The following is a 48,948-nucleotide window of genomic DNA, read 5'->3' as shown; positions in this document are numbered from 1 at the left end:
GCGGCCAACCCCGAGGGCGCCCAGGCGTTCTTCGACTGGATTCTCTCGCCCGAGGCTCAGGCGGTGATCGAGGAGTTCGGCGTGGAGGAGTTCGGAGAGCCGCTCTTCATTCCCAACGCATCCTAGGTAGGACTGAAACACGGTGGAGATATTCGCTGAAGCATTCGTGACCGCATGGACGCTTGTGACGGGTGGTTCCGCCGAGTTGTGGCAGATCATCGCAACGACGTTCCAGGTCGCGATAGTCTCCACCGTAGCAGGCATGGCGCTCGGCACACCCATCGGGTTCGTGCTGGGCGTCGTGCGTTTCCGAGGCAAGCGCGCAACAGTGGCCCTCATGTCGACCGCGATGGCGGTCCCGCCGGTGGTCATCGGCTTGTTGGTGATGATGGCGCTCTCTCGGACTGGCCCGCTGGGTTTTCTCGGCTTGCTGTACTCGGTGGAGGCGATGTCGATCGCGCAGACCCTGATTTCGGCGCCGATCATCGCCGGGCTGACGGCGGTGGCGGTCGCTTCGGTGCCCTACCGTTTGCGGCTGCAGGCGCGTTCGCTGGGTGCCTCGGCGTGGCAGGAGGCGATCCTCACCTTGCGTGAGGCGCGCCTGGGCGTGCTGGCGGCCGTCGCCACCGCGTTCGGCGCTGTGATCCGAGGCGTCGGCGCGGTCATGATGGTGGGCGGCAACATCGAGGGCGAGACCAGGGTGCTGACCACCGCGATCGTGCAGGAGGCCCGCCGAGGCGAGTTCGGGATGGCGCTCGCGCTCGGGCTGATCCTGCTGGTGATCACATTTGCGATCAACGCTGCGCTGGCCTGGTACCAGCACTCCACCGAGCGCTTCGAGCCGGGGCGATGACGATGCTCGTAGGCGAGGGTCTCGTGAGGAGTTACGGCGGGCGAGCCGTGGTCGACATCGGCCGCATCGAGGCACGCGCGGGGCTCACGCTGGGGATAGTGGGACCCTCAGGAGCGGGGAAATCGACGCTGCTGGCGTTGCTCGGCCTGCTTGAGCGCCCTGACGCCGGGCAGGTCTTGTTCGACGGCCAGCCGGTCGACACCCGCGACAGGCAGACACGCAGGCGCTTCGCTGCGGCGTTCCAGAACCCGTACCTGTTCAAGGGCACGGTCGCCGACAACGTCGCCTACGGCCTCAAGCTCAGGCGCATCGCGCCGCCCAAGCGTGCCGAGGCGGTCTCTGAGGCGCTTGCCCGCGTCGGTCTCGAGGGGTGGGAGGATCGCTCGGCGCTCACGCTCTCCGGCGGCGAGTCCCAGCGTGTGGCGCTCGCGCGCGCACTGGTGCTCAAGCCCGATGTGCTCTTCCTCGACGAGCCGCTCGCGTCTTTGGACCCGCTGCTCAAAAGCCGACTCGCACTGGATTTCTCGCGCATCCTTTCGCAGGATTCGATGACGACGATTTACGTCACCCACGACCAGCAGGAAGCGACCGCGATCGCCGATGACCTCGCGGTCATGCGCGAAGGCCGCATCGTCGCGCAAGGCCCGGTCGCCGAGGTCATCGGATTGCCCGGCGATGAGTGGATGGCCGGGTTCGTGGGTGCACAGATGCCGCTGCGTGGTATCGTCGAAGAGCGCCATGACGGGCTGCTCACGATCGACATCGGCGGCGTGACCGTCGAGGCGGTCGGAGAGATTCCCGCGGGCCTGCGGGTCATCCTGGGTCTGCGGCCGGAGGACGTCGTGCTCTTCGAGGCGGATTTCGAGGCCGCGCGTTCCTCGGCAAGGAATCTGCTTCCTGCAACGGTGGTCGACGTCAAATACTGGGGCGTGACCAGCCATGTTGTGCTCGACCTGGGCGGCCAGACGATCCTGGCGCGGGTGACCAGGGCTGCGATCCAGGACCTGGGCCTGAAACCCGGCTTGCGGGTCAAGGCGCTCTTCAAGGCTTCAGCGGTGCTAGTGCGACAGGAGGCGTGATAGCGTGAGTGACCCTTCGGCGATACAACCAGACAGGTTGCCGGTGACAGCAGCGGTGCTCGCGGGCGGCCGCAGCGTGCGCATGGGCGTCGACAAGACGCTGCTCGACTTCGAGGGCGAGACGCTCGTGTCGCGCGTGGTCGATGTCGTGGGCGCGGTCTGCGCCTCAACGCTGGTCGTCACGAACCGCCCCGAGGCGATCTCGACAGCCGGGCTGCCGCCTGAGGTCCGCGTCCTGCGCGACGAGGTCGCGTACCAGGGACCGCTCGGCGGGCTTGCCACCGCGCTCGCTGCCGCCGAGGAGGAATGGGTGCTCGCGGTCGCCGCCGACATGCCGTGGCTCAAGCCCTCGGTGGTGCGCGCGTTGTGGGCGCGGGCCGAAGGCGCCGATGTCGTGATGCCGGTCTCCGCCGAAGGGCCCGAGCCGCTGCTCGCGCTCTATCGTCGCGAGACGTGTCTGCCCGCCGCGCGAAAGGCGCTCGATAGCGGACGCAGGCGGCTTGTGGCGATCCTGCCGGGGCTTACGGTCGCCGAGGTCGCGGTCGAGTCGCTGCGCGAGGTCGACCCCGAGCTGCGCAGCCTGCGAAACATCAACACCGCCGACGATCTCGCCGAAGCTCGCCATGATCCGGCGGGCGATCCGGGCTTCTCGGCAGGTGAGCGTCGGATCCGCACGCGAGTGGTCGAGGTCGGCACGAGGCGCGCGCGCGGGATGCCCGTCGAGCATCCGGTGACCATCCACATGAACGACGTCGAGATCGCCACCGTGCAGGCCACGCCGAGCGATCTTGAGGAGATGGCGGCCGGATTCCTGCTCGCCGAAGGGCTCGTGAGCGACCGGGATGCGCTTGGTGGCATCGAGGTCGACGCCAAGCGGGGACTCGTGTGGGTATCGACCGCCGAGGCGGTGCCCGAGGACATGGTCTACAAGACGCGCTACGTGACCAGCGGTTGCGGGAAGGGCATCACCTTCTCCAGCGTGGGGCACGCGCGCGGTCTGGCGCGGATCGAGAGCGGCGCCTCGGTGTCGAGTGAGCTGCTGTACGAGATGATGGGGCAGATGACGCGCGACGCGGCCGCGTACCGCGACACCGGTGGCATGCACGCGTGCGCGCTGGGCGTCGATGGCCGCGTGCGCATCGTGCGAGAGGACGTCGGGCGGCATAACGCGCTGGACAAGGCGCTCGGCCGGGCGTGGCTCGACCGCCTGCCGCTCGCGGATGCCGTGCTGCTGACCACCGGGCGCATATCGTATGAGATGGCGGTCAAAGCGGCGAAATCGCGGATACCGGTCGTGGTGTCACGCACGGCGGTGACCGACCTGGCGGCCAAGATCGCCGCCGAGCTCGGGATCACGCTGGTCGGGTATGCGCGTGGCGGTAAGCTGGTGGTATACACATGCCCACAGCGGGTCGAGGTCGCCGAAGGTGCGCCCGCGGTCGCACCCCAACAGGACGGAGACAGCCGATGAGCACCCCGATAACCGTGGAGCAGGCCAGGGAGGCTGCGCTCTCGATGGTCACGCCGCTTGGCGCGGAGCGGGTGGCGCTCACCGAGGCCCTCGGCCGAGTGCTCGCAGCCGACGCACGCAGCGACATCGACGTCGCGCCCTTCGACAACTCGGCGATGGACGGGTTCGCTGTGCGAGCCGCCGATCTCGCCTCCGCAACTGCCGAGACACCCGTGATCCTCGAGGTCGCCGCCGATATCCCGGCCGGCACCTGGTGGGACGGCCCGCTCGCCCCCGGCCAGGCAGCGCGCATCATGACCGGCGCACCCGTGCCTGCAGGCGCCGACACAGTGGTGATGGTCGAGGTGACCCGCACTGCCTCCGGCGACGGCTCGATCGGGTCGCGCGTGGCCTTCGCGCAGGCGCCGGGCGAGGGCGATCACATCCGCCGAAGGGGCGAGGAGGTCTCGGCGGGCGAGGTGGTCCTCTCGGCAGGTGAGGTCATCGGCCCGGCGGCGGTCGGGCTTCTCGCAGCGACCGGACATGCGACTGTCGAGGTCTTCCGAAGGCCGCGCGTGGCGGTCATCTCGACCGGCAGCGAGCTCGTCGAGGTCGGTATGGCGCCGGGGCCCGGCAAGATCCGCAACTCCAACAGCTACTCGCTGGCTGCGCAGGTGCGCGCCGCGGGGGGCGAGCCGCTGCGTTACCCGATCGTCCACGACGACGTCGCCGCGATCGAGGCCGCGTTCCTGCGCGCCGCCGAAGAGGCCGACTACATCATCACCTCCGGCGGAGTCAGCGTTGGGGATTTCGACTTCGTGCGACCGGTCCTCGAGCGGATCGGCAAGCTCGCGTTCTACAAGGTCGCCATGCGCCCAGGCGCTCCCCAGACGATGGGGCGCGTCGGCGACACGCCGGTCTTCGGGCTGCCAGGCAATCCTACGAGCGCCTACGTCGGCTTCGAGGTCTTCGTGCGCCCCGTGCTCCGCAAGATGCAGGGACACACCGCGCTCGAGCGCCCGCGCGTGACCGCTCGCCTCGCACACGACGTGCGCAAGCGTGCCGAGAAGCGCTACTACCTGCGCGCGCGGCTGAGCGCTTCGGGGGCCCCCGGGCTCGAGGTCGAGCTGGCCGGAAGCCAGTCCTCGGCGCTGCTGAGCGCTGCACATCGAGGTAACTGCCTGCTCGTGCTCGAGGCGGGCGAGAGTCACTTTTCGGCAGGTTCGCTGGTCGAGTGTATGCGGCTCGACATCGAGGAAGGAGTCGTACTATGAGTGGTTCATCCAAGCAGGTCGATCCGCGCTGGGCCGAGCAGGTCACGCCCGAGATGCTCGAGGCCGTCAAGGCCAAGGCAGTCGACGGCAAGGTCACATGCCCGGTGCTTCGCAAGTTCGCCGAGGACAGCGGTGTCGCCTACAAGGTCGCGGGAGCTGCGGCTGATGCAGCCGGCATCCGCGTCAAGAACTGCGATCTGGGGTGCTTCTAACTTGAGCCTTGGCGATGACATCGGCGGCACCGCCAGCGCGCCACCGGTCTTCTCGGTAGTCGGCAAGAGCGACTCGGGTAAGACCGGCGTGGTCGAGCGACTCGTGCGGGAGCTTACGGGCCGCGGCTACAAGATCGCGACCGTCAAGCATCACAAGCACGCGGTCGACATCGACGTGCCCGGCAAGGACTCGTGGCGCCATGCCCGCGCGGGCTCGCACGTCACCATGATCTCCTCGCCGACGCAGTTCGCCGTCATCCGCCGCGTCGAGCGGGAGCGCACGCTCGCCGAGATCGCCGAGGCGGCAGGCGAGGTCGACCTCGTTCTCACCGAGGGCTTCATGCGCTCGGGCCCCACGCGCATCGAGGTCTCTCGCCGCGAGCGCAGCTCGGAAGGCATCGTACCCGCCGAGGAGCGGTTCGCGCTCGTGACCGACAACCCCGAGCTCGCCGACGCTGGGCGCCCTCGCTTCGGCCTCGACGACATCGTCGGGCTGGCCGACCTCGTGGAGGCCGAGCTGCGCGCGCGACAGGGCCGCCAGGGTCGTCGCCCCGCTGCCGAGGAGGCCGCCGATGGCGACTGACGCGCTAGGCCGCACCATCGACTACCTGCGCATATCGCTTACTGACCGCTGCAACCTTCGGTGCGTATACTGCATGCCGCCCGAAGGCGTGTCCTTCAAGCCACGCGCCGACATCCTCTCCTTCGAGCACATCGAGCGCTTCGCTGCGATCGCCGTCGCCGAAGGGATCGGCAAGATCCGCCTGACCGGCGGAGAGCCACTTGTGCGCGCCGGGCTCGTGGACCACGTCCGCCGCCTGCGTGCGATCACCGGCCTGGAGGCCATCGCGCTCACCACCAACGGCACGCTGCTGCCGCGATTCGCGGCCGAGCTGCGCGAAGCGGGACTCTCGCGCGTGAACATCTCGCTTGACTCGCTCGACCCGGACGTCTTCTCGCGCATGACGCGCGGCGGCGACCTGGCCGACGCGCTGGCAGGCATCGAATCGGCGTTCTCCTCCGGGTTCGCCCCGGTCAAGCTCAACGTGGTCGTGGTCCGCTCGCTCGCACAGGACCTGCTCGGCTTCGCGAAGATGACGCTTGCCCGCCCGCTGCACGTGCGCTTCATCGAGTTCATGCCCATAGGCGACGATGCCGAAGAGGGCGGTGCGTGCATCGGCGATGGCGGCAAGGCCGCCACGGCAGAAGGCTTCCACTGGACGCGCGCCGACCACATGCCTTCCGAGGAGGTGCTCGCGGTTCTCTCGGCAGGCGGTAAGGCTGAAGGTCTCGGTGAGCTGCAGCCTGTGGAGCGCGGTGATGCGCCGGGCGGCTGGGGACCTGCGAGCTACTACCGCTTCGCGGGCGCAGCGGGTACGATCGGGGTCATCAGCCCGCTTTCGCACCACTTCTGCGATCGGTGCAACCGACTGCGGTTGACCGCCGATGGCAGATTGCGCGCGTGTTTGTTCTCCGACGAGGAGATCGACGTGCGCCAGGCCCTGCGCGAGGGGTCCGACGAGGATGTCAGAGAGCTCGTGCGGTCCGCACTGCACTTCAAACCGAAAGACCATGGCAGCCGGATCGGTACGGCCCGCCGGATGTCGCAGATCGGAGGTTAGCCGATGCCTGAAGAGCTTACTCATATCGACAAGACCGGGGCGGCGAGGATGGTGGATATCTCGGACAAGCCTGTGACCAGCAGGACCGCCGTTGCTTCCGGCTTTATCAGCATGCAGCCAGCGACCGTTGAGGCGATCGTGGACGGGAAGGTCCCCAAAGGGGACGTACTCGCTGTCGCACGCGTCGCAGGGATCATGGCGGCCAAGCGTACCAGTGACCTCATCCCGATGTGCCATCCGCTCGCAGTGACTCACGCTTCAGTTGAGCTTGAGCCTTCACTCGGCGCGCGTCCGGGGATCGCCATCCGCGCTACGGTCGCCACCGACGGCAAGACCGGCGTCGAGATGGAGGCGCTTACGGCCGCAACCGTCGCCGGGCTGACGCTCTATGACATGTGCAAAGCGATCGACAAAGGGATGGAGCTCAGTGACGTGAAGGTCATCGCAAAGAGTGGCGGCACCAAAGGAATCTCCTTCGGCACGATCGAATCGATCAACGTCTCCGAAGGCAAGGGAGTCCGCAAGACGCCGGTCGAGAGCGCGACGCTGGTTGCCGGAAGCGGACTCAGCGCCGATGCCCACGCCGGGGATTGGCACCGCCAGGTCTCACTGCTGGCCGCCGAATCGATCGACAAGATGGTCGCACTCGGCCTCGATGTCACCGCCGGTGACTTCGCCGAGAACATCACAACCAGCGGGATCGACCTGGTCAGCCTGCCCGTGGGCACGGTGCTCCGCGCCGGAGACGACGCCGTCATGGAGGTCTCGCAAATCGGCAAGGAGTGTCACACACGCTGCGCCATCTACTACCAGGCCGGCGACTGCGTCATGCCCAAGGAGGGCATCTTCGCCACGGTGCGCACCGGCGGCGTCATCCGCCCAGGCGACCGCATCTGGGTCGAAAGCACCCCCACTCCCGCACCCGAGGCCGAGGCCACCCCATGAGGCCGCTAACGGTCGCGATCGTGACCTGCTCGGATTCGCGCTTCGCAGGCGATGCCGAGGACACGGCCGGCCCGGCACTCGCCGAGCAGGTCGTCGCGCTCGGCTGGCAGGTTGTCGCCAGCAGGCTGGTTCCCGATGACCGGGCGGGCATCTCGGCAGCTATCGTCGAACTCGCCGATGAGGTCGGGGCCGACGTCGTGCTCACTACCGGCGGCACCGGTTTCGCTCCGCGCGATGTGACGCCCGAGGCGACTCTCGATGTCTGCGACCGCAACGCTCCGGGCATCGCCGAGGCGATCCGCGCGAGCTCGATGCAGGTCACCCGCCGAGCGATGCTCTCGCGGGGAGCCGCAGCCCTGCGGGGTTCGACGCTCGTGATCAACCTGCCCGGCAGCCACAAGGGCGCACTCGAGTGCCTGGGTTTCGTCGCTGACCAGCTCGAGCACGCCATCGCGATGGTCGAGGGCGGCGGCCACCAGGGATGACGTCGCCAGCGACAGAGAATCCGATCCGCTATTTCGACCATGCGGCCTCGTCGTGGCCCAAACCCGATGCCGTCATCAAGGCGATGGACCTCGCCATGCGTGAGCTGGGCGGAAACCCCGGCCGTGGCGTCCACGAACTCGCTCTTCGCACCTCGCGAGCGGTCTTCGAGGCGCGCGGCGCCTGCGCGCGCTACCTGGGCGTGCCCGACGCGCGCGACCTCATGTTCGTGCCCTCGTGCACGGCCGCGTGCAACCTGGTGCTCAAGGGCCTGCTGCGCCCGGGCGACAGGGTCGTCGTCGGCTCGATGGAGCACAACGCCATCACCCGGCCGCTCGCGACACTCGCCGCCGCCGGTGTTGAAGTGGTCGTGGTGCACGCCGACCCCACCGGTTTCATCGATCCCGACCACGCCGAGAAGGCCGTGGCCGCCGCGCCCACCCGCGCGGTGATCTGCCAGCACGCCTCCAACGTCACCGGCACGATCCAGGCGGTGGGCGACCTCGCCGACATCGCACACGCCCACGGGGCGGTGATGATCGTCGATGGCGCGCAGGCCGGGGGGCACCTGTCGGTGGACCTAGGCTCGCTGGGCGCCGACGCCTACCTGCTCTCGGGCCACAAGGGCTTGCTCGGACCGCAGGGCATCGGCCTGATGTACCTCTCAGCCCGGATCGACCCCGATCCGCTCGTCGAGGGCGGGACAGGCGGAGCGTTCTCGCTGGAAGAGGGCGAAACTGCCGAGCGACCCGAGCGCTACGAGGCGGGGACCCTCAACACGCCGGGAATCATCGGCCTGGGGGCGGGCGTCGGCTTCCTCGGCGAGCACGGCGAGGAGCTGCGAAGGCTCGAGCTGGAGTTGACGTTCAGGCTCATCGAGGGGCTGGCGCAGACTCCGGGAGTGCGAGTGCTTGGACCGCCGACAGGCGTGGAACGAGTGCCCGTCGTGAGCATCGTCCACGACAAGCTCGCAGCCGACGAGATCGCCTTCGCTCTCGACAGACAGGCTAGAATCGCCTGCCGACCGGGACTTCACTGCAGCCCCTGGGCGCACAGGACCGTCGGGACGCTTGAGAGCGGGACGGTGCGCTTCTCGATCGGGCACGGCATCTCGGTCGCTGACGCCGACTATCTGATTGGGAGTCTGGAGCGGGTCGTCGCGAGTCACTGAAGCCCGTTCGCGCCCGGTATCCTCGGCTGGGGGCGAAATGTGTTGACGTTACCCTCCGCCTTTCCTATCCTGCGAGTAACCGGCAAAGTATTGAATATCAGTGATCGCACGAGTCGCATTGGATGGTGGCGATTTTGTACAGGGGTCAAGGGTCAGGACTGCATGACTGTCTGCTTCGACTGTCCGATTCAGCGGAGCGATTCCATGCGTATGCAGCGTCGATAGTGCTGGCCGCGCTAACATTGGCTGCCATTGCAATGACTCCTACGCTCGCAATCGCACAACCCCCTCTGCCTGAGACGACCGCTGTCACCACCGTGACCATCGAGGGCTACGACGTCGACTTCACGCTCCCCACCGCAGCCAGAGCTGGCTGCATGGTGTGTCATGCGGATGAGGACCTCACCCGCATCAGGGACGGTCGAGTCATCAGCTACTTCGTCGATCCCTCGCAATTCGAGGCTTCCGCGCACGGGGAGATCCAGTGCGTCGGCTGCCACCTGGACTTCGCCTTCGTAGCACCTCACGCACAGCTTGGAACCGACTGGCAGTCGGTAGCAGGCTCTGCTTGCAAGAACTGTCACGAGGATCAGGCACTCGATGTCGGCAGGGGAGCACACCGCGCCGAGACTGACCCCGAGGCATTGGCGGACCCGGACGCACCCAGGCGTCCGTTGTGCAGCGACTGTCACGGTAGCCACCAGATCGGATTCCTCAGCGAGAGCCCTGCCGGACGTGCCGAGATGCGCGCTCGGGGGTGGGAGGTGTGCGGTCGCTGCCATGAGGACTACTGGTACTCGTACGATGACTACTATCACGGCGCGGCCTACAGGCGGGGTGCGACCGACGCTCCCGCATGCTGGGATTGTCATGGATATCACGACATCCGTCCGGCCGATGACCGTCAATCGATGGTCAACGAGCGACGCCTGGTTCAGACATGCTCGCCATGCCATCCGGATGCGAACGAGGCTTATGTCGACTACGCCCGGTTCATCCATGGCCGCGAGGAGATATCGGACGAGGTATTCCTCGCAAGGTGGGCTGACTGGCTGCGCCAGGCCATGAGCGAATTATTCGCCCGATAAGCGCAAAAGAAGGACTCCGGTGAAGTTTCGGATCTTAGCGACCATCGCAGTGGCTGTGCTGATAGCGGGCACGGCTTTGTTCTGGCGACCCGCAACGGGTGAGACCTTGGACGATGGCAGGGTGAACGTCACCGCTCTGCCGACGCGCAACTTCGATTGTCGCCCGTGCCACATGGAAATCGCCCAGTCCGATCTCAGGGGCCTGGCCTTCAATCACCAGGAACATCCGCCCGCAGAGTGCGCTGCCTGTCATGTGCGTCCGGCTCACGAGGCCGACAGGACTTATCGCCCTGACATGCAGACCTGCTTCGCCTGCCACGGGATGCTCCATGGACCGCAGTTGGTCATGGCATCCGGCACATGCTCGACCTGCCACACCCCCGAACACACATTGCGACCGGCGAGTCACGTCGAAACGTGGGTGGATGAACCCCATGCCGTCGCCAGCGAACGGGTCGGCGTTAACTCCTGCATGATGTGTCATGTGGCTGCGACAGATTGTGATGCCTGTCATGCTGAACTCGTTCCCGAGGTCGGACCGATGCCCAGCATCTACCTGCGCCTGCTACCCGAAGAGCCAGTGCTACCCGATGTTTGGATCGACACCACCGAAGAAGTGACGATGAGTCAGTGTGCGTACTGTCACACCACCGTCGATGAGACACGGGATGAAAGGATTATCTTCCCGCACGATCCACACCTGGAGCGGGATTACGATTGCGCAGCATGCCACGAGGTCTTCCCTCATCAGCAGGACACGACCGTGGTCCCGGACATGCTTTCATGCTACCGGTGCCATGGCCTCACCCATGCCGCTCAGGGCGAAGTCGCGACAGAAGAGTGCGGAGCCTGCCATCCTCCGGCTTTCAATCTCGTCCCCGCGGATCACACGACGGCTTTCATGTCCGGAGTCCACACACAGACCGCCGAAGCTCAAATGGAGTCGTGCACGATGTGTCACACATCGACATTCTGCACCGACTGCCATGTCGGCGGAGCTCAGATGGCCGACGGTCGAGTCAGCGAGCCCGTGATACCCGAACTTCACTATGCTCGGGAGTGGATCCCCGACCACGGTCAGGACTTCCTCGGCCAACGTGGGGCATGCTCGATATGCCACACATCCCAGTCGTGCGAGATGTGCCACACGACGTCGATGCCGCATCCACCGGCGTGGCTTTCACAGCATACGGTGCAAAGTGCTCAACCACTGGCGGATGACTGCAACGTCTGCCATACCGATCGGTCGTGGTGCCAGGATTGCCATCACGAGACCGTCGCCGACCTTGAGTTGCTGCAGGAGAACTGTGTGGAGTGTCACGTGGAGATGGAAACAGAGCCGGCTACCGAGATCGATGATGCGCGCCTGGCCGAACATGCGGTTCACTTCAACGTCCAGGAGCGGGTTGGAAGGGCGTATGTCTGCGATGACTGCCACACCCAGTTCCAAGTGCGCCCGATCCCCGGCCCGGCAGCACCCGCCCAGGCGCACGATGTCCGGCTATGCTACGAGTGCCACGGTAACCTCGGCATCGACAATCTGCTCATCGCTCCCTATCCGGGGTCGGAGCTATGTCGGCGCTGTCACGACGACCTCAGACTATGATCCCAAGATGCATCTCGAACTTGAGACGCCGAAAGGAGCAACGCCACAGTGGATGCACGCGATGACAATCCTCGGCGTCTAGACATAGCCATCAAGGTAGCCATTGGAGGCCTGGTCTTGGCGCTGGCTTTCCTCGCTTATGTGATAATCGCGACCGAGCTTCAGCAGCGGGCCGCCACACCGGCGGCTAGGGCCATCGCGAACCTGGAGCAGATTGTGCGCGACGACCCCAACGACCTCGGTGCACGCTTGAATCTGGCCGACGCCCTACTGGCGGCCGGGAGCTTCCGCGCCGCCTCCGAGCAGTATCAGGAGGTCTTGAGCGCCCAAGCCGATGACCCTCGGGCCCTTGCTGGACTGGCGTTCATCGCGATGGAGCAGGGCGAGTGGCTGACCGCCGAAGGATACTGGCGCAGGATCATCGAGGTACTCACGGACGGTCGCTTCGACGCGGTCGATCAACGGTTGGAGAGGGCCTATCGGCATCTCGGGGCTACGCTGATGGAGCGCCAAGAGTACGAGGAGGCCATCAAGTACCTGCGTGAGGCTACGCGCGTCCGAAGGGATGTCGCGGACACCTACTTCCTGCTCGGTATCGCTTACCGCGAGATCGATTCGCCCGTGCTCTACCGTGAGAACATCCAATTCGCGCTGCGGTTCGACCCGCTTCGGCCAGACGCCAACTACGAATACGGCCGGATCCTCCTCGCCGACGGAGACACCGCGGGCGCTGCCGAGAGGTTCCGTGTCGCAGCCGAGAACGCGCCAGCCGATCGCACCGAGCCACAGGAGGCTTTGGCTGAGCTGGGGACCGCCCCTGCCAGGCTGCAAAGCGCCTCCGAGCTTGCCTCGGTAGATGCCAGCGCAGCCCTGAGCGAGGCGAGGATCGCAGCCGCGATCGACCCTGAAAGCGTTGAAGCGGCCCGTCTTGTGGCGACTCTGTACGAGCGCCTCGACAACCGTGAGGCCGCTTTGGCGTGCAAAGCGCCTCCGAGCTTGCCTCGGTAGATGCCAGCGCAGCCCTGAGCGAGGCGAGGATCGCAGCCGCGATCGACCCTGAAAGCGTTGAAGCGGCCCGTCTTGTGGCGACTCTGTACGAGCGCCTCGACAACCGTGAGGCCGCTTTGGCGGGCTGGCAGAGAGTGCTTGTCCTGGTTCCAGGTGACCCCGAAGCGCTGTCGGGATCGGAGCGTTTGCAGCCACCCGCGCAGTAGAACCCACCCTAGAGGAGGAATGTTTTTGTGAGTGAGCCCACAGACATCAAACCAGATGATGGAGTGTCCGGGCGCGGATCCCGCTCCAAGACCCGGCAAATCGTATTGCTGGCGGTCTTGCTCGCGCTTATCGCTTTGGTGCTCTTCGCTTCGTGGTATTACCTCACCCACCGTCGCCTGCCGATCCCGCGCATCGGAATCGACGCAGCCGAGATCGTGGCCCCACCCGAATTCCAGTTCGCAATCGCCGGCCCCCGAGGTCCCGATGCCTTGACCCGCCCAATCGGGGTCGCAGTGCTCGGCGACAGCGTGTACATCACCGACACGGACGCCCGCGCCGTCAGGGTCTACTCACTCAATGGCGAGTACCGCTTCTCCTTCTCGGCGATTGGCGACGGCGAGTACGAGAGCCTCGGGAATCCTCACCACATCTCGGCAGGGCCGGACGGGAATATCTACGTCTCGGACCGCCGCCATCGCTCGATCTTCGTCTTTTCCGCCGACGGAACGTTCATTCGCCGAATAGCACCGACCGGAACCGATGAGCAACTGTGGAGCCCGCTGGGGACCACCTTCGACGCACAGGGCAACATCTGGGCGACCGATGTCGGAATCGCCGAAAACCACAGGGTCATCGCATTCGACCCCCAGGGTGTCGAGATTCAACGATTCGGCTCCACCGTTATGGTGGAGCAGATGATGGAGAGCCCGGGCCGGTTGTTCTTCCCCAATCACATCGCTATCAGCGATGACGGTCGGGTCTTCGTCAGTGACAGCAACAACAGGCGCGTTCAGGTCTTCGACAAGGAGGGTGAGTTCGACTACATCATAGCGACGGCGGGCATACCCCGTGGCCTCGCGATAGATGAACAGGACCGTCTGTATGTGGTCGACGCCCTAGCGCACGCAATCGATGTCTACGACCTGGATGGCAACAAGATCACTAGCTTCGGGGGACGGGGGATAGGCCCTGGCCAGTTCTCGTTCGCCAACGCAATCGACTTGGATGCGGCTGGCAGGATCTACGTCACCGACCGAGAGAACCACCAGGTCCAGGTCTGGGAGTGGCCGCAGCAGGCCATAGTGCTCCCAGTTCCACCGGGCTTCCGCGTTGAGACGCTTGCATGGCTGTTGCCGCTGCTGCTCTTGCCCTTGCTGCCGTTCCTACTCCGTCGACGTAAGTTCGTAGTCACGGAGGACTTCGTCGATGCACTGATTGAAGCCGGTCGAGTGGATCTCTTGCGCCGTAGGTTCCGCATGTTTTTGACGCCCGAGCAGATCCATCCGGCATTCGCTGGAAGACTGATCGAGGGCGACGATCTGGGCAAGTTGATCCGGAAGTCCGCCTTCTCGGACTCGGATGCTCGGGTTCTCGTAGCCAAACATGGCCTAGGCTACGAAGATGCAGCCCTGCTGGTGCTGGCGAAACGCGCCAAGAGACTTTGCACCCAAGATGCGCGGCTGGCGAGCCAGGCCCGACGTCTGGGAATCGAGGTCTTCGATGTCAAGGGATACGTTGAACGCTTTGGAAAGACCGTCCGTCGCTAGGCTGTTCGGTGAGCACGAGAATTTCTTGACGCCTTAGCGCATCAGGCGTATAGTATTTGCAGAGCTTGTAACGGATGTTACTAGAGGGCCGGCAGCCCGATCCGCTTTACAGGCTAACCGCAAGAAAGCTGGGCTTTCATGCGAGACCTTCGGGGTAAGGAAGTGAATGGTTTGATGCAAACCGCAAAGACCGGCTCAACAGGATTGGGGATCTTAGCCCCTGGTTGGCCGGTCTTTTCTTGCTCCCCACCTCTTGCTGACGTCTTTCAGAGGTCGGTGATGCCGCCCCCCAACTGAACGCGACCGCGTGATTTCCCCAACGAAAGTGGGTATGTCCGGTTATAGGATCGAGAAGTGAAGGAGGGAAGGACACATGGACGAACTTGACCACAAGAAGGAACCGCGTAAGGGGATGAGTCGAAGGGACTTCCTCAAGACCGGTGCTGCTGCAGCTGCTGCCGCGGCAGTCGGCGCGGATTTCGCTCTCCACCCGGCTTCTGCGTCAGCAGCACCGGTTGCAGAGACCTACCACACGACCTGTCCGTACTGTTCGGCGAGTTGTGGACAGCTTATCGATGTCGATGCAACCGGAAACGTGATCGACGTCTACGGCGACCACATGTCTCCGCTGAACACTGGTGGCCTGTGCTCGAAAGGTGCCGGCGGTTTCCAGCTGGTGAACAATCCGCGTAGACTGGGTGCTTTCCCCGGCCCCCATCCGGAAAACAATGTGTTTGCATTCGACCCAGCGTTCACCGATGGCGTCGCCTACAGGAGGACCGGAGACGGCCCATGGAGCAAGGTGGCACTGACTGATGCGATGACTGATATCGCGGCCAGGATGGTTGCCGCACGCGGACCGGTTACGCCCGCCAACGGACACAACAGCAAGAGCGTGGCCTTCTTCGGCTCCTCGCACCTGAACAACGAGCAGAACTTCAGTTATCGCCGCCTGATCGCTCAGTTCGGAACATCGAACGTCGAGCATCAGGCTCGACTTTGACACTCGTCCACGGTGGCCGGTCTGGCCGCCGCGTACGGGCGTGGTGCGATGTCGAACACATGGAACGACCTCGGCAACTCGTCGCTCATAGTCGTAATGGGCGGTAACCCCGCCGAGAACCACCCGATGAGCATGGCGCACATCAACCGAGCTAGGGCAAAGGGCGGAAAGCTGCTCGTGATCGATCCTCGGAAGACGAGGACCGCAACCGTGGCAGACAGGTTCATCAGGATACGCCCAGGGACGGATATTGCGTTCTGTAACGCCGTGTCCAGAGGGATCATCGCGAACCTGGAGGCTCGCCCGGCGTCCGATCCTGTCAGGATGAGGTTCTTCGAGTACCTAAACTGGTCGGCACCTGCAAACTGGGCAGCAGGCGGAGCCGGGATGTTCTTCACTGACGGCGCACCGGGCTCGGCAAGCACTCCTTCTGCCGTACCCAACTGTTCGCGTCACACGGACGCGCGCTTCATCTTGCGCGCCGACGGCACCGACTACGAGCGCGAGACGATCGTCGCTTCAACGGGCCTTCCTGCAGTTGGTGGCGAGCCAGCCAACACGATCATCTCGAACTTCCCCAGGCGGGCAACTGATGTGACCAGCGACCCGAACACGGTGTACAACCGCTTGAAGGCGCACCTGGATCCCTACACTCGGGAGGCTGCGGCTGACATCTGTGGATGTACCGTTGATGATCTCGACTACGTCATCAATGCCTACATTGAGAATGGTCGCTGCTCATCTCCGGGTCACCCTGTCACCGGTTCCCAGTTCGGTACGGGATCCCAGGACCCCCGAGTCCCAGGCTACAAGGCCACGACGATGCTCTATGCGATGGGTCTCACCCAGCACACGCATGGCGCTCAGAACGTGAGGGCTTTCAGCGTCCTGATGTCCTTGACGGGCAACTTGGGACGCGCTGGTGGAGGAATCAACGCCTTGCGAGGCATCCACAACGTCCAAGGCTCGACGGACAACGGGAATCTCTTCAACCTGATCCCGTTCTACTCGGGCAACCCAAGCACGATGACAAGCGCTGACCCGAATGCGTTCGGTAAGTACATGGACGGCGGACTTTGGGGCGTGCCGGTCAATGGGAGCGGCGTGAGGACCAACATGAACGGCTCCTACGACGACGCCTACAACACGGCTGCGCTCAGTTTGCAACAACGTGGATTCCTCAACATGACCTACAACTTCTTCGGAAGTCCGGCGTGGATGAGCACCCCAGTGGCGAACCGAGCCCGCACCAATGCGCTCTACGATCTGTGGCCCAAGACCAACGGCGATCATCACATCGAGATGTTCAGAAAAGCAGCTGCTGGTGAACTGAGGGCCATCGTGATGTGGGGCATGAATGTTGCCGTCACCGAGGCTCGCCTGAAGAACATCCGCGACGGCATCTATGCGCTGGACACGCTGGTAGTAGTCGACATGTTCGAGACCGAGACGGCTGCACTGCCGAGGAAGCCCGATGGCGTCACGTACCTCTTGCCCGCGTGCTCCTACGTCGAAGAGGCCGGAAGCTCCGCTAACTCAGGGCGCGTGCTGCAGTGGCGCGAGCGAGCCACCAAGCCGAAGGGCAACAGCAAGTCAGACATCGAGCTTCTGTTCCGTCTTGCTCACGCACTGGATGGCGCCGGTGCATTCTCGCACCTCACCGCCGCTTGGACGGATTTGGGCCTTACGTTCACGAGTGCCTACCAGACGCTATACGGCGATCGATACGGCTGGACTCCCGGTGGAGCGACAGCGTTCGAGGACGTCAGTGGAGAAGCCGAGATCTGGCGTGGTGCAGAAACCGCACCGAGGACGGGTCCCGTCTACGGCTCGGAGTGGATTACCGAGCAAATCTACCGTGAGACCTGTACGCCGGGGACCGGTGCCGGCTGGTTGGTGACGGGTGGATACAGCCTTGACCGGACGACGAACAGACATGCTGGCCAGGATCCTTGGCTGTTGAACAATCGTGCGAAGCAGCGCGTGACCACTGACCCGAATGGCACCCTTGCGTATCCAGCTTGGGGATATGCCTGGCTGGTCAACAGGCGCGTTCTGTATAACAACAACGAGGTCCCCGGGGACGTCATCGACTGGTTCATGGGACCGGACTCGGTGCAGCGCATTTTCGTCACGAGCGCTACCCGTTCTGGCCGCGACCTCAACTACTCGCGCTGGTTCAGGTACTACCATCGCTTGGCCGATAAGCCGGACGTGGCGTTCATCGGCCAGCCATACACCAATCCGGCGAGCCCTCACTTCCAAGGCGGGCATTCGCTGTCGGGTAGGTTCCCTGGGCACACGGAGCCGTACGAGTCGCCTAGGCCGGACTTGGTTGCCGCCTGGGGTCGCAACACGCGTGGGACAGGTCAGTGGGACCTTATCAGATCGGACACCCCTCTTGCTGGAAGAGGCGGGATCAACGTGGCCGATTACCCACTGGTCCTGACGACCATGCGCTCCGTAGAGCACTTCCAGGGTGGACCGATGACCCGCAACAACGCTGTCAACGTCGAGTTGGAGCCCGATCCGTGGATCGAGATCAACTCGATTGATGCGGCAGCATTGGGAATCAAGACGGGTGACTGGGTCAACATCATCACATGCCGGAGCGATTCGATCGCAGACCAGAACGCCGCCACCCCCGGTAGCGGTCAGTTCGCGAAAGGATTCCGGGCAAAGGTCGGCGTAGGACTCCAGAACAACCAGAGAGTCGGCCGTGGAGTGGTGGCGATTCCGTTCCACTGGGGCGACCGAGGTCTCTCCAAGGGGTCTCGTGCCAACGACCTATGTCATGACGCTTTCGATGCGAATACGATCATTCCCGAATACAAGGCCCTGCTTTGCAGGATCGAGAAGGCATAAGGAGGTGATGAGCGGTGGCTAATGTAATGGCGGTCTTTCAAGACGTAGACAAGTGTATTCGCTGCAATGGATGTACCATTGGTTGCAAGCGGACGTGGAAGATGATGTCTCTGAACCCGGGTGTCCATAGGGTCGCACCGGATGACAGGATGGTCATCAACTCGCAGAAGCGACTGGACATGGGTCCCTTCATCAGGTTCAGTTGCTGGCACTGCCCCGATCCTCCCTGTGTGAAGCGGTGTCCGTTCACGGCACTCGCCAAGCAACCCAACGGGGCCGTGTCCATCGATCCAGTCAAGTGCACCCCAGGTGCAACGAACAGGGCAGGTGTGCAGTGCACCCGTCAGTGTGTTGCGGATTGTCCACACGGCGGATACCCGCGAGTAGGGGTAGGAAACGAGCGGTTCCCGACTGCAAAGGCGTGGAAGTGCACTCTGTGTCATGGGCGGGCTGGAGCAACAGCACAGCTTGATCCTGCATATGGCAATCCACTGCCTACGACCCGGAACCACACGAGACTCAGCAACCCTCCGGTTCCGGAGACGGCACATGAGCCCACTTGCGTGTACACATGCCCAGCAAAGGCGATGATGTGGGATACTAGAGCCAACATCCGCGAGTGGATTCGCACAGGTGGATACCTTTCGTTCCAAGGTAACGGCAGCGTGATGTGGGCAAGCAAGAACTATGTCCTTGCCGCACCCCGGGCCAATCCGCTGGATCAAAGACGAGTCGGGTCGCTGATGTCGACGGTACTCACACAGTCGGTCGCCCAAGCCGCAGTGGTACCTGCGCTCGTGGCAGGAGGCGTGTTCTCCGTGATTGCACGAAGGATCAAACTTGCCGAAGAAGCCGCTACCGAAGGAAAGGGGTGATCTGAGATGCGCCGAATCAGACTTCTAGTCTTTGTGTCAGCCTTGGCGGTGCTGGTGTTCGCCCTGACGCCCGGGGTGGCGATGGCCAATTTCGGTCCGCACGGTGGATACTCCATGGACACGGATTCGTGTGCTGGATGTCACCGGGCCCATACCGCTGCGAGTGGCATCACATGGACCAGAGCGGACAACACCCAAGGCAGTGCGCTTCTCATGAGCACTGCAAGTGAGGTGTATCAGTTCTGCTACACGTGCCACGATTCCGTTGGACTGGGCGCAGACACGAACGTTGAAGAAGGCATCTACGAAGGAACCCTGGCTGGCAACATCACCGGTGGTCGCCTCAACGCTGGAGGGTTCGACTCAGGGATGTTCCCGACCTCGCACATGTACACCGGTGCATCATGGTTCGCTTACGGTGGAGCCACGGATTCCGATCTACTCGGCAACCTGAGTGACGGCGATCCGCAGATCGTCATGAGCTGCACCTCCTGCCATGATGTGCACGGTAGTTCGAACTACCGACTCCTCAAGGACAGGGTGAACGGACGCACGGTGGGTGGTTACGATCCGACAGCTCCGGGGGCCACGCCAGAGAACCCCATGCCGACGCCTTGGGTTGTTTCCGCCGAGCCTGGATACCCAGCTATGGGATGGCTCCTGCATGAGCCTGGCGCTGCTCAGATGGCAGCCTACCAGCCCAACTACACCACACCTCTGCATGCGAAGCCTCCGGGGCTGGACACGGCTAGGGGAATCAGCGGCTGGTGCTCGGCTTGTCACATCCAGTACATGCAGCCTACAGGTGCGGTCTTCGACACCAGCCTGACCCCTGGCGAAGGCGGAAATGAGACGCTGGTTGTGGACACTGCAAGGGGTTATGACTCAGGCGATGGATTCGGAGCGGCTGTCCGACACAGGCATCCCATCAACGTCGATCTCGCCGGCTACCTCGGCCCGCGTCCGATCAACGTCAACGCACCGGGGCTCGCGCTTTCGCATGACCCGGAAAACGCTGGTACCAACGATTCATCGGACTGGATGAGCTGCTTGACGTGCCACGTAGCACACGGCTCGTCATCTGAGATGACGGGTTATGCTAACGTAGCTGATTCACGGGATCCCCAGCCCAACAGTGGCACTGGAGGCGTACCCCCCAGCGGAGGCAATTCATTGCTAAGGCTCGATAACCGCGGAGTGTGCCAGTCCTGCCACAACAAGTAAGAAGCTCGACGTAGTAAGGGTACGACCAAAGAAAGCTGTATAGCCAGATGGAAGGGCCGGGGGTTACCCGGCCCTTCCGATGGAAACAGGTGAGACAACTTTGAGCAAACGCATCAGAGCAATCCTTTCGATGGGTCTGCTGCTAGCTTTGGCCGCCGCCTCTGTCGGTTTGACCGGCTGCCAGCAGCGGCAGTCCACAGTGACCGTTCGAACCGGCGAGATCGTGCTTTGCACCGAAGGCGAGATCGTTTCGGACACCACCGTCGAGAAGGAGGTGCCCGCAGATGAGGTCGACCAGTACAAGGTCACCACTCGTGTTGAGGTGTGCGATCTGCATGCAAAGCTCGCTGCCCTCTACGCGGATGGCCAGCGGGCACTCGACTCGGGTGATCTACAGGGCGCACAGCGGCTTCTAGCAGAAGTGGTCGCTCAAGACCCGAGATTCCGAAGGGCCCCGCAACAACTGGCTGACCTCGAAGCAGGCCGGACACCTCCGGTAGACGTAGCCATCGTGCCCCGCCCGGGGACTTCGCCACGTCCCACCACGCCGGGCGTCACACCACCGGCTCCCGATGGCGGCGGTGACCGAACCGATGCTCCGCCTCCCGTAGACGAGGGTCCAATTTCATTGTTCCTGCCCTACACGCCTGACACTCTTCCTGGCCTCAATGGACAAGAACTGATTGTGGACGCCTTCGTGTTCACTAGACACTATGTGCCGACATCACAGGACACATTCCGAGGATTCGTTGTGGTGGTGGAGCAATTCGCAGATGCGGCTGCTGCCAGAAAGCGGATGGATACAGCGATCCGATCGAGCTATCCGCAGGCCGGCAGGTCGTTCACGCTGAAGGGAGATCCCGCATATTTCGGGGTGAACGGACCAGTTGCAGTCGTGGCCTTCTTGCAGGGGAACCTGCTGGTGGCTCTCGAAGGAACCGCAGTCGGCGATGATGGTGCTCGGATCGAACGCGATATGATGACACTTGCTGAAAGACTCGCACGATGAACTTACCGGCGATTGTGCGCCTTGTTCTCGCTGTGGTTTTGGCGTTCGCCCTGGTGCCCCCGATGCCGGCGGCTCATGCGGTTTGGACCATTGACGCAGGCAAGATCACAGTCAATCTCAATGCGGTGGCTGTCGCGGATGATGTCATCTTCGCCGCCGGAGAGGCGGGAACTATCCTCAGGAGCACCGACGCCGGTGCTACCTGGGATCGCGTGAACAGTGCTACGGGACATACGATCACCGGAATAGACTTCGCAGACTCTCAGAATGGATGGGCAGTCACGCTGGCCGGAGCGGTCTTCCGTACAACCGATGGGGGTCAGAGTTGGTCTCTGATCTCCAATGACCTTGCCGGACTGTTCTACGTAGCCGAACAGATGCATGGAATCAGCGCCCTGAGCACCTCGGTGGTAGCGGTTGTGGGAGGTGCGCAGGGTACGCAGCCCGCCATCTGGACCAGCTCCACCGGAGCCCGTGATTGGGGTACGCCGCACCTGGCAGGCTCGCATGACCCGCCGGCAGACGCCCCACCCTTTCCGCGCGACGGCTTAGGCTACTTTTACGGAATTGATGCGGTGTCGCCCACGCGGGCATGGGCGGTAGGGCATGACTTTTTGCTCATCCCCAATAGAGCGATCGTTTGGCGGATGGATGGCGGGAACTGGACAGAGCAGAGCTTCTCCGGCGAGACGGGTGCCTTCTTCGATGTCTCTTTCGCCGACACAGACAGCGGCGTGGCAGTTGGTGAGGCCGGTAGGATTCGTAGCACTGACAATGGCGGTGCGTTGTGGACGGCGCGGAACTCAGGCACCTCGGTGTCGATCAATGCCGTTTCAATGGCCTGGGGGACCACTTCGGGATGGGCCGTTGGGCAGTCGGGAACCATCCTGCGCACCACGGACCCAGGTGTCACTTGGTTCGCCCAGACCTCAGGATCGACTGCCCACTTGAGAGATGTGGTCGCAATCGACGCTACGAGTGGAGTGGCCGTAGGTGATGGTGGGCTGATTGTGCGCACCACCGATGGAGGCCTGACCTGGAGTGCTCCAGTGCCACCGTCGGCTCCGGTGAGGGTGCGAGTGGATGGTGCGGATCGATTCGCAACGGCCCTGGCTGCAGCAAAGCTCGTGTATCCTGCATTGCAGCCGATGCCGCCAGGACCTGACGGCCAAAAGACGGTGATAGTCGCTTCAGGGACGAACTGGCCTGACGCGCTTGCGGCGTCAGGGCTAGCTGGTGCTCTTGAGGCTCCAGTTTTGCTTACTCGCCCCGACAAGCTACCTGCCGAAGTCGCCGATTACATCCGTGGCATAAAGGCGAACAGGATCATCATCGTCGGCGGGACGGGGGTCGTCAGCAAAGATGTGCAAGCCCAGCTGGCAGAGATAGTCGGCTCTCAGAATGTTCGCAGAATCGGCGGCGCTGATCGCTACGCTACCGCACACTTGATTGCGAGCGCGACGGTCTCCGTGACCGGAAGGCCGAAATGGGACGGCACGGCTTTTATCGCGACAGGAGGCAACTTTCCTGACGCTTTAGCCGCGGCTCCGTTAGCTGCTCACAGCGGGTATCCCGTCTACCTGGCGCACCCACAACGAGGAATCGACAGTGCTGTTCTTGAGGCAATGCGCGCGCAGGGTGTCACGAGGGTATATCTGCTGGGAGGGGAAGGAGCGGTAAGTCCTGACACAGAATCCAGCGTGGCCGATAAGAATATAGACATCGCCGGACGATGGGGCGGCCCGAATCGTTTCGCTACGGCTCGGGTCATAGCAGAGAGATCCATTGAGCGTGGCCTAGGCGTGAGTGATGTGGCTCTTGCTACTGGCCGCGACTTCCCCGATGCGATCGCTGGCGGTGTGGTCCAAGGACTGACAGGATCGGTCATGGTTCTCACAGAAAGCGAATCGCTGCACAATGAAGCCAGAGACCTCCTTACCGCAAACGCGGGTCGAATTGAGAGAATTCGTTTCGTGGGGGGGACGAGCGTACTGACCGAGCCCGTAAGAGCATCCGCTATACTCGCCGCAACCGCACCACGATGAGACACTCGTACGATTTTGACCGCACTGGAATTGCTTGTATACGTGGATTTCCAGTGCGTTTCGGGTTATTCGGCGATATACTGCTACTCAGTGTCAGTCACGTGATATACAACGTCTTTCCGGCAGTCAAGGACGGTCTCACGATGGTGCTAGGGATACCGCGACTCTTTGTCGCGTATTCGGGCAAGGGTGTTCGGCGCACCGGGTTCCTGGTGGCTACTGCATGCTGCGCCGCTATAGCCCTCGCTTGTGCCCCGGCAGTTCTAGCCACAACCGTCGTACCTCCCCATGTGCCTACCGAGCTCGAGACTGACGCATGCGCTATCTGTCATCGTGCCCACACAGCGGCGAGCGACATCACTAGGACCATCGAAGGCAGCTCCGGCGACACCACCCGCACTGCGCTCATTGTCGGCGTGTACTCGGGTGCCGCCGATACGCAACTATGCTTCTCATGTCACGGGGTCGAAGGCCTGGGCTCGGCAATCGACGTGCAATCGGATTTCGAGGCTTCCTCGGCGCACAGTATCGCTCCCTCGCCTTCCGAGTTCGGTCCATCGCCGAAGCGATGCTCTTCCTGCCACGACAGTCACGGCTCCCAGCGGATGCCCGGCGGGATGCCCTATCCGGCACTGCTGAGCGTGGTTGCAAGTCAGGGCAGCACCGTCACGATCAACTCCGGCGATGCTTTCTGCGCCGCGTGTCATGGCATCCGGGAGGGCAGTAGCTTCAGCGGCATCGAAGTATGGCGCAGGACCGCCCATGCTGCCGAGATGACCGCCCCGGCCTCCGGAACCGGTGTGACCTGCTCCAACTGCCATGTGTCCCACGGGTCTCCAGTCGCCCCGCTCATCAGGACCGTTGTCGCTCCGCCAGCCGCGCCATCGACTCAGACGGTTGCTGCCAATGATCGCACCTTCTGCTTCACTTGCCATGCGGGGGCTCAGGGCACATTCCCTGGCCGCACGGTGTTCGAGTTCACTGTTCACGGGATGGCTCCGGCAACTCTCGCGATCGCGGGCGAGTGGGCCTCGGCGGAATCAAGCCGCACCATCGGCGAATGCCAGACCTGCCACAATCCGATGGGGCGCACTGACACGGCGGGCAACCTCTTCCCGAGGTTGCTGGAGCGACCCGGCCGCGAACTTTGCGATGCTTGCCACAGCAGCACCTCCGCACTCGCGACGGTCGCAGCCGACATCGCGCAGTTCCGCTTCCCACCTGCCGAGGCACCCAGGCTTGAGGTCGCAGTCGCGTACAACGCTGGCCGTGAGCCGAGCGTTTTCGACCGACTTGCACTCTACTCTCAGCCGACGACAGGCACCGCACCTCAGAGATTGGTGGGACCCCGGGAGTTCGATGTCCCAGGGGTGGCTGCTGACATGGCCTCCGGCGACATTCGAGGACTGGGCTTCAGCGAACTTGTGATCGCGGACTCCGTCGCCCGCCGCTTGACGCTCGCGACACCTGATCCGCTGGCCGGGGTGACGGTTTCCACGGTTTCCATAACCACGACTCCATCGATGGTCGCCATCGGCGACGTGATCCTTGACGGCTCTGGAAGACCCGAGGTGGTCGTGGTGTCCCGCTCGGCAGATGCGACTGCCAACAGCACGCTTTGGCTCTACCGCTGGGATGCCACTGGCGGCGGACTTGCCGAGATCGGCGGCCCCATCGCGCTCGATGACGATGTGTCCGGAATCGCGATTGGGCGCTTGACCCGCGCCGACAGGAGCGACATCGCTATCACCGCCACAAGCGGCCCGTCGATCAGTGTGTACAGCGAGTCTGTGACGACCCCCGGGCAGCTAGGGGCGATCCCAGTGCGCAGCTACACCGCCACCGAGGGCGTCCTGGCGGGTCCGCGGGGCCCGAGCATCGGCGATGCGAGCCAGGACAGCCCCGGCAACGAGATCGCGGTTGCCAACTCGCTCGAGACTACGGACACGGTGTCGATCTTCAGCGTCAGCACCGGGTTGGTGGGGTCTTATGCTGCTACCGGACCGGCAGGAGCGGTCGCGTGGGACACGCTCATCGCTGATGTCCTTCCCGAAGTCGCAGGCGCCGAGACGGTCGTTGCTCTGCGCAACAGTGGCGGCACAAGTGGTATCAACGTGTTCGAGCGCGATTCCGCCGCTGGCCTCGTGACGCCTCCGGTTTTCTCGGCGACTGGGCTGGGTTATGCGACCGCCTCACTCGCGTTTGGCGATGTTGACTCGGCGGTTGGTGGCCGCGGTGAGCTCGTGGTAGCCAACGCTGGGTCCTGGGGCCCGCTGCGGACCGATCGCCATGTGGCCCCCTCGGTGCAGGTGTTCCGCGCGAACGCCGCGGGAGATGCGCTTGTAGCACCGGTGACTTACAGTGCCGGAGGCGCCGAGAGGGCCGGTAGCACGCCTGCCGTGGCAGTCGTCGACCTGGGAGGTGTCGGGGCTTCTCGGCATCCTGTGTCGGTCGCAAGGGACGCGACGCAGCCGTTCACCGCGCATGTCTCCACCGAGAGTCCACCGGCTGAGCTGCACGTCGAGTGCGTGGATTGCCACAGTCCGCACGCTGCGACAAGCACGCCTACCCCGCGAAATGCCACTGCACCCGCCGTTTACGGCACCCTGCGTGGAGTATGGGGTGTGGATGCGCGGTTCGATACGACTTCGACGATCACATACCTCCAGCGGCAAGGGGTCCGCTACGAGCACGAGGTCTGCTTCGAGTGCCACTCCGGCTGGAGTCGCGCTCCAGGAGGTCCGGATGACATCGCAATGCAGTTCAACGTGAACAACCCATCGTTCCACCTGATCCAGTCGGGCACATCTCAAGCCGAGAACACGCCAGGCTCGTTCGTAGCTACCACGCCGGCGTTGACGACCTCGACGGTGCTGTACTGTGTGGACTGCCACGGCAATAGCGACCCAACAAAACCGCGCGGCCCTCACACCAGCGAGGCCGCTCCACTGCTAAGCAGGGAGTACTGGGGCGCGCGTCCCGATGATGAGGCGATGCTGTGTTACTCATGTCACAGGTACACGGTTTACTTCACCGGCACCGAGGACCTTGTGCCCGCATCCACCAGCAACTTCAGAGACCCCAGCTTGGCTGAGCCCAGATTGCACTCGCTGCACACAAGTGGGGCAGGACTTGCGTGTTCTACCTGTCACGTGTCCCACGGCTCGCGACAGAACACACATCTGATAAGGACTGGGCTGGGTTGGGTCGAGTCGCCGACAGGCGGGAGCTGCGCTACTCAGTGTCACGCAGGGGGAATCGAAACCTACTCGCGTTAGAGTGCTCGTGCTCTACTCGGCAACTCATGTCAGCTGACTCGGGCCGACGATTAGCGGACTATCAGCACCGGAGTTCCCACGGGGACGAGCTCGAACAACTCTTCGACATCCCAGCGATGCATCCTGATGCATCCTCGGCTGGCAGCTGTTCCGATCGAGTAGTCTCTCGAAGTTCCGTGGATCCTGATGAGGCGAGCGTTCAGGTCGAGCGCCCTGGTGCCCAGTGGATTGTTGACCCCAGGAGGAGCGACCGCTGGCATGTCTCGGGCCCACTCGCTGCCCGGATTGCGCCACGTCGGATTTCTGCGCTTGTTTATGACCTCCCATGTACCCCTGGGGGTGGAGTGCCCTGGTGCTCCGACTGCGACCCGATAGGTTCGCTTGACTTCCATCCCCTCGTAAAGGCGAAGCCTGCGCTCAGACAGCGAGACCACGATCGTCCGGCCGAGATTCGCGTCCGCTATCGCCGGGGGAACCTCTTTTACGCTTAGCTCCGCACGTCTCACGCCAGCACTCAGTGCCTCCTCAATTCGCCTGGTGCTCTCTTCGACCTCGAGGTTTTGGCCATACGCTGAGGACCGCTTTGCAATCCGGCCCTCACGGATGTATATCGCCGCATCCACCGGCGGGGCGTGCACCTTGGATGCAATCGCCTGGATCGAGCCGGCTAGGACATCCTCGTCGATCTGGTATATCGGTAGAACGGCGAGCCCCTCGGATTCCCCGGTAATCTGCGAGAGCATCCTGCGCACCAGAGGTGTTTCGGTCCGACCCTTTAGGGCCACATCCAGCATGGCTTCGGCATCGACACCCACCGCGTCATCGACGTCGAAGGTGAAGTGGCGGTCGCCTAGAGACGCAGTGAACACGTCCTCCTGGTCTCCGTCCAGGCGATCGAGGATAACTTTGCGGGCCTGGTTCCGATCCAGACCGGCGAGGGATGTGCCGTCGGCCAGGTGGACGCGGGCAGGTATGATCTCGCGCATTCTGTAATCATTTGCGAGGGCAAGGGTAAGGCCGGTCGATGTAACGAACATCATGACGCTCGTCACGGCGATCAGAACCTTTACCAGGGTAGACCGAGAGCTCATGTCCTGTCCTTCCAGAAAGATGGTAGTATCCTACATTAATTCCGCGCTAATTGGCATCAGGAGCGAGACTGTTGATCGGCACCCCAAAGGAGTCCGGACACAAAGGTGACGCCAATAGGCTGATCGAGAAAATCAGCGACGCCTGCGATATCGACCTCTCGAACTATCGACGGTCGTACGTCGAGCGTCGAGTTGCGGCCAGAATGCGCGTGCTTCGCCTAAAGACGTATAGGCAATACTGCCAGCATCTTGCCGATGAGCCGGGCGAGAGGGTCCTATTGCTTGACACGCTCACCATCAATGTAACCGACTTCTTCCGAGACCCATCGATGTATCGGTTCCTGGCAAAACAGGTGTTGCCGGAACTGGTTGATCGCAAGCGCGGGTCGAGGAACCGCCTCATTCGGATTTGGTCTGCAGGATGTGCAACTGGGGAAGAGCCATACTCCTTGGCAATGGCGCTGCTGGAGACCCTTGGTCCGTACGGGAGGGAGGTCCACTTCTCTGTGGTTGGCACCGACCTCGACGTCAATGCACTAGCGCTCGCCAAACAAGCTAACTACCCAATCAGCCGTGCATCGCACATCCCAAAAGCGCTGCAGGCGAAGTATCTTGAGTTCGCCGACGATCGCTTCACGATTCGTCCAAAAGTCACCAAACACGTGAGATTCCGTCCACTCGATCTCTTCTCAGATCGCCCGGTGGGGATGGTCGACCTGATCCTCTGTCGCAACGTCTTCATATACTTCAACAAAGATCAGCAGGAGAAGATTCTCGAAAAGTTTTGGTCCTCGCTCACGAAGGGTGGCTATCTCGTCTTGGGGAAGAGCGAGAAGATGCCTTCTTCGATGGCAGGCAAGTTCGAATCGATCCAGGGCAGAGAGCGGGTGTATCGCAAGACCGACGGCTTGTGATACCTTTGCGGAGGGTGCGCGCATGCTCAATTCGCGCCACTAGGACAAGGAGGTTGTCGCCGTATGCAACAGGAACATCGGAGCAGTGTGGTCAAGGGGGGCCTATCTCTCGCCTTCACCTTTCTGACCTGGGCCACGATTGGTCCACCGGTTCTGACGGGACTCATACTTTCCGCTGTGTTCGCTGCTGTTTGGCTGGACCTGACGTTCTCGGATATGTTGCCTGTCATACTCGCAGGCTCAGTGTTCATGCTCGTACTGGCTGTTCCCGGGACCCTGCTCTGGCGCTGGCAATTCAAAGAGAGGGTGCTGAGGCCCCTTCGAGATCTCGGCGGAGTGATGGTCCTGGTGGGCGATGGCGATCTGGGCCAGAGGGTCACGGTCGTCAGAAGAGACGAGATCGGCCTACTCGCCGAGGACTGCAACCGCCTGCTCGAGTCTCTCTCGGTGATCGTCAATCAGGTAAGATTGTCGGCCGAATCGGTGGCGGCAGCCTCCGATGAGCTTTCCGCATCCTCTGAGGAGGTCTCCGTCTCGGCAGTCGAGATATCCTCATCGGTCCAACAGATCGCACACGGCGCAGAGATGCAGTCGCACAAGATTGACGAGACCACGCGAGCTATAGAGGCGATCAACAGGATCACCGACGAGGTGTCGGGACAGGCTCAGGAAGCTGCAAGCATCAGTGATGAGGCTGCTAGGTACTCGGCATTCGGGCAACAGGCCACAGACGAGGCCATCGTCAAGATATCCGAGGTCCAGCAAGCGATCGAGACCCTCGCGACGTCGGTGGAGCTTCTCGGTCGACGCAGCAACGAGATCGGGTCAATCGTCGATGTCATCACCGCGATCGCCGATCAGACGAACCTCCTGTCACTGAACGCCGCTATCGAGGCGGCAAGAGTCGGGGAGTCCGGAAGAGGCTTCTCGGTGGTCGCCGACGAGATACGCAAGCTCGCCGAAGGCTCTACACAAGCTGCGCAGCGTATCTCGGGCCTGATCGCTGAGGTACAGGAAGAGACCGCTAAGGCCGTCAAGTACATGGAGCTCGGAACCCGAGAGGTGGAAGTAGGCAGCGAGATCGTCGGCAAGACGGGCGAGGCTCTTCGCCAGATCAACGAGGCTGTCTCGCGGACGGCGATCTTGTCACAGGCTATCGCCGAGGCGATGAAACACCAGGTACCTCGTGCGGCTGAGGTCGATTCGGCGATGCACGACATTGCTGCCATCGTCGAGCAAAACGCTGCCTCTGCCGAGGAGACTGCAGCAGCCACAGAGCAGCAAACCGCCTGCATGGAAGAGATCGCTTCGGCGGCCCAAGAGCTATCCACGATGGCGAACAAGCTTGAAGAAGCCGTAAGTCAGCTGAGGGTCTAGTGATCGGCAGTGACTACCATAGGCGATAAAGACAGCAGGATATATGTGATCTTCCGGCTCGGATCCGAGGAGTACGGACTCGACATCCGGCGGGTACAGAGTATCGTTGATTATGCGCAGCCCACACCGGTGCCTAGGTGCCCCGAGTCGGTGCTCGGGGTTGTCAACCTTCGCGGGAAGGTGATTCCGGTGATTGACCTTGCGACTAGGCTTGGGCGCGAGCCCTTCGTACAGAGAGTGGGCTCGAGGCTCGTTGTCGTCGAGGGTGATGCCGGTGTGCTAGGACTTGCGGTCGATGCCGCTCACGAGGTCACGCCTATCGATTCGAGCTCGATACAGCCGACTCCGGATGCAGTTGTCAGTGGCCGGAACGGCGAGATATTCGAAGGAGTGGCCCACAAAGATGGAGCGCTGGTCATATTGATCGATCTGGATAGGGCGCTCCCTCGAGCAGCCCTAATCGATATAGAACAATCCGTTGAAGCGGAGGGGTACGGGGATGTCTAAAACGGTTCTGGTCGTTGACGATGCGGCTTTCATGCGGATGATGATCAGGGACATTTTGTCCACGGAAGGTTTCGTCATCTATGAAGCGGTGAATGGGCGCGACGCGGTTGAGAAGTACGAGGAGATCAAACCCGACCTCGTAACAATGGATATCACGATGCCGGAGATGAACGGGATCGACGCACTCAGGGCTATCATGAGCTCAGACTCTGGCGCACGCGTTCTCATGGTGAGCGCGATGGGGCAACAGAAGCTCATCATGGAGGCGCTCGAGGCTGGCGCCTTGGACTTCCTTGTTAAACCATTCCAGCCGACCAAAGTGCTGGATACCATCAACAAGTGTTTGCGGCCTCGGACCCCCTGAGCCGATGCGCAGAGCGGCGAGCATCAAAGTCTTGGTGGTGGACGACTCTGCTTTGATCCGGCAGATGCTCACGAGGGCACTTGGAGTCGACCCTCGGCTAGAGATCGTTGGAACCGCCAAAACCGGAGTCGAAGCAATCGCGCTTGCAGATCAGTTCAAACCGGATGTAATCACCTTGGACATCGAGATGCCCGAACTGAGCGGCATCGAGGCGCTGCCGTACATCGCAGACAAGTGCGATGCGAGGGTGGTCATGCTGAGCTCTCTAGATGACTCCGACACAACCTATCAGGCACTGAGTGCTGGGGCCGTCGACTTCGTCTGCAAACCCAAGGCGGGAATGGCGAGTTCGATGACGGAGCTTTCTGAGTTACTGTTCAAGAAGATTCGCACTGCATACCGGATCGACCCTTCCAGGGTGCGTGAGATCGCAAGCGGTCTGGAGAACAGGACTGCAGACAGGCGTTCCCACTTTGACAGGGCTGACTGTTGCGGGAATGACTTGCAATCTAATGGCCCTCCTTCGTATCTCGTCGGGATAGCCTCATCCACGGGCGGCCCTCCAGCACTTGAGAGGGTCTTTGCTGGCTTGGAGGACTCACTTCCTGCGGCCTATCTCGTTGTCCAACACCTGCCGACAGGATTCTCGGCATCGTTGGCTCGCAGGATATCCAAGGCGGGCTGTGTGGAGGCGGTTGAAGCTCGTGACGGGATGCCGGTCTTGTCGGGCAAAGCCTACATCGCTCCCTACGGAGCGCACATGCGGGTCAAGAGTGCCGCTACCGGCCCTAGGATCCATTTCGATGATGGCCCACCATTGCATGGGGTCAGACCCGCCGCCGATCCTTTGCTCGCAAGCATCGCGAGTGAATACGGCAAGAAGACGGTCGGGGTGATCTTGAGTGGCATGGGCAAGGATGGCGCAATCGGGCTTACCGCAGTGAAAGCTGCCGGCGGGGCAACCATAGCTCAAGATGAACAGACCAGTGTCGTATGGGGGATGCCGGGAACCGCGGTTCGTGCGGGCGTCGCCGAGCATGTGGTGCCGGTCGACAGTGTGGCATTTCAGATTCGACGCGCCTTGAGGCGGGCGGACTCCAATGAGTGAGATGGACGCCTACAAGGACCTCTTTCTGTCTGAGAGTACCGACTACTTGCAGTCAATCACTGACGGGCTACTCGCACTGGAGGAAACCCCTCATGACCTCGCGCACGTCGAAGTGGTGTTTCGAGGTGCCCACAGCCTGAAGGGCATGTCGGCCGCGATGGGCTACGAGCGAACTGCTGATCTCACGCACACTATGGAAGAACTGATGGATCGGGTCAGGCGCCGCGACCGGAAAGTGGATGCTGAGCTTGTCGACCTGATGCTCGACGCGGTTGATGCAGTTCGAAGATCAATAGCCGAAGAGTCCTCGGGCCAAACTGATGCCACCGATTTCAGCGAGTTGGTAGCTAGGATAGTCGAGATGCAGACGGCGGACTCTCGGGACCCGAAGTCGGGGCCTCTAGCTGATGAGCATGTTGACGACTCCAGGGGAAGTGATCCTTCGACAGTTCGATTGGCTTCTGAAGCCGGCGGCCACTCAGCGACGCCGCGCACCGAAGGTGATGGCGCGCGTTCGTACTCCGTGGTAGTCACGCTTGAAGAGGACTGTGTGCTGAAAGCTGTGAGGGCGTACATGGTGATCAAGCGCCTGAACTATCTGGGGACCGTGACTGACACTATCCCTTCGGCGAGGGATATCGAAGATGAACGCTTCGACCTCGAGTTCACGGTGAAGGTTCAGACCGCGAGCGCCGCTTCCGAGTTGACAAGAGCCGTCACCGCGGTGACCGAAGTCGCAGATGCCAGAGTCGTCGAGGAAGCCATAGTGCCGCAGAGTGAGACCAAAGCTTCTAGCGACCAACATGGTTCCTCCGGTTCATCCAGACGCCGAGACACCCCGATGATCCTCGAAACGCAAACGGTCCGCATCTCAATCGGATACCTAGACTCCATGGTCGACTTGGTGGGTGAGTTGATCACGTTCCGTTCCCGATTGGACCGAATCGCCGAAGCGATGGGAAATCGCGCTTTGGATGATGCCGTGGAGGACCTGCACAGGATATCGACGGAACTTCGGTACGTGGTAATGGACACACGCATGGTTCCGGTGGAGAACATCTTCAACAGGTTCCCGCGGATGGTTCGGGATCTAGCCCGCGAGCTGGACAAAGAAGTTGTGTTTCGAATGGATGGCCTGGGCATAGAGCTGGATCGTACGGTTCTCGATGAAATTGGAGACCCGATCGTCCATCTACTCCGAAACAGCATCGATCATGGGATCGAGAAAGCCGATGCCCGTAAGGCTGCTGGCAAACCACCCAAGGGGACCGTCACTCTATCCGCCAAGCGCGAGAGGGACACTGTCCGGATTACCATCAGCGATGACGGAGCGGGCATCGATACGGAGCGCATTTGGACCAAGGCCTGCTCGGTCGGTCTAGTGAACCCGGATGACAGGGCGACGTTCGATGACGAAGACGTGCTCATGCTTACTTGCGCCCCTGGGTTCTCCACTGTGGAAAATGCCACTCGGGTATCCGGGCGCGGGGTGGGAATGGATGCGGTCAAAGGTAAGATTGAGTATCTTGGCGGGTCGTTGGCGATCAGTTCGAAACGTGGTGTTGGCACGGACTTCGAGTTGACGTTGCCGTTGACGCTCGCGATCATCCAGGTCCTTCTGGTCAGTGCGGGGAGACAGACATTTGCCCTGCCCCTGAGCTTTGTGGATGAAGTCCTGGCCGCAGAAACTGTGAGCATCGATACGATCGATGGGATGCCGGTAATGGTCTACCGAGATGATGCGGTGATTCCCTTACACAGACTCGATCGCGTTTTGGGACTGAGCGACAACGATGGCCCGGCAGCCGATTCTAAGGAGCAGATCATTCTGATCCACAGTCCAGATGGGGGTAAGCGAGGCTTGATTGTCGAAAGTCTTGGTGGGCGCACCGAGGCTGTCATCAAGCCGCTGTCACCTATGTTCCGGGATACCAAGGGCCTTAGTGGCGCTACTGTCCTAGGAGATGCACGGGTGGCCCTAATCATCGACCCACGGACACTGTTCTCTGGATGAGAGGATCACAAATGAAGATCGGACAGTTGTCGGAGTTGCAGCTGGATGCTATCCGCGAGCTCGGGAATATCGGGGCCGGCCATGCAGCGACTGCCCTGTCCCAGTTGACTGACAATCCGATTGGGATATCCTCTCCAACCCTGGAGATAGTCCCTTTTTCCGATGTCCCCAATGTGTTCGGTGGGCCCGAAAGACTAGTTGGCGCAGTGTTCGTCAAGCTACTTGGAGACGCCCATGCGAATATGCTGTTCATGGCGGATCGCGACTCCTCGCTGGGCCTAGTGGACATGATGAGAGGGCGTCCACCTAAGACAGCGAAGTCGTTCGGGCTTGAAGAGGAGAAGCTGCTGACTCACACAGCCTCGATCCTGATTGCTGCATACGCTGCGGCAATAGGCCGAATGACGGATTTGAGTGTACTGCCCAACACTCCACACTTCGCGCTCGATATGGCAGGCGCAGTACTCGAGAGCGTTGCGATACAGATGAGCTTTTTGTCGGATGAGACGATCTTCGTAAGAACCATATTCACCAGCGAGGATGCCTCTGTCGACACGGCCCTGCTATTCTTGCCCGACACCGAGGCACTCGAGGTCATCCTGGGAAGACTTGGAGTCAAGTGATTTCCTATGGCGCCAAATCCTAGACCGGATCGCAGTGAACCACGTGGGACCGCCGTCGAAGTCGGCCTCGGCGCACTCGGCGTTGCCACCCACCCAGAGTATCTGGTGACCAAGGCTTTGGGCTCTTGTGTCGGAGTCGTACTCTGGGACTCCGTGCTGAAAAGGGGCGCCCTGGCCCATGCGATGTTGCCCGCCCCGCTGGGACACCAGCATCCTGGAAACAATGAACGATTCGTCGTCTTTGCCCTTCCGGAGATGGTCAGGCGCCTTGAGGCCCTCGGATCCAAGAGGAGGTCCCTAGTCGCAAAGATGGCCGGCGGAGCCTCGATGTTCCAGTTCGACGGGCTATTGGCAGGCATAGGACAGCGGAATGTCGTCGAGGCGAAGAACCAGCTAAGGCTATTGCGAATACCTCTAATTGCCGAAGATACTGGTGAACGACATGCCAGGACTGTCGAGCTACATCTAGACACAGGTCTGTTCCTGGTCCGAAGCTATGTGTATGGTGTGATTAGACTGTGAACCCACAAAGAGAACAACGAATCATCGACAAGATTCAAGGAGCCAAGGCGCAATCATTGGATTCGACCCCTGGTAAATTCCGTGTTGCCATCGTGGGAGGCAATCTTCGGGCCGCCTCTATCCTTCGGTTGCTCAGCGAAGCGGATAACGTCGACATCGTAGCTATCAGTTCTCCCAATCCGAGTGCTCCAGCCACACGCCTTGCCGCGGATCTCGGCTTGTTCACAACACCGGACTTCACCGAGATATACCAGATTCCAGAGTTGGATTTGATCATCGACATTTCGGATGACGAGGAGATTCAACGCTCGCTCAAATTTCAGCGCCCTGCGGATGTGGAGCTCATAGGCTCAATCGGCTCGGGTCTAATCTGGGACCTGCTCGTGGCAAAGAAAAGGGGCGAAGAGCAGGAGAAGCTGTTTGTGGAGCTGCAGGTGGCCTACGACAGGATCCGCAGCCACGAACGCAACCTTCAGGAGAACAAGGTCAAGCTGGAGCGCACCAACGAAGAGCTGGAGCGACGACTTGCCGAGATCTTCTTCACACACGAGTTCTTCAAGGCACTCACTTCGTATAGTAGGGTCGATGATGTTTGCTCCCTGATCGTCGACGGCGCCAACGGCATTCTCGGCGCTGAGATATCTTGTGTGTATCTCGTGTCGCGCGATGACTGGACCTTGCAGCTTGCAGCGTTCCAGGGACGGTCCGAAGACAACTTCAGACATATCATTCCTGTTCAAGAGAGTATTCTCGGGACCGCTTTTAGAGACGGGACTGCGCAGGAGAAAGACGTCCCATATGAGTCTGAGTCCTCAAGTTGGTTCAGCGTCCCTGGTGTCATTCGCTCCCAAGCGGCGGTTGCACTCCGCACCGGAGACCAAGTGATGGGCGTTCTGGTCGTGGGTTCTTCGATCTATCGTGCATTGACCCAACTGGAGAGTGATCGACTTCGGGTCATCGGCAATCAGTCCTCACTGTCGCTACAGAGCGCGCTCCTCCATGAGGAGCTGGAGCGTCTCTCCGTGACGGACCGGTTGACCGAGCTATACAATCACGGATACTTCCAGCAGCGCCTATCCGAGGAGTTCATACGCGCGGAGCGCTTCGGACATAGCCTGTCCCTGATCCTTGCTGACATCGATGATTTCAAGGCGTTCAACGACACCTACGGTCACCCAAGAGGAGATAAAGTTCTTCAGACGGTCAGCTCCATCATCCGAAACAACTTGCGAGAGATCGATGTTGCTGCCCGATACGGAGGCGAAGAATTCGTCGTCCTCCTTCCCGAAACAGACGCCGAGGGAGCCCTTGCAGTGGCGGAGAGGATCCGTGCGGAGGTCGAAGGTACCGAGTTCAGGGGCGGCCATGATATCCCTCCGGTACGCAAGACCATCTCCTTGGGAGTAGCATCCTTTCCTGGGAATGCTGATCGAGCCTCGGGGCTGCTTGAGGAAGCCGATCGAGCCATGTATATCGCAAAACGCGCTGGGAAGAATCAGGTCAGGGTGGCTGGCCAGCAGTGAAGCCGATAACCCCGGGCACCAGAGGCCCTGCAATAGAGGACATTCAAAGACGTCTACTGATGCTCGGGTATGACCTGGGAAGAACGGGTGTCGACGGAGTATTTCTAGGCAGGACTCAAGAAGCTGTCTGCAACTTTCAGCAGGAGCACGGCCTACCCGACGACGGAGTAGTCGGACAGGCGACCTGGTCCGCGCTCGTGGATAGCACCTTCATCCTTGGTGACAGAACGCTGTATCTTCGGCTGCCCTACTTTCATGGGCATGACGTGAAGGTGTTGCAAGGGGCGCTGAATGCGCTGGGATTCAGCGTTGGCGCTGAGGACGGGATCTTTGGAGCCAGCACAGAGGCGGCGGTGCGCGAGTTCCAGCGAAGCTGTGGACATGCGGTTGACGGCATCTTCGGCACAGAGACAGCGAGTGCGCTTGAGGCGCTGCGACATCTGTGGCACGGCAAAAGTCCTTCCCCCCGTCCTCTGCCGGCTTCCGATTCGGATGCCATCTAGGGGCCTTGTTGGCCCGGAATATGCTTCCCGGAGTTGAAGATATTCAATAGTGGTACACTTTTGACGTGTATGGAAACTGAAACGAAGCCCACATTTTGGGGAGGGATAACCCTGAAGGTTGTATATCGCATAGCTATGATTACGCTGCTAGCGGCTCTGACACTCCAGGTAGCCGCGGGGTCTGCGACAGCAAACCCGGCGTTAGCCGAGAGGCGCGAAGAGGCCAGGCGCGTGAAGGCCCAGCTCGATGAGTTGGACAGGCAGCTGGCCCTTGCTGCCGAGGATCACAACGAAGCTGCCGAGAAGCACGCGGACGTCACCCAGAAGATCAACGAGACGCGCTCGGAGCTCGAGAAAACCAACGCAAGGATATCTGTGCTTGAGGATTACCTGTCGGCGAGCGCCGAGGCGATGTACCGCCGAGGACCACTGCAATTCGTGGAAGTCTTGCTTAGCACACAAGATCTCGAGGAGTTCACCTCGACATGGATGATGCTCGAGGAGATGAATAGGGAGGAGGCCGAGAACGTCGGCTCCCTCAAAGAGGCGCGCGCCAAGGCTGAGCGATATGAGGCAGAGCTAGTCGTTCAGGAGGCAGCGGCTGCTGAGGCACTCTCAGTCATGGCCGCCCGCAGGGCGTCTGCCGAAGGCAAACTGGCCGATCGTCGGCGGATGCTCCAGGGAATCGAAGATGAGATCGCTGCAATCGAGCGGGCCGACAGGGCTAGGGCCGAGGCCGAACTCAGAACAGCTTCAACCCGGCGGAGCCAACCACGCGACCGTAACTTCCCTGCCCCGACTAGGGCTGCCCGGAGCGAGGTAGTCAACATCGCCAAGCGGTACCTGGGTACTCCGTACAAGTGGGGCGGAAACGGACCCAACTCATTTGACTGCAGCGGCTTCACGCGTTACGTGTTCCGCCAGGTGGGCGTCAACCTTCCTCGGGTGTCCAGACAGCAGATCAATGTCGGACAGCGGGTGTCTAGGCAAGACCTGCAACCGGGCGACCTGGTGTTCTTTGGCAGGCCGATCCATCATGTGGGCATCTACGTTGGTGGAGGCCGTTACATCCACTCACCGCGTACCGGAGATGTGGTCTCGATCGATCCGATGACCCGCCGGGATTTTGCGGGTGCCACGCGCCCCTAAAGCGCCAACACTGGAGAGACCGCTCGAACATGCCGATACACAGTGATGTATCGTTTTGGTTGAGTGTGCGGATATTCCAAGGTGGTGTCTGATGGCCGAGATCGACGGGCTTCTTAAACTTATGACCGAGAAGGGTTCATCCGACCTTCATCTGAAGGCGGGGAGTCCGCCTGCAATCAGACTCAACGGGCGCCTGATAGTGCTACGGGAGCAGTTCCAGTCGCTGAATCCTGAACAGACGCGAATTCTTGCCAACGGGATGATGGATGAGCGTCAGATTCACTCCTTCGAACAGCGCCGAGAGATAGACTTCGCTTATTCACTGCCCGGAGTCGGGCGCTTTCGGGTGAACGTCTTCCACCAGCGGGGAAGCATTGGAATGACGCTGCGTCGCGTCACGACCGAGCGGGAGAGCATCGAGTCCCTGGGGCTACCAGCTACGGTTCGAGCTCTAGCTAATGAGCCTCGGGGTCTGGTGTTGGTGACCGGAACAGCAGGTTCGGGAAAAACCACCACACTAGCTGCGATGATCGATCATATCAATTCGACCAGGGATGGTCACATCGTTACGATCGAGGATCCAATCGAGGTCTTGCATCAGGACAACAGGTGTATCGTCAATCAGCGAGAGATCGGCATCGACACCGACAGCTATGCAGATGCATTGCGTCATGTGGTTCGGCAGGATCCGGACGTCATCCTAATCGGGGAGATGCGCGACCATGAGACCGTGGCAGCGGCAATGACGGCTGCCGAGATCGGCAACTTCGTCCTATCGACGCTGCATACGATAGATGCCACAGAAACCATCACCAGGGTCATCGACTTCTTTCCCCCTTATCAGCAAAAACAGATTCGTTTGATGCTGGCTTCGACGCTCAAAGGCATCATCTCTTTGCGATTGATCCCTTCGATCAACGGCGGACTGGTCCCGGCGGTCGAAGTCATGGTAACAACCGGCACGATCCGGGAGTACATCATGGATCCCGACAAGACCTACATCATCCGTGATGCCATGGAGGATGGGGAGTATTACGGGATGCAGACGTTCGATCAAAGTCTCCTGCGGCTGTACACGGATCGCAAGATCACGTTGGACGATGCCAAGGCGATGGCGCACAACGCACACGACTTCATGATCAAGGTCCGTCAGTTGGGCATTGATCCACAGGCGGCGTCAGAGAGTGGCATATACTAAGTCACATCTGGTTGCGTCATATTGGCGGGAGCATGCCCGTAACTTTTACAGGGGTCATCACGTTATTCCATCAGGAGATCATTTTGAGACGGCTGTTCGAGGAAAGGCACATTGACAGGCTTGTGAAGAAAGCCGTCAGAGGAGATGCCGAGGCTTTCGGAGCGATCTTCGACATCTACGCCGATCGCGTCTACGGATACATTCGAGTCCGTGTGCGCACGGAGCATGATGCCGAGGACATCGCCGGGACGGTCTTCCTGAAGGCATTTGAAGCAGTCGCAGGATATCGGCAGACGGGAGCGCCCTTCTCGGCATGGTTGTTTCGGATCGCGCACAATGCGATCGTCGACCATCACAGGCGAAACGCGAAGGCTCCCGAACCGGTCGAGGATATTGAGAGCTACACGGAGCAAGACCCGATTGTGGTGGACGAAGTAGTGTTAGCGCAGGTAGACGCGGAGATGATGAAGGAGAGCATATCCAGACTGACCAGCGAGCAGGCAGCCGTGATCGTAGCCCGATTCATCTGGGATATGGATGTGAGATCCACCGCAAAGGTTCTGGACCGCACGGAAAACGCAGTGAAGGCGTTGCAGCATCGAGCCATGAAGAGGCTGGCTCGAATAATAGAAGAGCAGAACGATGAGAACTGATAGAGCACATAAAGAACTCGAGAGAGCCATCAAGCTCGCTGAGACACCTATGCCCGAGGATGTTCGGCAGAGGCTCCGCGCGACTACCATGGCTTCTGTTCGTGTTTCGCTTCCACGCACCCCCATTCGTCCGGGGATTCGCTTGGTGCGGATGGCGGCCCTTGCTGCGCTTGCCGTCGCACTCTTCGGCGGAACCGCTTACGCTGTGATGCGGTCTGCGCCCGGCGACGTGTTGTTTCCGATCAGAGAAGCCGCCTCGAAGATCGGAGTCGGCCAGGTTCCGCTCGAGCCACCGGCCGAGGAGCCGCTCGAGAGGAAGCTCGCACCTGTCGTTCCGCCAGCAACCGATGCTGATGAGACGGAGTACCGTGAAAGTGAGGGCACGTACGAGAGTGACCCCGCCGAGCCTAAGGAAGAGGCCGATCCCGCCGATGAAAGCGAGCCCGCTGAGCCTAGAGGCCGACGCGGCGAGCATTCGGAGCCGCAGGAGTCCGAGCCTCAGGAGCGCGAGCCGCAGGAGTCCGAGTATCCTGACTACCGCGAAGAGAGCAACGGCCGAAGAGGTGGGTCAGGGCTGGCCATGGACGAAGAGTGGCGCGAGCCTCCAACTCAAGAGGATGCCTACTATGAGGACGGATCCGCAGACTCTTACTGATGCGTCCCGGTGCTGCCTTAGCCGCCTCTGATCGTCGGGGTGTGCCCCTTCGGCTGATGAAGGCGCTTGCCACTGACGCTGCGAGCTACCGAAGCTCCGACAGCCGCTCCTAGCGTGTCCCATCCCCAGTCCACGACGTCTGGCGTTCTGCCTGGCACAAAGGACTGATGGACTTCGTCAACGACTCCGTAAGCCGATGCGAGCAAGATCGCAAAGACCCACACTGTTTGAGCGTCGTGGTCGCGGCTGAGCGCAAAGTGAATCGCCACAGCAAGGAGCGCGTACACGACGAAGTGGGCCAGCGAGTTGAAATCGTTTGGCGGCATGTTCGAGCCTGGCTGCGATGACGACCACCAAATGATCGACACAACGCCTATGGCAGGAATCCATCTTGAGAAACGCCGCACCAGCGGCCTCCTTGACTTCACTCGTCGCTCATGGCAGTTTATCAGCCTTGTGAGCGGTTCGAATCGGACATCATCTGGGTTTCTGGCGTACGCCGTTTTGGCGGCGGCATGTTTTGGGACACTCGCCATCCTGGCGAGTCTGGCCTACGAACGCGGAGCAACGCCTTTACAGTTGCTTCCGCTCGAGCCACCGGCCGAGGAGCCGCTCGAGAGGAAGCTCGCACCTGTCGTTCCGCCAGCAACCGATGCTGATGAGACGGAGTACCGTGAAAGTGAGGGCACGTACGAGAGTGACCCCGCCGAGCCTAAGGAAGAGGCCGATCCCGCCGATGAAAGCGAGCCCGCTGAGCCTAGAGGCCGACGCGGCGAGCATTCGGAGCCGCAGGAGTCCGAGCCTCAGGAGCGCGAGCCGCAGGAGTCCGAGTATCCTGACTACCGCGAAGAGAGCAACGGCCGAAGAGGTGGGTCAGGGCTGGCCATGGACGAAGAGTGGCGCGAGCCTCCAACTCAAGAGGATGCCTACTATGAGGACGGATCCGCAGACTCTTACTGATGCGTCCCGGTGCTGCCTTAGCCGCCTCTGATCGTCGGGGTGTGCCCCTTCGGCTGATGAAGGCGCTTGCCACTGACGCTGCGAGCTACCGAAGCTCCGACAGCCGCTCCTAGCGTGTCCCATCCCCAGTCCACGACGTCTGGCGTTCTGCCTGGCACAAAGGACTGATGGACTTCGTCAACGACTCCGTAAGCCGATGCGAGCAAGATCGCAAAGACCCACACTGTTTGAGCGTCGTGGTCGCGGCTGAGCGCAAAGTGAATCGCCACAGCAAGGAGCGCGTACACGACGAAGTGGGCCAGCGAGTTGAAATCGTTTGGCGGCATGTTCGAGCCTGGCTGCGATGACGACCACCAAATGATCGACACAACGCCTATGGCAGGAATCCATCTTGAGAAACGCCGCACCAGCGGCCTCCTTGACTTCACTCGTCGCTCATGGCAGTTTATCAGCCTTGTGAGCGGTTCGAATCGGACATCATCTGGGTTTCTGGCGTACGCCGTTTTGGCGGCGGCATGTTTTGGGACACTCGCCATCCTGGCGAGTCTGGCCTACGAACGCGGAGCAACGCCTTTACAGTTGCTCACTTGGCGATTCGCTCTGGCAGCACTGTTGCTGGCATCGTACATGGCAATCACACGGCCCGGCAAGCTTGTGGCCCCTGTCGGCGACATCGGCCGCTACGCTGTCATCTCGCTCGCAGGATATGGGGCTGCCTCGATCTGCTTCTTCTTCGCGCTGACCCATGCTGATGTCGCCGTGGTGGCGATCATTCTCTACACCTACCCCGCAATGGTGGTAATCGCCGAAAGGCTGTTCTTCAAGGTTCCTTTGACCAACGGCAGGGCCTGGGCCGTGGGCCTTACCTTTGCCGGGTGCGTCTTCGTTGTCGGTCCAGCTTCGGGACAGATGGAGGCCTCGGCAGTCGGGGTGCTTCTCGCTTTTGGCGCGGCCGCTGGGTATGCCCTGTTCACGCTCGTGAGCCACCGCTGGCTGCCCGGTCGCCCTCGCACAACGCTGATGGTGCATCTATTCGCGTTCACTGCAATACTTTGTGGGGTGGCGGCGTGGATTACCTCTACTCCACTCACGGCCAAGGAGTGGGACACGGTGACGTGGGCATTGCTCGGGGCCATAGTCCTGTTACCGACATTCGCTGCGATACTTCTCTATCTCAAAGCGCTGCGAGGGCTGGGAGCATCGAGAGCCGCTATCGTCTCCACCTTCGAGCCCGTGTTCACGGTCGCCTTGGCAGCGCTGGTCCTCGGAGAGCGTCTTACCCTGACTCAGCTGCTGGGCGCTATGCTGATCCTAGGCGGTATCGTAGTCGCCGAGAAGTTCCCACCAGAGCCAGCCATCGTGTGAGAATCCGACTAGAGGAGCTCAAGGAGCACCATCGCGTAACGTGTCGCGAGGACAGCTAGCACCCCGATGGCCTCGAACCCGAAACCGATCGCAATCGTCGATCGCACTCTTCTCCGGTCGGCACCACCTTTCAACAACACGCGATAGGCTAACACGGCGCCGAGCAACCATGCGATGAATCGTAGTGGTGGATTGACCGCCAGGATATACGGTATCGATCCGGCAACCCATGATTCAGTCAAACACGTCTTCCTCTCAGGGTCGGCTGAGCTGAAGATCGCATGCATGATCGGTAGTCGGATCGCAACCCATCCTATACCGATCAGCGCGCCTACTATCGCCTGCAAGACCCCTTGTGCGCTGAGGAGCACAGACACTGTCGCTCCTATGCCTATTGCAGTCACAGCGAGCACAACCAACGCCGTGGTCGAGCGTCCAGCCGAGTTGCGTCCAGCCGAAAGCAAACCAACACCGTCTGAAACAATCGTGCGAATGTCCGGCACCGAGATGCCCGGACGTCCGAGCCGCGATCGCATGCCGATGAACGGCTGCAGGGCCCTGCCTAACAGGCGCGCCCATTGACTGAACAGCGCACTGGTCACCGATGCACCGCTCTTAGAGGATTCAGCGGCATCGGACTCATTCTTGCGTGGTAACATGGTCGAGGTTCGCTTTCCTTTGGGTAATCTCGAATACGAACACTTTCGGAGTTTCAGTTTACTCGACTTGTCAGGTCACGAGAGGAATCGAGTGGTTGTCTCGGGCCGCGTGGCGGCTTTGCTCAAGATTTCTGCCTCCGTCTTCGCGTTGTGCGCGGTGGTGTTCATCGCCGCGGGCTTCTACATATTCTATCTGTCGACCACACTTCCGGATTTTGAAGAAGGCCCCCTCATGTTCGAGGCAGCCCAGACTTCGATGGTGTATGCATCTGACGGCTCTCTGATCGCCCAATGGCATGCTGGCGAGGATCGCACCATCGTGCCGATGAGCGCGATAGCAAAGACCCTTCAGGATGCGGTCGTAGTTACCCAGGACCCGGGGTTCTTCGAACATCGTGGCTTCGACCTCGATGTGATTTTGGCCTCTGCCGGCATCGGCGGTGGCCGCGTTGATGGGGCTGGGAGCACAATAACCCAGCAGATGGTCAAGATGATGTTCCCTGACGAAGAACGTACCCTTATCCGAAAGGTCCAGGAGACTCTACTGGCCCACGAGCTTAGCACCCGTGTCGAGAAGGAGCGCTTGCTGGAGGGGTATCTCAACACAGTGTACTTCGGCCACGGTGCCTACGGCATCGAGGCGGCAGCTGGTCGATTCTTCGGAGTGAGGGCATCCGAACTCACGTTGCATCAGTCTGCGATGCTCGCAGCTCTCATCGATTCACCCGGCGCCCGATCCCCAATAAATCAGCCTGAAGTTGCCCTGCGTGAACGCAACGAGGTACTGGAGATCATGGAGCAGCAAGGGCTCATCTCCGAAGTCGTAAGGAGCGAAGTCGCCTCACTCGACCTGGGATTGGCGGCCCGCAAAGATGCCCCTGACGTGGCTCCGTACTTTGTGGAACACGTCAAGCAGATGCTAATCGAGGAGTTGGGTAGCGACCCCGTCTTTACTGGCGGCCTGCGGGTATACACTACGCTTCGCCCCGATCTTCAGAGAGAAGCCGAGAAGGCTGCCGCGAGGTTCTTGGGGAGAGTCGGCGACCCGGAGTATGCGATCGTTGCGATCGAAAGTAAGACCGGCGAGATAGTCACCATGGTCGGCGGTCGGGACTTCGCGACCAACCAGTTCAACCTCGCTTCTCAGGGGCGTCGTCAGCCCGGTTCCGCATTCAAGACCTTTGTGTTGGCGGAGGCGATCGAGAGGGGAGTGCGGCCCGATCAGGTTTTCGATGCCACGCCCTACACGGTGCGAGTCACAGACGGGATATGGACCGTCAACAACTACGAGAACGAGAGTACCGCTCCGAGGGTGACTCTTCAGGCCGCCACTGACTGGTCAGTCAACGCCGTCTACGCCCGATTGATCATGAATATGGGAGCGGAGTCAGTTGTCGATATGGCCAGGCGGGCGGGAATCACCAGCCCCCTCGATGCGAACCCGGCTATCGCGCTGGGAGGGATGGAAATCGGCGTCTCGCCTCTTGAGATGACATCAGCGTATGGTACTTTCGCGAACGGTGGCTATCGGGTAGCTCCCGTTGCGATTACCCGAGTCACCGATTCGGAAGGCAATGTCGTCTGGGAGCCGACCAGGGTTAGCGAAAGGACTATCGAGGAGCGGGTCGCCCGTCAGGTCTCGGCGATGCTCGTGGGGACCGTCGAGTCTGGAACAGGCGCGGCAGCACGCATACCTGGACTCTCGGTTGCCGGGAAGACCGGAACGACGCAATCATATCGGGATGCGTGGTTTGTTGGATTCACGGGCAACATCGTGACGGGAGTATGGGTCGGCCACCGAGAGGGACAAGTGGATATGACCAATGTCCGAGGAATACAAGTAAGTGGGGGTAGTTTCCCAACACAGATATGGGGTGCGTTCATGACTCGGACACAAGCGCTACTCAGACAATCCGCGCCGCCACCACCCGCCCCTCAAGCACCCGCTAGCGAGACAGCAACTCCAACGCCAGCGGAAAGCTTTGTCGAGGTCACTATCTGTCCCGAGTCGGCGCGAATCGCCGGCCCCACTTGTCCTTCGCCCGAGAAGATATATCTCGATGCGAGGGTTGTTCCTCAGGCGGTGTGTAATCTCCACTAACGAAGACGTCACAGGGGGCGAACGCGTGAGTCACTACAAGACCTTGCAGGTGGATCGAGATGCCGAACCAGAAGTCATTGAGAAGGCTTACAAGGCGCTATGCATGAAGTACCATCCTGATCGCAGCACCCCGACGTCCTCGCGCAGTGGCGATGATGCGACCATCAAGATGCAGCGCATCAACGCCGCATATGCCGTGCTCAAGGACTCGAAGAAGCGAGCGGTCTACGACAGAGGATTGGAATATCCCGCGGGAGCCAGCGCATGGGATCATTTTCTAGAGAAAGGTCTTGTCGGCATGTTGTGGGACAAGATGGAGCGAGACAGGGATTGATGGTCGAGTGTTTCCCGTGGATGCTGGAGGGATCAATGCCCCAAGTCGGCGACTTTCTCGGTGACGATCCTCATGATCGATGGATACGAGACGCTGCCTTCGAATCTGGGGGCCCCATCGATCAGCGTCACGGGATAAAGGAGGCCCTTGGCCTCGATGGACGCGATGATCTCCGAGTGCTCCGCTCGAACATCGCTGCTCGATGCGTCCAGGTATGTGACCGTGACCGAGTCGCCGAATCGACGATTCAGCTCATGCGCGATCATTGTGGTGATCTCCTCCGGAGACCAAGAGGGCCCTCAGCCGACGGAGAAGCAGTTTTGTCCAGAGGCTCTATCGAAGACTTGTACAGATATGCGGTTGCTCATACTGATCACCTTGCTCGCGTGGCGGCCATCCGCCCATCCTGGGCAGTGGATAGAATAATACCCTATGGGGTATCCAAGCGCAAGTCTACTCATGGAACCGTGGCCTCTTGCGTGTGCGATTGCTAAAATGTGAGCACGTAGTCCTCTGATTGGAGCGAAGTTGGCTGACTTGAGAATGTCGAGGACGGGCCGTCGGCTTGTGGTGACCATGCTGCTGGCAGGTGTGGGCATCGGTGTAGCCTTCCCTCTCGCAGCTTCATTCTTCGTTGATCCCGTGAGTCCTGCAATGAACATCGCGTTCTGGATACTATGCGTCGCAGCCGGGCTTCTGCTTGGGTTGTTCTGCATCTTTGTGGCACTGAAGACAAGTCGTGCGCTTTTCGTCGATGTTCTCAATGAGGCCCAAAAGAACACCTCGTTTGCTGTCCAAGTCTCTGGCAGCGTTGATGACATGCAGGAGGAAGTCAAGAAGCTACTTCAACGCGCAGACAGCGTCATCAACCAAGCTATCTCCATCAATGCTGAGCTCCGCGCCTTGACGAGCCAGGTCCTCGCAGCCACGGAGCAACAAGCATCCGGGGCCGCCGAGCAGGCCGCCGCGGTGACCCAGACATCGGCGACGGTTGAAGAGCTCGCGCAGACGTCCAAGCAGATCGCTGACAACTCGGCCTCGGTGGCCACAACTGCCGAAAGGACGCTTGCCACTGTCGAAGAAGGCATGCGTTCAGTCATCGACACTTCTGACGGCATCGAACAGATACGGGCCAGTACCCAACATGCTTCCGATAGGATCCTGGTGCTGGGCGAACGCAGTCAAGAGATTGGGCGAGTGTTGGTCATCATCGATGACGTCGCCGAACAGACCAAGATATTGGCGCTCAATGCCGCAATCGAGGCGGCAAGGGCCGGAGAGGCGGGCAAAGGGTTCGCGGTAGTGGCCGAGGAGATCAGAAAGCTGGCCGACTCTGTCACCGACTCGACCCAGGAAATCGGGCGCGTCGTTCGAGAGATCCAGACCTCGTCGTCACAGTTGATCATGTCTACCGAACGCACAGCCCAGAAGGTGGAGGAAGGCAAACAACTCGCGCAGCTGACAGCGGACTCACTGGATCGCATTGTCCGCCAGGTTGAGAATACTACTGATGCAGCCAAGCAGATATCGATCGCAACGCAGCAGCAGCGGACGGCCTCAGATCAGGTTGTCCTTTCGATGCGAGAGGTCGCACAAGTCAGTCAGCAGTCGGCGGAAAGTTCGCGGCAGATCTCCTCGGCGATTGTGGATCTGAATCGAGTTGCCGACTCGCTCTTGCTCAAGTAGGGAGAAGTGGTGGCTGCCAATAGAGTATTCGATAGACTGCTTGAGGCTGGCATAGAGGTTCCCCCACCTCCGGCCCCGGTGGGACGATACGTTCCAGCGATCAGAGTCGGCTCGCTCATATACACATCAGGGCAACTCCCGGTCAGGGACGGAGTCTTGGTGGCGAAGGGGGCAGTAGGTGTCGCGCTATCAATCGAAGATGCTGTTGAGTGCGCGAGGTTGTGCGCGATCAACTGTTTGGTTGCGGCATCGACAGTCTGCGACCTTGATAAGCAGGTTCATCCGGTGAAGTTGGTCGGCTATGTTGCGTCAACCCCCGATTTCACACAGCATCCCGCGGTGATCGATGGTGCCAGCGAGGTGCTCGGCATCGCTTTTGGGCAGGCGGGCTTGCACGCACGCGAGGCGGTGGGGGTCGCAAGTCTCCCCTTGGGTGCCCCGGTGGAGGTTTCTCTTATCCTCGCAGTTGAATAGGGGTTTACCGGGGGTCGCTACTTTACTTTTCATGCGTGCGGGGAAGCTCCTTGAGCGCGTGCAAAATGTGGAGATTTTGTAGATGCGCTTATTGAACGTGAATAGTAATTGGATTATCGTGTAATCGCGGGAGGCGTTGTGCACGTTTTCACGAAAACTAGAGTAGGGCAGTCGGACGAAAAGAGGCGTTGATGCCGAAACTTTCACTTGGAAAGCTGGTTGGTGGGTTCAAGAATCCCAAGACCCGCCCGCGCTTCATAATCTGGACAGGATCGGTAGTCTTCTTCCTGGCCGGCTTCGTCCTTTTCGCAATGATGGTCACCT

General features: G+C 61.0%; 47 protein-coding genes. 42 read left to right on the top strand and 5 right to left on the bottom strand.

All coding sequences use genetic code 11. The features are described from left to right. The first annotated feature begins 142 nt into the window (after positions 1 to 142). From M1617_03805 to M1617_03700, 22 genes are all read left to right on the top strand, one after another. Positions 143 to 853, top strand: a complete 711-nt coding sequence (locus tag M1617_03805; protein MCL5887415.1) for an ABC transporter permease — start codon at positions 143 to 145, stop codon at positions 851 to 853. Further along, positions 850 to 1,932 carry an ABC transporter ATP-binding protein gene (locus tag M1617_03800; GenBank protein MCL5887414.1) on the top strand — a complete coding sequence of 361 codons (1,083 nt, stop codon included), beginning with the start codon at positions 850 to 852 and terminating at the stop codon, positions 1,930 to 1,932. Before M1617_03805 ends, M1617_03800 begins: the two co-directional genes overlap by 4 nt. Before the next feature lie 4 nt (positions 1,933 to 1,936). Beyond that, positions 1,937 to 3,403, top strand: a complete 1,467-nt coding sequence (gene fdhD / locus M1617_03795) for a formate dehydrogenase accessory sulfurtransferase FdhD (protein ID MCL5887413.1) — start codon at positions 1,937 to 1,939, stop codon at positions 3,401 to 3,403. Next, positions 3,400 to 4,656, top strand: a complete 1,257-nt coding sequence (locus tag M1617_03790; protein MCL5887412.1) for a molybdopterin molybdotransferase MoeA — start codon at positions 3,400 to 3,402, stop codon at positions 4,654 to 4,656. Before fdhD ends, M1617_03790 begins: the two co-directional genes overlap by 4 nt. Continuing rightward, complete coding sequence (locus tag M1617_03785; GenBank protein MCL5887411.1) at positions 4,653 to 4,868, top strand: hypothetical protein; 216 nt, start codon at positions 4,653 to 4,655, stop codon at positions 4,866 to 4,868. Before M1617_03790 ends, M1617_03785 begins: the two co-directional genes overlap by 4 nt. Then, complete coding sequence (gene mobB, locus M1617_03780) at positions 4,822 to 5,451, top strand: molybdopterin-guanine dinucleotide biosynthesis protein B (GenBank protein MCL5887410.1); 630 nt, start codon at positions 4,822 to 4,824, stop codon at positions 5,449 to 5,451. The genes M1617_03785 and mobB overlap by 47 nt, the downstream gene beginning before the upstream one ends. Next, entirely contained in the window at positions 5,441 to 6,490 is a 1,050-nt protein-coding gene (gene moaA, locus M1617_03775) for a GTP 3',8-cyclase MoaA (protein MCL5887409.1), read from the top strand. Before mobB ends, moaA begins: the two co-directional genes overlap by 11 nt. 3 nt (positions 6,491 to 6,493) lie before the next feature. Further along, complete coding sequence (gene moaC, locus M1617_03770; protein ID MCL5887408.1) at positions 6,494 to 7,435, top strand: cyclic pyranopterin monophosphate synthase MoaC; 942 nt, start codon at positions 6,494 to 6,496, stop codon at positions 7,433 to 7,435. After that, positions 7,432 to 7,920: a MogA/MoaB family molybdenum cofactor biosynthesis protein gene (locus tag M1617_03765; GenBank protein ID MCL5887407.1), complete on the top strand. Its 489-nt coding sequence runs from the start codon at positions 7,432 to 7,434 to the stop codon at positions 7,918 to 7,920. The genes moaC and M1617_03765 overlap by 4 nt, the downstream gene beginning before the upstream one ends. Further along, positions 7,917 to 9,089 carry an aminotransferase class V-fold PLP-dependent enzyme gene (locus tag M1617_03760; GenBank protein MCL5887406.1) on the top strand — a complete coding sequence of 391 codons (1,173 nt, stop codon included), beginning with the start codon at positions 7,917 to 7,919 and terminating at the stop codon, positions 9,087 to 9,089. Before M1617_03765 ends, M1617_03760 begins: the two co-directional genes overlap by 4 nt. A gap of 122 nt (positions 9,090 to 9,211) precedes the next feature. Continuing rightward, positions 9,212 to 10,177, top strand: a complete 966-nt coding sequence (locus M1617_03755) for a hypothetical protein (GenBank protein MCL5887405.1) — start codon at positions 9,212 to 9,214, stop codon at positions 10,175 to 10,177. Between the two features lie 19 nt (positions 10,178 to 10,196). Then, positions 10,197 to 11,783 (top strand): cytochrome c3 family protein, encoded by a 1,587-nt coding sequence (locus M1617_03750; GenBank protein ID MCL5887404.1) that lies wholly within the window; start codon positions 10,197 to 10,199, stop codon positions 11,781 to 11,783. 48 nt (positions 11,784 to 11,831) lie between these two features. Continuing rightward, positions 11,832 to 12,791 carry a tetratricopeptide repeat protein gene (locus M1617_03745; protein MCL5887403.1) on the top strand — a complete coding sequence of 320 codons (960 nt, stop codon included), beginning with the start codon at positions 11,832 to 11,834 and terminating at the stop codon, positions 12,789 to 12,791. After that, positions 12,761 to 12,997 carry a hypothetical protein gene (locus tag M1617_03740; protein MCL5887402.1) on the top strand — a complete coding sequence of 79 codons (237 nt, stop codon included), beginning with the start codon at positions 12,761 to 12,763 and terminating at the stop codon, positions 12,995 to 12,997. Before M1617_03745 ends, M1617_03740 begins: the two co-directional genes overlap by 31 nt. Positions 12,998 to 13,024: 27 nt before the next feature. Further along, a complete protein-coding gene (locus M1617_03735; GenBank protein MCL5887401.1) occupies positions 13,025 to 14,545 on the top strand; it encodes a hypothetical protein in 1,521 nt (506 codons plus the stop codon). Between the two features lie 373 nt (positions 14,546 to 14,918). Beyond that, on the top strand, positions 14,919 to 15,548 hold the full coding sequence (locus M1617_03730) for a twin-arginine translocation signal domain-containing protein (GenBank protein MCL5887400.1): 630 nt from the start codon (positions 14,919 to 14,921) through the stop codon (positions 15,546 to 15,548). A gap of 96 nt (positions 15,549 to 15,644) precedes the next feature. Then, a complete protein-coding gene (locus M1617_03725) occupies positions 15,645 to 18,413 on the top strand; it encodes a molybdopterin-dependent oxidoreductase (protein ID MCL5887399.1) in 2,769 nt (922 codons plus the stop codon). A 587-nt stretch (positions 18,414 to 19,000) separates the two neighbouring features. After that, positions 19,001 to 19,288, top strand: a complete 288-nt coding sequence (locus M1617_03720; protein MCL5887398.1) for a hypothetical protein — start codon at positions 19,001 to 19,003, stop codon at positions 19,286 to 19,288. Between the two features lie 6 nt (positions 19,289 to 19,294). Beyond that, positions 19,295 to 20,512, top strand: a complete 1,218-nt coding sequence (locus tag M1617_03715; protein ID MCL5887397.1) for a hypothetical protein — start codon at positions 19,295 to 19,297, stop codon at positions 20,510 to 20,512. Positions 20,513 to 20,612: 100 nt separating this feature from the next. Next, the gene (locus M1617_03710) at positions 20,613 to 21,521 is read left to right on the top strand and encodes a hypothetical protein (protein ID MCL5887396.1); all 909 of its coding nucleotides are present in this window, start codon (positions 20,613 to 20,615) and stop codon (positions 21,519 to 21,521) included. After that, entirely contained in the window at positions 21,518 to 23,566 is a 2,049-nt protein-coding gene (locus M1617_03705) for a cell wall-binding repeat-containing protein (GenBank protein ID MCL5887395.1), read from the top strand. The genes M1617_03710 and M1617_03705 overlap by 4 nt, the downstream gene beginning before the upstream one ends. 53 nt (positions 23,567 to 23,619) lie before the next feature. Continuing rightward, positions 23,620 to 26,844: a NapC/NirT family cytochrome c gene (locus M1617_03700; GenBank protein MCL5887394.1), complete on the top strand. Its 3,225-nt coding sequence runs from the start codon at positions 23,620 to 23,622 to the stop codon at positions 26,842 to 26,844. 50 nt (positions 26,845 to 26,894) lie between these two features. Here the strand turns inward: M1617_03700 and M1617_03695 are convergent, their stop codons facing one another. Further along, positions 26,895 to 27,935: a L,D-transpeptidase/peptidoglycan binding protein gene (locus M1617_03695; protein MCL5887393.1), complete on the bottom strand. Its 1,041-nt coding sequence runs from the start codon at positions 27,933 to 27,935 to the stop codon at positions 26,895 to 26,897. A gap of 71 nt (positions 27,936 to 28,006) precedes the next feature. On the opposite strand from M1617_03695, the gene M1617_03690 reads away from it, so the two are divergent. The 14 genes from M1617_03690 (at position 28,007) to M1617_03625 (ending at position 41,045) form a co-directional block, all read left to right on the top strand. After that, complete coding sequence (locus M1617_03690) at positions 28,007 to 28,849, top strand: protein-glutamate O-methyltransferase CheR (protein MCL5887392.1); 843 nt, start codon at positions 28,007 to 28,009, stop codon at positions 28,847 to 28,849. A gap of 63 nt (positions 28,850 to 28,912) precedes the next feature. Next, positions 28,913 to 30,226, top strand: a complete 1,314-nt coding sequence (locus M1617_03685; protein MCL5887391.1) for a methyl-accepting chemotaxis protein — start codon at positions 28,913 to 28,915, stop codon at positions 30,224 to 30,226. A 9-nt stretch (positions 30,227 to 30,235) separates the two neighbouring features. Beyond that, positions 30,236 to 30,733: a chemotaxis protein CheW gene (locus M1617_03680; protein ID MCL5887390.1), complete on the top strand. Its 498-nt coding sequence runs from the start codon at positions 30,236 to 30,238 to the stop codon at positions 30,731 to 30,733. Beyond that, a complete protein-coding gene (locus tag M1617_03675; GenBank protein MCL5887389.1) occupies positions 30,726 to 31,097 on the top strand; it encodes a response regulator in 372 nt (123 codons plus the stop codon). The genes M1617_03680 and M1617_03675 overlap by 8 nt, the downstream gene beginning before the upstream one ends. A 4-nt stretch (positions 31,098 to 31,101) precedes the next feature. Beyond that, a complete protein-coding gene (locus M1617_03670) occupies positions 31,102 to 32,205 on the top strand; it encodes a chemotaxis response regulator protein-glutamate methylesterase (GenBank protein MCL5887388.1) in 1,104 nt (367 codons plus the stop codon). Next, positions 32,198 to 34,219, top strand: a complete 2,022-nt coding sequence (locus tag M1617_03665; protein ID MCL5887387.1) for a chemotaxis protein CheA — start codon at positions 32,198 to 32,200, stop codon at positions 34,217 to 34,219. The genes M1617_03670 and M1617_03665 overlap by 8 nt, the downstream gene beginning before the upstream one ends. 11 nt (positions 34,220 to 34,230) lie before the next feature. Then, entirely contained in the window at positions 34,231 to 34,842 is a 612-nt protein-coding gene (locus M1617_03660; GenBank protein ID MCL5887386.1) for a chemotaxis protein CheC, read from the top strand. Positions 34,843 to 34,848: 6 nt separating this feature from the next. Beyond that, on the top strand, positions 34,849 to 35,364 hold the full coding sequence (locus tag M1617_03655; protein MCL5887385.1) for a chemotaxis protein CheD: 516 nt from the start codon (positions 34,849 to 34,851) through the stop codon (positions 35,362 to 35,364). Further along, a complete protein-coding gene (locus M1617_03650; GenBank protein ID MCL5887384.1) occupies positions 35,361 to 36,887 on the top strand; it encodes a sensor domain-containing diguanylate cyclase in 1,527 nt (508 codons plus the stop codon). The genes M1617_03655 and M1617_03650 overlap by 4 nt, the downstream gene beginning before the upstream one ends. Continuing rightward, complete coding sequence (locus M1617_03645) at positions 36,884 to 37,390, top strand: peptidoglycan-binding protein (GenBank protein MCL5887383.1); 507 nt, start codon at positions 36,884 to 36,886, stop codon at positions 37,388 to 37,390. The genes M1617_03650 and M1617_03645 overlap by 4 nt, the downstream gene beginning before the upstream one ends. Before the next feature lie 69 nt (positions 37,391 to 37,459). Then, positions 37,460 to 38,539: an NlpC/P60 family protein gene (locus M1617_03640; protein MCL5887382.1), complete on the top strand. Its 1,080-nt coding sequence runs from the start codon at positions 37,460 to 37,462 to the stop codon at positions 38,537 to 38,539. A gap of 91 nt (positions 38,540 to 38,630) precedes the next feature. Continuing rightward, positions 38,631 to 39,737, top strand: coding sequence for a PilT/PilU family type 4a pilus ATPase (locus M1617_03635; protein ID MCL5887381.1), 1,107 nt, complete (start codon positions 38,631 to 38,633; stop codon positions 39,735 to 39,737). 83 nt (positions 39,738 to 39,820) lie between these two features. Then, positions 39,821 to 40,390 (top strand): sigma-70 family RNA polymerase sigma factor, encoded by a 570-nt coding sequence (locus tag M1617_03630; protein MCL5887380.1) that lies wholly within the window; start codon positions 39,821 to 39,823, stop codon positions 40,388 to 40,390. Further along, positions 40,380 to 41,045 (top strand): hypothetical protein, encoded by a 666-nt coding sequence (locus M1617_03625; GenBank protein MCL5887379.1) that lies wholly within the window; start codon positions 40,380 to 40,382, stop codon positions 41,043 to 41,045. The genes M1617_03630 and M1617_03625 overlap by 11 nt, the downstream gene beginning before the upstream one ends. 17 nt (positions 41,046 to 41,062) lie before the next feature. Here M1617_03625 and M1617_03620 read toward each other — a convergent pair whose 3' ends face one another. After that, positions 41,063 to 41,371 (bottom strand): VanZ family protein, encoded by a 309-nt coding sequence (locus tag M1617_03620; protein MCL5887378.1) that lies wholly within the window; start codon positions 41,369 to 41,371, stop codon positions 41,063 to 41,065. A 31-nt stretch (positions 41,372 to 41,402) separates the two neighbouring features. On the opposite strand from M1617_03620, the gene M1617_03615 reads away from it, so the two are divergent. Beyond that, a complete protein-coding gene (locus M1617_03615; GenBank protein MCL5887377.1) occupies positions 41,403 to 42,005 on the top strand; it encodes a hypothetical protein in 603 nt (200 codons plus the stop codon). Between the two features lie 17 nt (positions 42,006 to 42,022). On the opposite strand, the gene M1617_03610 is transcribed toward M1617_03615, so the two are convergent. Further along, complete coding sequence (locus M1617_03610; protein MCL5887376.1) at positions 42,023 to 42,331, bottom strand: VanZ family protein; 309 nt, start codon at positions 42,329 to 42,331, stop codon at positions 42,023 to 42,025. Between the two features lie 31 nt (positions 42,332 to 42,362). Between M1617_03610 and M1617_03605 the strand changes: the two genes are divergently transcribed. Continuing rightward, a complete protein-coding gene (locus M1617_03605) occupies positions 42,363 to 43,370 on the top strand; it encodes a DMT family transporter (GenBank protein MCL5887375.1) in 1,008 nt (335 codons plus the stop codon). Between the two features lie 8 nt (positions 43,371 to 43,378). On the opposite strand, the gene M1617_03600 is transcribed toward M1617_03605, so the two are convergent. Beyond that, the gene (locus tag M1617_03600) at positions 43,379 to 44,029 is read right to left on the bottom strand and encodes a hypothetical protein (protein MCL5887374.1); all 651 of its coding nucleotides are present in this window, start codon (positions 44,027 to 44,029) and stop codon (positions 43,379 to 43,381) included. 91 nt (positions 44,030 to 44,120) lie between these two features. On the opposite strand from M1617_03600, the gene M1617_03595 reads away from it, so the two are divergent. Then, the gene (locus tag M1617_03595) at positions 44,121 to 46,130 is read left to right on the top strand and encodes a transglycosylase domain-containing protein (protein MCL5887373.1); all 2,010 of its coding nucleotides are present in this window, start codon (positions 44,121 to 44,123) and stop codon (positions 46,128 to 46,130) included. 25 nt (positions 46,131 to 46,155) lie between these two features. Continuing rightward, positions 46,156 to 46,464 (top strand): DnaJ domain-containing protein, encoded by a 309-nt coding sequence (locus M1617_03590; GenBank protein ID MCL5887372.1) that lies wholly within the window; start codon positions 46,156 to 46,158, stop codon positions 46,462 to 46,464. A 32-nt stretch (positions 46,465 to 46,496) separates the two neighbouring features. Here M1617_03590 and M1617_03585 read toward each other — a convergent pair whose 3' ends face one another. Further along, positions 46,497 to 46,730 carry a DUF1462 family protein gene (locus tag M1617_03585; GenBank protein ID MCL5887371.1) on the bottom strand — a complete coding sequence of 78 codons (234 nt, stop codon included), beginning with the start codon at positions 46,728 to 46,730 and terminating at the stop codon, positions 46,497 to 46,499. A 262-nt stretch (positions 46,731 to 46,992) separates the two neighbouring features. Between M1617_03585 and M1617_03580 the strand changes: the two genes are divergently transcribed. Together M1617_03580 and M1617_03575 are read left to right on the top strand one after the other, a co-directional pair. Continuing rightward, positions 46,993 to 48,150, top strand: coding sequence for a methyl-accepting chemotaxis protein (locus M1617_03580; GenBank protein MCL5887370.1), 1,158 nt, complete (start codon positions 46,993 to 46,995; stop codon positions 48,148 to 48,150). 9 nt (positions 48,151 to 48,159) lie between these two features. After that, positions 48,160 to 48,624 carry a RidA family protein gene (locus tag M1617_03575; protein MCL5887369.1) on the top strand — a complete coding sequence of 155 codons (465 nt, stop codon included), beginning with the start codon at positions 48,160 to 48,162 and terminating at the stop codon, positions 48,622 to 48,624. The last annotated feature ends 324 nt before the right edge of the window (positions 48,625 to 48,948 follow it).

Source organism: Actinomycetota bacterium, assembly GCA_023488435.1.
Classification (GTDB): domain Bacteria; phylum Actinomycetota; class Coriobacteriia; order Anaerosomatales; family UBA912; genus UBA912.
Note: the sequence above shows the minus strand (reverse complement) of the source record. Positions and strands in the feature narration are given on the sequence as shown.

What these genes read in the sequence shown, in the direction of transcription:
- M1617_03725 (MCL5887399.1), top strand. Translation starts at nt 15,645, where the DNA reads ATGGGCGGTAACCCCGCCGAGAACCACCCGATGAGCATGGCGCACATC.
- M1617_03715 (MCL5887397.1), top strand. Translation starts at nt 19,295, where the DNA reads ATGCGCCGAATCAGACTTCTAGTCTTTGTGTCAGCCTTGGCGGTGCTG.
- M1617_03620 (MCL5887378.1), bottom strand. Translation starts at nt 41,371, where the DNA reads ATGCCGCCAAACGATTTCAACTCGCTGGCCCACTTCGTCGTGTACGCG.
- M1617_03755 (MCL5887405.1), top strand. Translation starts at nt 9,212, where the DNA reads ATGGTGGCGATTTTGTACAGGGGTCAAGGGTCAGGACTGCATGACTGT.
- M1617_03785 (MCL5887411.1), top strand. Translation starts at nt 4,653, where the DNA reads ATGAGTGGTTCATCCAAGCAGGTCGATCCGCGCTGGGCCGAGCAGGTC.
- M1617_03640 (MCL5887382.1), top strand. Translation starts at nt 37,460, where the DNA reads ATGGAAACTGAAACGAAGCCCACATTTTGGGGAGGGATAACCCTGAAG.
- M1617_03800 (MCL5887414.1), top strand. Translation starts at nt 850, where the DNA reads ATGACGATGCTCGTAGGCGAGGGTCTCGTGAGGAGTTACGGCGGGCGA.
- M1617_03610 (MCL5887376.1), bottom strand. Translation starts at nt 42,331, where the DNA reads ATGCCGCCAAACGATTTCAACTCGCTGGCCCACTTCGTCGTGTACGCG.
- M1617_03670 (MCL5887388.1), top strand. Translation starts at nt 31,102, where the DNA reads ATGCGCAGAGCGGCGAGCATCAAAGTCTTGGTGGTGGACGACTCTGCT.
- M1617_03790 (MCL5887412.1), top strand. Translation starts at nt 3,400, where the DNA reads ATGAGCACCCCGATAACCGTGGAGCAGGCCAGGGAGGCTGCGCTCTCG.
- M1617_03760 (MCL5887406.1), top strand. Translation starts at nt 7,917, where the DNA reads ATGACGTCGCCAGCGACAGAGAATCCGATCCGCTATTTCGACCATGCG.
- M1617_03655 (MCL5887385.1), top strand. Translation starts at nt 34,849, where the DNA reads ATGGCGCCAAATCCTAGACCGGATCGCAGTGAACCACGTGGGACCGCC.
- moaA (MCL5887409.1), top strand. Translation starts at nt 5,441, where the DNA reads ATGGCGACTGACGCGCTAGGCCGCACCATCGACTACCTGCGCATATCG.
- M1617_03615 (MCL5887377.1), top strand. Translation starts at nt 41,403, where the DNA reads ATGATCGACACAACGCCTATGGCAGGAATCCATCTTGAGAAACGCCGC.
- M1617_03675 (MCL5887389.1), top strand. Translation starts at nt 30,726, where the DNA reads ATGTCTAAAACGGTTCTGGTCGTTGACGATGCGGCTTTCATGCGGATG.
- M1617_03695 (MCL5887393.1), bottom strand. Translation starts at nt 27,935, where the DNA reads ATGAGCTCTCGGTCTACCCTGGTAAAGGTTCTGATCGCCGTGACGAGC.
- M1617_03765 (MCL5887407.1), top strand. Translation starts at nt 7,432, where the DNA reads ATGAGGCCGCTAACGGTCGCGATCGTGACCTGCTCGGATTCGCGCTTC.
- M1617_03660 (MCL5887386.1), top strand. Translation starts at nt 34,231, where the DNA reads ATGAAGATCGGACAGTTGTCGGAGTTGCAGCTGGATGCTATCCGCGAG.
- M1617_03600 (MCL5887374.1), bottom strand. Translation starts at nt 44,029, where the DNA reads ATGTTACCACGCAAGAATGAGTCCGATGCCGCTGAATCCTCTAAGAGC.
- M1617_03585 (MCL5887371.1), bottom strand. Translation starts at nt 46,730, where the DNA reads ATGATCGCGCATGAGCTGAATCGTCGATTCGGCGACTCGGTCACGGTC.
- M1617_03720 (MCL5887398.1), top strand. Translation starts at nt 19,001, where the DNA reads ATGATGTGGGATACTAGAGCCAACATCCGCGAGTGGATTCGCACAGGT.
- moaC (MCL5887408.1), top strand. Translation starts at nt 6,494, where the DNA reads ATGCCTGAAGAGCTTACTCATATCGACAAGACCGGGGCGGCGAGGATG.
- M1617_03705 (MCL5887395.1), top strand. Translation starts at nt 21,518, where the DNA reads ATGAACTTACCGGCGATTGTGCGCCTTGTTCTCGCTGTGGTTTTGGCG.
- M1617_03685 (MCL5887391.1), top strand. Translation starts at nt 28,913, where the DNA reads ATGCAACAGGAACATCGGAGCAGTGTGGTCAAGGGGGGCCTATCTCTC.
- M1617_03605 (MCL5887375.1), top strand. Translation starts at nt 42,363, where the DNA reads ATGATCGACACAACGCCTATGGCAGGAATCCATCTTGAGAAACGCCGC.
- M1617_03730 (MCL5887400.1), top strand. Translation starts at nt 14,919, where the DNA reads ATGGACGAACTTGACCACAAGAAGGAACCGCGTAAGGGGATGAGTCGA.
- mobB (MCL5887410.1), top strand. Translation starts at nt 4,822, where the DNA reads ATGCAGCCGGCATCCGCGTCAAGAACTGCGATCTGGGGTGCTTCTAAC.
- M1617_03635 (MCL5887381.1), top strand. Translation starts at nt 38,631, where the DNA reads ATGGCCGAGATCGACGGGCTTCTTAAACTTATGACCGAGAAGGGTTCA.
- M1617_03625 (MCL5887379.1), top strand. Translation starts at nt 40,380, where the DNA reads ATGAGAACTGATAGAGCACATAAAGAACTCGAGAGAGCCATCAAGCTC.
- M1617_03665 (MCL5887387.1), top strand. Translation starts at nt 32,198, where the DNA reads ATGAGTGAGATGGACGCCTACAAGGACCTCTTTCTGTCTGAGAGTACC.